This is a genomic window from Alteromonas sp. ABH2_165, from assembly GCF_056159945.1.
On record NZ_JBSWWF010000006.1, the window covers coordinates 1 to 57,671 of the forward strand.

The following is a 57,671-nucleotide window of genomic DNA, read 5'->3' on the forward strand; positions in this document are numbered from 1 at the left end:
CGTTGCCTGTTGTAGGTGAAACAACGTTCCCATACTCAATGAAAAGCAAATAAAATGCATACGCGATGGGAAGCAACGCCAACATTCCGCTCACCGACTGCATAAACATTACGCTCAGTATGAGTAGATCTAGAGCTGACACCCAAAAGCCCCACGTTCGTCTTCGTTCTAGTCCGACCAAAGCAGCTACACTTAAACTGGTATAAAGACACATGGGAAATAAAATCTGCACCATGTTTTCAAGCAGGTTGCCTGTCCACGCAAGGCTAGCAGCTCCAAGAAATACCGTAAGAGACAGCTTTGCCATAGCAAGAATCCCGAAACTAATAATTAAAATTTTCATTCAGTCCTCTTATGCTGCAAAAATGTATAACACCCACATAAGGGGCAGTAACGCGTGGGCTAAAATCCGAGCGAAGCGACAGAGCCCACGTGTTACTGTCCCAGCGAGCCTGCGAGCGGCTTAATGTGATTGTTATGCGCTATTGACTTACAACGCGCAAGTACCATAATTAGGTATATATTGGTACTTGGAGAAACCAGATGGCTAAAAACACCAGCATTACCCTTGGAGACCATTTTGATGGCTTTATTGCTAGCCAAATTCAAACTGGTCGGTATGGTTCAGCAAGCGAGGTGATTCGTTCAGCTCTTCGCTTGTTAGAAACACAGGAAACCAAATTAAACACTCTGCGTCAATTACTTGTAGCAGGTGAAGAAAGCGGCGAAGCTGAATACGACCTTGAGCATCTGATATCAGAACTGGATGGTGAATTAAAAGAGTGAAACCGTTTAAGTTAACCGTACTAGCAAACTCAGATCTAAAAGATATTGCATTGTTTACGCAACGGAAATGGGGCCGAGAACAGCGTAATGTATATCTTAAACAATTCGACGATTCATTTTGGATGTTGTCTGAGAATCCTGATATTGGTAAAAGCTGCGACGAAATAAGAGATGGATACAGAAAATTTCCTCAAGGTAGCCATGTTATTTTCTACAAACAAACGGGCAGTCAGGAAATTCTGATCATAAGAATCCTTCATAAAAGTATGGATGTAAATCCTGTACGCTTTGGCGCATAACACCCCGCTTAGGGGCAATAATACGTGGGCTAAAATTGGAGCGAAGCGACTGAGCCCACGTATTATTGTCCCAGGGAGCTTGCGACCGACTACAGCGGTTTGTTATGTGGCATTTGAAATAACCGCTACAAAACAAACAAATACAGCCGCGAAGACTAAAAAATAGTGACCTGAATGGTACTTATAGCTAGACTTTAGTTCATCTTGATAATGATTAATCATTGATTCCGTTATTCCTTTAAACTGACCAAATCTATTTAGACCATAGGTTTGTGACTCTGGTAACGAAACAAAATATTCATCATGTCCTTGAAGAAATTTAGGTAAGCGATTCGCGTCAATATTCGTCTTTTTTGACAAAGAAAATATCCCCACCCCTTTAGGATGGTGTTGCTCTAATATAATTAATATCGATTTGAATTCATCTAAACTCATTTTTCGTCTTCCTTGATGACACATAACACCCCGCTTAGGGGCACAAACACGTGGGCTAAAATCCGAGCGAAGCGACAGAGCCCACGTGTTACTGTCCCAGCGAAGCGACTTAATGTGATTGTTATGTGACTTACGCCTTCTTGCTTGTTTTTACAAACACATTATGGAAATAAAACAATACTATAGACATTAGTGCAAGGGCAAAGCAGAAAGCTGAGCTAAATATGAATGCTGTTATTATGCCGCCTTCGAGTTCTAAATTGGATAAATACGCGACCGCGAACGAACAAAGTAAATAGACAAATGAAAGCCGCTTTGCAGGAATATGAGAAAAGTTTTTAAGCCAATAGTTTGGAAATGAAAGCACAGCCCAACATGGCAGCATAGAAATGACGAGGCCTATTAAAGCAAATGCAAAAAAATAAAGACTTTCCATGTGATGCCTGTCTCAAGTCACATAACACCCCAAGAAGGGGCAATTACACGTGGGCTGTAATACCGAACGAAGTGACGGGAGCCCACGTGTTATTGTCCCGCTTACTTGGCTTGTTAGCTACTAAATCGTGTTGAGTTCAGCTTTCATTTGCTTGATTAGCGCGCTTCTTATTGCAGTATTTTCATCTCCTAAGACTACTAATGAGTTAGTAAGGGATGCTTGTCCTTCTTTATCCAACATTCCATCAGGGGTAGCAAGATACTTAATGAATTCGTTACTTGAATCTGTGATTGATTTCATATTTTCAACTAGAGCATCTAGTAGCGCATCTGTTTCTGGAGAAGTAACTAGCCTTAAGTGATTAGTTTGGTTTTTGATTTCTACAAAAGATGCTGAGATATCATTGCAAAGCAAAAGCATATCTTCAAAGTATTCTGAAAAAGAAAACTTCACCTCTTCTTCATTTTTAGAATTCTCTATTGCAGCAAAAAACTTCTTTATCATAGGGGCTGATTTTTCTTTTAACACCGTTTGCCCCTGACTTTGGTAAGCGTCTAATTCTGAACAAAACTTGGAGTAGACTTTTCTGCGATCTTCATACTGATACTTTCTTTTTTCGATGTCCAAGTTGTGCGATTTTTTGAGCTCTTCTATTTGTACAGCCCAATAATTTTCTATTTCCCTTTTCTGGTTTTCTAGCTCCTTATTATCTTCCTTAAGAGCTCTGTTAATTCCTTTTTGCTTAAAATAGCTTGCCAAGTAACCACTAAAGCCGCCAGCAATAAAAATTAAAATGTAAACTATAATATCCATGTTTGTGTCCCAGCGAGCGGAGCGAGTGACTTAATTTGATTGTTATGTTGCGCTCTATCCTTGAGTGTACTTTTGTTCGCACGAAACAACAGCTGCACATAATCCGCTAAGAACTAGAAAGCCAATAGTGGCGGACAATGTACCTAAGCTAAAAAATAAATAAGTTGCTCTGATATTGGGGCCGACAACAAAAGCGGCGCCCCATAGGAGAGCAGTAAGAAGAGAAGATATATAAGAAAAAATACCAAGAGCTCTCGCTGCGAATAAAAGAGTTGGTAAATTTACAGTTTGTATCATTTGATAAGGGTAAAGTTTCATTAAAAAATCCTTTTTTATTTAGCTTGGAACATCATAGCTACATAACACCCAAATAACAGGCTAAAAATTTTTTTGGCTAAAATAGCGAGGCACGAGCGGAGCCAAAATTTTTAGTCCTTGTTAATTTGTTTGTTAGGTACCCAAGTAGCCACAAGCCGCCCAATACCAAACAAAAGAATATACATACCAATAAAATATTCCAGCATAACCAAAATCTTAGTATAGATTGATACTGGATATATATCTCCATAACCAATTGTTGAAATAGTTATGGTGCTAAAATAAATAAAGTTAAAAAGTTGCTCCAATAGAAAAAGGAACCCTGTTTTTGTAACATCAAAACTTTCTGAATAATTAAAGTGGGTGTTAGTATCCCCAAGAAAGCCAAATAAAAAGTATGTACAACCAAAAGCCATAATTGTTTCAAAATAAATGACCAATAGCTTTTCAATTTTGTCGATTGATGAAACCGCACGTTCAATTTTAGTTGCGATAGCCATAACAGGTAACATTATTATAATGACGGCAAATATAAAAAATATCGGCCAGATATAGTTATGATTTGCTTTTTCAAGAAGGTTTGGCCAGACACAAAGAAAGACACAAAATAAAACTAAACATATTGTTAGTTTCGCTTCTTTTAGATGCATACAGAGTTTTATCATTGGGTACCTAACACCCCGCTTAGGGGCACAAACACGTGGGCTAAAATCAGAGCGAAGCGACACAGCCCACGTGTTTGTGTCCCAGCGAGCCTGCGAGCGACTACAGCGGTTTGTTATGCCTTTTTACCGAATAGAAGCACCAGACACCGAATGCAAGAACAGCGATAAAAAGTATGACTCCTGATGAAGTTGTTTTACCTATGAACTCGTTTTGGGTGTAGATTTTGTCGCTTCCTAACGATATCTCTACTACTTTGCCAGTTGTTGGTGAATCTTTGAAATAGTCAAAAGAGACCGTCTTGCCGAGCAAAACGCCTTCCTGATTATCGGCACATCCGGTTCGATACGTAAATTCCTTGATAACATGAAATTTTGTCTCACTGCCTTCAACTCTGAAGAATGGATGAGCGTATTTACCACTAGGGCATTCTGCGTATTCTATTGGCGTGGACACCACGGACGTTAACGGCTCGTCTATGGAGTCCGAATACATCATCTTTATAGAAAGAATACCTAAGGAAACCAAAAATAAGATTCTAAAAATAAGATTGAATTTGTTCATTTACCTAAGGCATAACACCCCAAGAAGGGGCAATTTCACGCAGGCTAAAATACGGAACGAAGTGACGGGAGCCTGCGTGTAATTGTCCCGCTTACTTGGTTTGTTATATTGCCGTCACCAGTATTTCTTCGTATCGATATAATGCTTCATATTAGAAATAATATAGGCTAGGAGAAAGAATGCGGGAGTTGCAACAATATCGGGTTTAATGAGCCATGTTAATACCCCAAGTGATATAACCATTAATTCGAGTATTAAGATCTGTTTCCTACCGCGCCACCCCCAAAAAGCAAACTTAAATAGCAAGGGCTCTTTCTTCCATTCAGCTGATGTTTTATCTATCACAATAATTTCCTCTTGTAGTTTAGAAATATCTATTTCAAACACAGAGGCAAGGGCTTTCAGTGATTCGAGACTGGCTTTATTTCCACTCTCAATACGTTGAATGGTTCGAGTACTCAATCCACTCATATTGGCGAGTTGCTCTTGTGACCAATTTCGTTTTTCTCGTAACCGTTTAACTATCATTTACTTCTCCTTGTCTAAGTGCTCCTACAATCTCCCTGATTTGCCTTGTTGTCGGTTACGAAATTCACCCGACAGCAGCACGACACGTGATATCTCTAGCAATATAACACCCAAATAAGGGGCGGAAACACGTGGGCTAAAATCCCGAGCGAAGCGAGTCAGCCCACGTGTTAGCGTCCCAGCGAGCGGAGCGAGTGACTTAATTTGTTTGTTATGTGCGTGCTTAACCAATGTGGATTTTGCCCGAACATTTTGGGTAACGATAACACCCCCAAAAGCTTTGGCCAACAAACCGACCTTTTTTAGCAACCCGTTCAACCATTGGAAACTGGCATTCTGGACAACTTGGTGCGACTCCCTGTTTCCAACTTTTAAGAGTTAAGGCATTTTTTGCTAAAGCTTTAATCGCAGGTAATGAGAATACAAAAGGTAAAGCGATAAAGATTACCGTTGGGAAGTGGGACTGTTGATCAGTATTTGATACCGATTGGAGCATATTGGTGAATAAATATTCGAGTAAGAACGCGAAAAATAGACCAAAAACAGCGCCGACAATTCCAATTAAAAAAGGGCGAAATATAAGCTTATTTTTTACCTGAGATTCCATTCTCTACCTTTTTAGCACATAACACCCGCATAACGGGCAAAAGCGTGGTGCGAGAATAGCGAAGCCGCGCCACGTTTTTGTCCCAGTGACCGCAGGGAACGAGTTAATGCGTTTGTTATGCCCGTTCACTTAACGCCAACTTTACCCCCAGCGCAGCGAAACTGCCCGCAAAGAACTTTTGAATAGCTAAACTTAACTTTTCTGAGCCAACAATAAATTGGCTAAAGCTGTTAGCTAAAACGCCATACACAACGAAAACAGCGAATGTCATAAGCATGAACATGCCACCAAGCAATAACATACTAATAAGTGGCTGTTGAGCAGAAGGCTCAATAAATTGAGGTAAAAATGCCAAAAAGAAAATAGATAACTTGGGATTAAGTATATTGATTAAAAAGCCTTTAATTGCAATAGAAAACGCAGATGCTTCGTCATTGCTTTTGCTGATAGCTAAAGGGGAAGACGACTTCCACATAACCCAAGCCAGATACAACAAATAGATAGCGCCAAGATATTTAACGACTTGAAAGACGAGGACACTAGCATGGAAGATTGCCGCTAGACCAAATGTGCTAGCAAGTAATGAGGGAACAATACCGAACGTACAACCTAATGCGGCAAAGAGACTGGCACGTTTACTCACAAACAATCCTGTCGCAACAGTATAAAGCACACCTGTACCAGGAATAAGTACCACGACAAGTGAAGTGATTAAAAACTCAATTGAAATCATGCGATTTTTCCTTTTCTATAAAGGGCATAACACCCACATAAGGGGCAGTAACGCGTGGGCTAAAATCCGAGCGAAGCGACAGAGCCCACGTGTTACTGTCCCAGCGAAGCGCCTTAATGTGTTTGTTATGCCCGTTCACTTAACGCCAACTTTACCCCCAGCGCAGCGAAACTGCCCGCAAAGAACTTTTGAATAGCTAAACTTAACTTTTCTGAGCCAACAATAAATTGGCTAAAGCTGTTAGCTAAAACGCCATACACAACGAAAACAGCGAATGTCATAAGCATGAACATGCCACCAAGCAATAACATACTAATAAGTGGCTGTTGAGCAGAAGGCTCAATAAATTGAGGCAAAAATGCCAAGAAGAAAATAGATAACTTGGGATTAAGTATATTGATTAAAAAGCCTTTAATTGCAATAGAAAACGCAGATGCTTCGTCATTGCTTTTGCTGATAGCTAAAGGAGAAGACGACTTCCACATAACCCAAGCCAGATACAACAAATAGATAGCGCCAAGATATTTAACGACTTGAAAGACGAGGACACTAGCATGGAAGATTGCCGCTAGACCAAATGTGCTAGCAAGTAATGAGGGAACAATACCGAACGTACAACCTAATGCGGCAAAGAGACTGGCACGTTTACTCACAAACAATCCTGTCGCAACAGTATAAAGCACACCTGTACCAGGAATAAGTACCACGACAAGTGAAGTGATTAAAAACTCAATTGAAATCATGCGATTTTTCCTTTTCTATAAAGAGCATAACACCTAAATAAGGGGCACAAACATGGCGGCTATAATCGGAACGGAGTGACACAGCCGCCATGTTTGTGTCCCAGCGAGCCCGCGAGCGACTTTATTTTTTTGTTAGGTGGCATTGTCTCCTCGAAGATACACGCCAATGTGGTCGCCCGAATATTTATGATTTTTAAAGTTACCACGTTTTACAATTGGGATAGAGCCTAAAGTGCTGGTTATTTGCTGCTGAAGCTCTGGTGTATTGAAACTTGATTTTTTTGGAACAACTATGAGTGGCGTGAATAAGAAATGAGAGAAGTCTTGATTGCCATTTACTACGGTATATCCACTTTTTTCCAATTTGATTCTTAGGTTAGTTAACGTTGCTTCGCTAACTCCATCTGAGTGGAGGTGAATAGTTGGTTTGGCGACTGATGTGCACCCAGCTAACACAATAACAATAAATGACAGTAGTACCGTTTTCATCCCTGACACCTAACACCCAAATAAGGGGCACAAACGTGGCGGCTATAATCGGAACGAAGTGACACTGCCGCCATGTTTGTGTCCCAGCGAGCGGAGCGAGTGACTTAATTTGATTGTTATGTGGCTAAGCCTAAAACAACCTTGATTTAATATAATCGTCGCTCGGATCAAGTTAGTTTTTTAAGTGATAATAACTGAATGCGACGACCCAGCAAACGACGACAATGGCAAGTAATACGATTAAGCCTCCGCGCCTGTTGCCAGAAACATTATTACCACAAACTGGACATTTGAACCTTGAATGATTGCCCGGCACGGGGATTTCTACGGGGCGAATCAAACTGTCGCATTTATTACATTTCAAAGCTAATTCTTATCCCCGACACATAACAATTTACTCAACCCCAAACTGTCAGGATTCAACAAACCAGTGTGGGATATCTTTCTATCTAAACCTTTCTATCTAAACAATAAACACTGAGTGAAAACGCCCTTCGAGTCAAGCGCCTATGCGTTGTCGTTTTTCAGCAGTAGGCACAAATACGACAGAATGTATTGTATTTCAATTTACATTGCGGAATGAGAATCTCAACCTCAGTACAGTTACTCAACGTCCATTACCAAATTAGTCTGGTTTCTTTTTAAGGTAGTGAGGCTATATGCAATCAGCATTTCTCCAAGGTCTTTATGACTTTATGATGCTCAAGCGTTATGCAAAGCGAAGCATCAAAACTTATTTATACTGGATCACCGACTTCTTGCGCTTTCACAAATTTCTTCACCCGAACAGCATGGATGTCACTCATGTTGAAGCTTTTCTTACGCACCTGTCTGTGCGAAGGGGGGCGTCCCAGTCTACGCAAGCTACCGCATTAAATGCGCTGGTGTTCTTGTTTAATAAATATCTTGAGCAACCACTTCCAGAAAAGATGAACTTCGTCGGCAGTGGTAAAGAGCGTAAATTACCGGTTGTGCTGACACAATCAGAGGTTAAAGCACTCTTATCTCGAATAGATGATAGGCATTATCTTTCTGCAGCCATGTTGTACGGAAGCGGACTTCGGTTAATGGAATGCGTTCGGTTGCGGGTTGGTGATATCGACTTTCATTATAAATGTGTACGAATATGGTTTGGAAAAGGTGGAAAACACCGAGTTGCCACACTCTCTGAATCGTTGCTACCGCTTTTACAAAATCAAATTCAGAAAGCTGAAACCATGCTGGCAAGAGACTTACAGGTGCCTGAATTTGACGGTGCATGGATTCCCGAAGGGTTGAGAAAAAAGTATCATGACAGAAACAGAACGCTGGAATGGCAGTATTTGTTCCCTTCTCATAAGTTAAGCATCGATCCAGAAAGCAACGTGCTCAGACGACATCATGTTGATGAAAAGCAGGTACAACGCGCAGTTGCGAAAGGGGCTACTGAAGCCAAAATTTTGAAGCATGTCACACCACACACATTACGCCATTCTTTTGCTACCCATTTGCTGCAGTCAGGCGCAGATATCCGCACTGTGCAAGACCAGTTAGGACACGCCGATGTACGTACCACACAAATTTACACGCATATTCTTCAGCAGGGCGCGAGTGGTGTGATAAGCCCGCTTTCAAATTTAATCTTGTAATACAAACAACAAAAAAGGGCCCGCAGGCCCTTTTGAAAAGTACGTTGATTGCGATTAAACGCGCTCGAACACGGTGGCAATGCCCTGACCTAAGCCAATACACATGGTGGCAAGCCCCAGTGTTTTGTCGTTAGATTCCATTAGGTTTAACAGGGTGGTGCTGATACGAGAACCAGAGCAACCCAGCGGGTGACCGAGTGCAATGGCGCCGCCGTTCAGGTTTACCTTATCGTCGTAGCTTTCCAGCCAGCCTAGCTGCTTAATACAAGACAAGGCTTGTGCGGCAAAGGCTTCGTTGAACTCGGCAATTTCGATGTCATCCATGCTAAGGCCGGCGCGTTGCAGTGCTTTTTTCGTGGCTGGCACGGGGCCATAACCCATGATAGCAGCGTCGCAACCTGCAACGGCCATTGCACGAATTTTTGCTCGTGGTGTGAGACCAAGGGCTTTGGCTTTATCTGCCGACATTAACAGCATGGCGGATGCACCATCTGAAATAGCCGAAGCGGTACCGGCAGTAACAGAACCGTTTACCGGATCGAACACCGGGCGTAGGCCCGATAACGTTTCAACGGTGGTTTCCGGGCGAATTACTTCATCGTAATCAATTAACTTAAGCACGCCGTCGGCATCGTGACCTTCGGTAGCAACAATTTCGTTGGCCCAGCGGCCTTCAACGTGGGCTTTGTGCGCTAACTGATGCGAACGGGCGGCAAAGGCATCCTGCATTTCACGGCTAATGCCATTTTGGCGACCCAGCAATTCGGCTGTCATACCCATATTGCCAGAGGCTTTCGCCGTGTATTTTGCCAACGCAGGGTGGAAGTCCAGGTTGTAAGTCATCGGTACGTGGCCCATGTGTTCCACGCCACCAATCATGTATACATCACCGCGACCACTCATAATACCGCTGGTGGCATCGTGCAAAGCCTGCATCGACGAACCACAAAGACGGTTTACCGTTACCGCCGCGGTAGAGCGGGGTAAATCGGTGAGTAACTGCGCATTCCGGGCAATATTGAAGCCTTGTTCTTTGGTTTGCTGAACACAACCCCAAATGATGTCTTCAACTTCGGCTGGGTCTAAGTTGGGATTACGCTTAACAAGCGCAGTCATAAGGTGTGCAGACAAAGACTCTGCACGTACATTCCTGAATACGCCACCTTTGGAACGACCCATAGGTGTGCGGACTGCATCTACGATTACTACATCTTTCATATTCTTCTCCCTGGGTCGTTACGCGAAATACGATTTGCCGTCAGCGGCCATCTGGCGCACGCCGTCGGTGATCTGGTAAATAGGACCAAGGTGGGCGTACTTGTCGGCAAGCGCCACGAACTTGTCCAGTCCCATGGTTTCGATGTAACGGAAAATACCGCCGCGGAACGGTGGGAAGCCCAAGCCATACAGCAGCGCCATATCGGCTTCTGCCGCACTGGCAACAATGCCTTCTTCCAAGCAGCGAATCGCTTCATTGGCCATTGGGATCATCAAACGAGCGATAATTTCTTCTTTATCGAAAGATTGACCGTCAGCGCTGTGTGGCTTGATGAGTGCGTAGGCCTCGTCAGCCGCTTCTTTGCTTGGACGACCGCGCTTATCGGTGCCGAAGTTGTAAAAGCCTTTCTTGTTTTTCTGGCCTAAACGCGATGCTTCATAAAGCAGTGTAACGGGGTCGTTATCAACTTTTGCCATGCGCTCTGGAATGCCTTCGGCCATTACGCTGGCCGCATGATCGGCGGTATCCATACCTACAACATCAAGCAGGTACGCCGGGCCCATTGGCCAACCAAAGTCTTTCTCCATTACTTTGTCTACGGCAACGAAGTCGGCACCATCGAGAACCAGCTTGCTGAAACCAGCAAAGTAGGGGAACAGTACACGGTTTACCAGGAATCCCGGACAGTCGTTTACGACAATCGGGGTTTTACCCATTTTCAATGTGGTGGCAACCACGGCATTGATGGTGTCTTCGGTGGTATTCTCGCCACGGATAATTTCTACCAGTGGCATGCGGTGTACGGGGTTAAAGAAGTGCATACCGCAGAAACGTTCTGGTTTACTGAGGTTTTTAGCCAATTGATTGATAGAGATTGTTGAGGTGTTCGAACAAATAATGGCATCGTCTGCCACCACTTCTTCTGTTTCCTTCAGCACAATACCTTTCACTTTTGGGTTTTCGACAACGGCTTCAATAATAACGTCGGCATCTTTAATCGCGCTGTACTCAAGTGACGGCGTAATAGCATTCAGCGTGGCAGCCATTTTCTTCGCGTCTACCTTGCCAAGCTCCATGCCTTTGTTGAGAATTTTTGCTGCTTCACTTAAACCTAAGTCCAGTGCTGCGGTATTGATATCTTTCATTACCACAGGTACGCCTTTTGAGGCGCTTTGGTAAGCAATACCGCCACCCATAATACCGGCGCCCAGAACCGCGTTTTGCTTCACTTCTTTGGTGGCGGCTTTGGCCATTTTCTTGCCTTTGCCTTTCACCAGCTGGTCGGCCAAGAAAATGCCGATTTGCGCTTTGGCCGCATCGGTTTTCGCCAGTTTAACAAAGCCTTCGTTCTCTAGTTTCAGTGCACCGTCGCGGTCGAGACCAGCTGCGTTTTTCACGGTTTCTACCATCATGTGTGGTGCTGGGTAGTGTTTACCCGCTTTGGCTGCAACGAAAGCTTGTGCAGTAGAGAAGCTCATCATGGCTTCGTTCTGGTTTAATTGCAGAGGCGCTTTTTTCGAAGCACGACGTGACTGCCAATCGAGTTTGCCAGTAGCGGCGTCAGCCACTATTGATACCGCAGCGTCGAGTAATTTTTCTGGGGCAACTACCGCATCAACCGCGCCTTCGTTTAATGCTTGTGGGCCTTTTCGATCTTTGCCGGTGGTCATCCATTCCAGCGCATTGTCTGAGCCAATCAAGCGGGGCAGTCTAACGGTGCCGCCAAAGCCTGGCATCAGGCCGAGTTTCACTTCTGGTAAACCAATAGATGCGGTGGTATCAACCACACGGAAATCACAGGCTAACGCCATCTCGCAGCCGCCGCCCAGGGCGAAACCATTAACCGCAGCGATGGTTGGGAAGGGGAGATCTTCAAAGCGATCGAATACCTGAGAGGTGTTAGCAACCCAACCGAGTACTTCTTCTTCGGGCTGTTCAAACATGGCGGTGAATTCGGTGATATCGGCACCCACGATGAATGCGGATTTGCCGCTGCGCACTACTGCAGCTTTAATACCGCCGTGTGAGGCCATGGCTACAGTGGCTTCGTCGAGCTCTGCCACGGTTTGGCGATCAAACTTATTTACTGATCCCGGGGCATCAAATACCAGTTCAGCAATTCCGTCATCTGACAGGGAAACCGTCAGACTTTTGCCTTCGTATATCATTCTCGTCTCCTTCGGCTTTAGCGAGGGTGTCAGTGTTTTAACAACCGATTGTGCAACAAATCGTCTCATCGGATGTCTTAGACTAACTGTTAGGGTGGCCTGATTGTGACAATGCCACGAAAAATTTCAACAAAAATTCAAACAAGCGTTTAATTTTTTTGTAATTGGCGATGCGGAGCACAAAAATCAAGCTCGAATTCGCATTGTCAGGTTGTATAATGGTTACAGAATTGGGTGTACGCCAGCGGTTATTTACTTTTTTGGGTTGTTTTTTGTTCATTTTAACCCCTTTCGCTGGCTGTATTTCTGTCATTCACTCGTTTGGCTGGATGGTTTTCAATGCAGGTATTCGCGTTTACGCGCATGAAATGTCTCACGTTTTCTTCCCTTGCCCTGGTTAGCTGGCTGAGTGTATTTGCGTGCAAAGCAAGCGCGCAGGACACAACCGAGTTACAGGCACAGCGAGCCCAATTTATTGCGCTCGAAAAGCAGCTTGGTCGCGCAAGTCGGCAAAAAGTGAAACAGCTTGAAGACGAGGTTGAAGCCTTGTCTTCTTATCCCCTTTATCCGTATTTATTGCGTCAGCAAATTGATCAACGCATGGATATGGCTCACCGCGACGATATCGAAGCGTTCTTACTGAATTATCACAATCAGCCGTTTACCTATGGTCTGCGTGGTCGCTGGTTGCGCTATTTAGCCAAACATAACGAGAAAAAAGCGTTTCTGGCGAATTACCGCGATGGCATGGGCACCACCATTACCTGTCAGTACCTGCAATATCAATTACAAGACGCCGCCCAGCCAGATTACTGGCTTGATAAAGTCGAGCCGCTGTGGCTGGCAGGCGACTCGCAACCAGACGAATGCGACCCAGTATTTCGTCGGTGGCAGAAAGCGGGCAGGCTAACCGATGACCTCATACTTGGCCGTATCGAAAAAGCCGCTTTGGTAGGCAACCCGAAGCTAGTGCCTTATCTGAAAGGCAAATTGCCGTCGTCTAAACATTACTTAGCCGATCTGTGGTTGCAAATTCGTACCTCATCTTCGCTGGTATTAAAGAAATCGCGCTTCCCACTTAAGAACAAACAAATAGAAAGTAAAGTGCTGGCGTACGGCATGGAGAAGCTGGGCTGGAAAGATCCCAAGGCAGCAATTAAAGCCTGGTATTTGTGGCAGCCCTACAATGTGTTTTCAAAGCAGCAGTATATCGATGTTAGCCGGGCTATTGCGCTAAGTTTAGCCATAGGCGACGAACCCGAGGCGGATGAATGGCTGAAGCGGGCAGATATCGACGGTGCTGCAGAAGACGTAAAACGCTGGCATATGTCTTATTTGCTGCGCCATGAGCGCTGGCAGGATGTACTGGATTTAATTGCACAAGCGCCAGCAACGATTCAGCAAGATGAAGCATATCGTTACTGGGAAGCCCGGAGTTTAGAAGCGCTTGGGTTACCCGAACAGGCTGAAGAGCGTTACCGAAAACTGGCTGGCGAAAGGCACTATTACGGCTTTATGGCTAGCGCCCGGGTGAATCAGCAGCCCACTTTACGGCATGCTGAAACCCCTCGCAGCGACGAAACCATTGCGATGATCGCCAACCGACCAGCGGCCAAACGGGCAAAAGAATTCCTGGAACTCGGACGATTAATCGATGCCCGACGTGAGTGGCATTATATGGTTACATCATTGGAAACCTCTCAGGTGAAAGATGCAGCCTTATTGGCCAACGAGTGGGGCTGGTTTGATCAGGCAATAATTAGTTTCACGCAAAGTGGATTTATGGATGACGTTGAGAAACGTTTTCCCATGGCATATGCCGAACGCTTTAACGATGTGGGTCGCACCTTTGATATTCAGCCCGCCTTTGCCATGGCCATCGCACGTCGCGAAAGCTCCTTTATGGTAGACGCCGTTTCGCCAACTGGTGCTCGCGGTTTGATGCAGCTAATGCCGGGGACTGCCCGTTACATTGCTGAGAAAAAAGTGTCATCGGATGAACTTTTCGATGCCGATCAGAATGTACATTTTGGGGTGCAGTACTTGCGCTACCTAATGGATAAAATGGGCGATAATCCGGTGCTGGTTTCGGCATCTTACAATGCAGGATGGCGCCGTGTAATGAAGTGGCTTCCGGAAGGGAAGACCATGGAGACCGATATCTGGATCGACACCATTCCCTATAAAGAAACCCGAAATTACGTTAAAGCGGTAATGGCGTATCGCTATATCTACGAACATCAAATGGGTGAGTCTTCTGGTATTTTTGAGAAGTTGGCGCGTTCAGCCATTCCTTCTGTAGATGGCCTGATGGGGCCGGGCAGCGCGTCTGGTAGCACGTTCGCCCCAAAATAAGATCTCCCCACCCGTTTTTCACGTTAACTTCGGCGTGATAAGCTAATTGTTATAATTATTTCAACGCGATTACCCCGTTAGTGCGAACTGGCGAGGGTACACGCGAGACAGAACCAGAGGTTTTATGACCACATTCGCCGATACTTACAAGGATCACATCGCCACCCTTCAAAGCCGCACGCTAGAAGCGCTTCAGCGGGAAGGACTTGATGGCCTGGTGATCCACGCAGGCCAACCCAAAAGGCTGTTTCTCGATGATAACGATTACCCGTTTAAGGTGAATCCGCATTTCAAAGCCTGGGTACCGGTGGTCGATAATCCGAACTGTTGGCTGGTGGTAAATGGCCGTGATAAACCAAAGCTAATTTTTTATCGTCCTGTGGATTTCTGGCATAAGGTCCCCCCCGAGCCGAATGACTTCTGGACTGAAGAATTTGATATCGTGCTACTTAAGCAGGCAGATGCCGTTGAAAAGCATTTGCCTTACGATAAGAAGAATTACGCCTATGTGGGCGAATACATTGAAGTGGCTCAGGCCCTCGGCTTCAACATTGTGAATCCCGACCGGGCGTTGAACTACCTGCATTTTCAACGGGCTTATAAAACCGATTATGAAATGGCGTGTATGCGTCGTGCCAATGAATTGGCAGTAAAAGGCCACCAAGCCGCCCGGAACGCCTTTATGGCAGGAGAAAGCGAGTTTGCTATTAAACAAGCTTACAATAGTGCTGCTCGCCACGGCGACAACGACTTACCGTACAACAGCATTGTGGCGTTAAACGAGCACGCTTCGGTACTGCACTACATGCATTGCGATTTAGATGCCCCAACAGACTCTCGTTCATTCTTAATTGACGCTGGGGCGTCGTTTCACGGTTATGCTGCCGATATCACTCGCACGTACAGTCGCTCTGATGCCCGTTTTGCTGATTTGATCCGCCGTGTCGATCACATCACTGTAACACTGGCAAATGCATTGAAGCCCGGCGTGGCCTATACCGATATTCATTTGCTTGCCCACGATGGTATTGCTCAGGTACTTCACGACGTAGGCATTATTAACATGCAGCCGCAGGATGCAGTGGATGCGGGTATTACGGCACCGTTTTTCCCACATGGCATTGGTCACTTCCTCGGTTTGCAGGTACATGATGTAGGTGGTTTGGTGGCCGACGATCGCGGCACACCCAAACCGGCCCCAGAAGCGCATCCGTTCTTACGTTGTACCCGTGTGGTAGAAGCTCGTCAGGTGTTCACTATTGAGCCAGGATTGTATTTCATCGACAGTTTGCTTGCTGATTTGAAATCCAGCGAGAATTCGAAATATATAAATTGGGACGTAGTAGATCAGTATCGTCCGTTTGGCGGAATACGTATTGAGGACAATATCATTGTTCATCGTGACAAAAACGAGAATATGACCCGTGATCTCGGATTAAACTTATAACAATGATCGCAACAGATCATTGCGTTATAAACGACACCGGCTATTGCGTGTTTGCCGCACTAGCCGGTTTTTATTGGCGTGAATGAATTTGTGCCGGAGCGTTAAACAGTTTTACAATGAAGAGTACTCAGCCAGCGTTAGCGACTGAGTACCTTGAAAACAGCGACTGGGCGCTATTTGGTGCGTTCTACTGAAATGTGTGCCAGCGCAATGAGAGCCTGTTTGAAATCGGATTCTGGAACAGGGTCGAGGGCTTTTACCGCCTTGTCTGCCTCTTCAGTTGCACACCGTTTGGTATAATCGAGTGCGCCGGTTTCATCCATGATGCGCTGAATGCGTGCAAGATGGGGAAGGCCATTGGCTTTTTCGATCGCTTCTCGGATCAATGCCTGATCGTCGGCATCTTTGGCATGCCACATGGCATACAATAAGGGTAACGTAGGTTTCCCTTCCGCCAAATCATCACCGGCATTCTTGCCCATTTCTTCACTGTCGGCCACGTAATCCATAATATCGTCTGCCAGTTGGAAGGCGGTACCTAAATGCTTTCCGTAATCCTGCATGGCAGATTCAATCGACGCAGGCTGTTGAGTAAGCACGGCAGCAAGCTGCGTTGCTGCTTCGAACAAGCGTGCAGTTTTGCCGTAAATCACATCGAAATAGCGTTCTTCTGTGGTATCAGGATCGTTGCAGTTCATTAACTGCAGTACTTCACCTTCGGCAATACGATTGGTGGCATCGGAAAGGATTTCCATCACTCGCATGCTTTTCAGGCTTACCATCATCTGAAATGAGCGAGAGTAGAGGAAGTCACCCACCAAAACACTGGCCTGATTACCAAACAGTGCGTTTGCTGTTTGTTGACCACGGCGCAATGTAGATTCGTCTACCACGTCGTCGTGAAGCAGCGTGGAGGTGTGAATAAACTCGATGATCGCGGCCAGAGTGTGGTGTTGATCGCTGGTGATCCCCATGGATCGTGCAGCCAAAACACAAAGCAACGGGCGCAGACGTTTGCCGCCACTGTTGACGATGTAAAAGCCTAACTGATTGATGAGGGCAACATCGGAGTCGACTTGCTGCTGTATAAGCGCGTTTACCGCTTTCATATCCGCTGCGGCTAGCTCGCGGATCGCATTGATGTCCATTGGCATGTCGTGAGTAAATTTTGCTGAATTCATTTGAAGCCGTGATTGTACCTGAATCTGTTGGGGTATCCACCCGGATAACTTAAAAAACTGAATTGGTGAGAAAAATTTTAGCTAATAGGCATATTAATTATTTAATTTATGTCATATATCCGTAAAATACCCTCCACACAAAACCCGTGTCGACATCACTTTGTTGCGAATTTCAGTTAACGGCAACAAGAACAAATAGTCTGGTTGCGTTACAAAATTTACCAATAAAATCAATTTCTTGGTATTTTTTGTTTGATGAGATTTTAATGGCAATTGTTGATTTTCGGCATCCCCGGGGGCGTATTGAACCGAAGCGCGAAAAATAATCAAATTTTGTGCTTTTCGGGGTTGAGATCTCAGGATGTTTCACGTACAATTCGCGCCCTGTTTTTTGAATTGAAGCGTCAAAGAGACGCAGAGCGGAGTAGAATATGTACGCGGTTTTCCAAAGTGGCGGTAAACAGCACCGTGTGGCTGAAGGCCAGACCGTTCGTCTAGAGAAGATCGAAGTCGCGCCAGGCGAGACTGTTGAATTCGATAACGTATTAATGGTTAGCAACGGTGACGACATCAAGATCGGCACACCTTTAGTTGCTGGTGGTAAAGTGACTGCTGAAGTTGTACAACACGGTCGTGGCGATAAAGTAACTATCGTTAAGTTCCGTCGTCGTAAACATCACCGTAAACAAGCGGGTCACCGTCAGTGGTTCACAGAAGTGAAAATCACTGGTATCAACGCATAATAGGAGCACGAACACATGGCACACAAAAAAGCTGGTGGTAGTACCAAAAACGGTCGTGATTCAGAAAGTAAACGCCTTGGTGTTAAGCGCTTTGGCGGTGAATCAGTTCTTGCTGGTAACATCATCGTAAGACAACGTGGTACTCGTTTCCACGCTGGCGACAACGTAGGTATCGGTAAAGATCACACGTTGTTTGCTCTGAAAGACGGTAAAGTTCAGTTCGACGTTAAGGGCAAGAACAACCGTAAATTCGTGAGCATCATCGGCGAGTAATCCCGATTGACGTTACGCCGAACAGGCTTAAAAAACCCCGCGTAAGCGGGGTTTTTTGTTTGTAGTAACAAGATTTTTTACCGGGCCCTGTGTCCTTCATCAGATTGGCGATGTAGTGATTGTCACAATGGTGTAAACTTAGCTTTCAAATACGGTAGTCGACAACGACTCGGAGTAACTAATGAAATTTGTTGATGAAGCTGAAATTCGTGTTGAAGCCGGCGATGGCGGTAACGGCACAGTTGGCTTTAGACGTGAAAAATATATCCCGAAAGGTGGTCCTGACGGCGGTGACGGTGGCGATGGCGGTTCTGTTTATTTGCAGGCCGACGAAAACCTGAACACCCTCATTGATTATCGCTTCGAGCGTTTCCACCGTGCAGAGCGTGGCCAAAATGGTCAGGGCGGCAACTGTACTGGCCGTGCAGGTGAAGATCTCACGGTAATGGTGCCAGTAGGTACCCGTGCTACAGATGTGGAAACCGCGGAAGTGCTGGGCGACCTGACTAAGCATGGCCAGCGTCTTAAAGTGGCGCAGGGCGGCTTTCACGGTTTAGGTAACGCGCGCTTTAAGAGCAGTGTTAACCGAGCACCACGTCAGAAAACAAATGGTACGCCGGGTGAAATCCGCAACCTGCGCCTGGAGCTGATGCTGCTGGCTGACGTGGGCTTGCTGGGTATGCCGAATGCCGGTAAATCTACTTTTATTCGCTCTGTATCGGCCGCTAAGCCGAAAGTTGCGGATTATCCTTTCACTACTCTGGTACCAAATTTGGGTGTGGTGAGACAAGATTCCCAGCGCAGCTTTGTTATCGCTGACATTCCGGGTCTTATCGAAGGTGCTGCCGATGGCGCTGGTTTGGGAATTCGTTTCTTAAAGCACCTTGAACGCTGCCGGATCTTACTGCACTTGGTTGATCTGTTGCCTGCGGATCAAAGTGATCCTGCTGAAAACGCCCGTAAGATCATTGAAGAACTTGAAAAATACAGCCCTAAACTGGCAGCAAAGCCACGTTGGTTAGTGTTTAACAAAGTCGATCTGCTGCTTGAAGAAGAAGTAGAAGCGCTGTGCAAAGAGATCACTGAAAAACTCGAATGGGACGGTCCGGTATATCAAATTTCTGCATTTCAGAAGATGAATACCAATGCACTTTGCCACGAAATCATGAACTTCATTGAAACGTTACCGGCTGAGGTAGTTGATGAAAATGAAGGTAAGGAAATCGATTTTCAGTGGGATGCTTATCAGAAAGCCACTGGTGATGATCTGTCTGACGATCTGGATGACGATGATGATTGGGATGAACACCCTAACGTTTTTTACCCCAAACAATAACTATACACATTGAATAATTGAGAATGTTAACTAAAGTAGAATGAATGCATCACTTTAGTTGGCATTCTTATGGCCATCTCTTACGAGATCAAAACAACAGAAATTAAACCCTTCATCTATAAGACCCCACTTGTGCGTGTAAATGACGGTGGGGAGCTTCTTCTCGAAGAATCAGAACATTTTCCGATTCACATTAAAAAGCTAACTCTGCTCAATCTTGTTGGACGAGATCATTCTAGGGATATTGTCTCTTACGAGCCATTGGAACAGGTCAATCAGTTTTTGTTGTCTCATCATATCGATGGGCGAAAGCAGGAGTCTGAACAATACAGTAAAGGGCTCGTTCATTATTTTTCGTTCCTTATCGAGTTGCAAAAACTTTGGGATAAGAGATTTGCTAGAGAGTCATATAGTGAATTTGATAGCTTACCCAGGCCAACATGGGATTCCTTTCCCGTACGTAAAAGCCAAAAAGTAACATACCTGTATCGCGAAGCGCTCAAGAATGCAGTGTTAAATGAATCAGACCCTATTCGTAGACTTGCAAGGACAACGGCAACTGCGTATATGAATTCAGTAGTAAAATTTTATTCATTCCATATTCGTAATGGCTACATATTTAATAATCCTCCGTTTGAACATGAAATAGTAAAGATAAATTTTGGAGCTAGCTATTCCAGCATGAAAGCCTTTATGTCGAAGGATGTTCATACGACAGATCTAAGGTTGAATTTTGGGAAGTCAAAAAGAAATGAAGGGGGCACCCTACCATCATCAAGAAGGGACTTGAGGCCACTTACTAAAACTGAATGGAGTGATGTAGAAAATATTCTTGTAAACACACAAGAAGTGGTCAAGAACGTCGGTGGCGAGCTAAAAACTACAAAACTTCCAATCGAATATTGTTTGTTCTTTTTGATTAGTCGATATACAGGGCTCAGAAAGGAAGAAGTTGCAAGTTTACATGCAGGTCAGGTTGTCAAACCTGACCTGAAGAGGGTAGCAATGCGTTTAGGTGTTGGGTGCCAATACGGATCGTTGACCAAATCAAAAAATGGTGGCAACAAAGACCGCCGAACCATTATACCGACACTTATTATGCAACTACTTTACGAATATACGTTAAGCGATCGCTATAAAAAACGATTAACTGCCTTTCAAACACTCTGTAGAGCTAAACGATTAGCAGGAGAATCTGGCTTTTTCGAAGGGGAAGATGGAGTCGATGCAGATAAAAAATACCTATTTATAAGCCGAACAGGAAGGCCTTTTTTTACAAAACTTAATGAAGCGAATACGCGTTGGAACGAGATAAGAGCCACGGTGCAGTTGACTACTGGGAAAAAAATACATGGCACAATACACAACCTCCGATCGTCGTTCGCAGTGGCATTATTTCGTATTTTGTTGCGTAAAACAAAAACTGATGTCGCTCTGGCTCTAGTGTCAGATTGTTTAGGGCATGAAGAAGAAGCAACTACTCTAATGTATTTAAAAATTGCGCAGGATGACCCTACCGGGGACCAAATCTATGAGGATGTACTAGACTATTTAGGAATATTTGACGATTTGGATGTTGCTGTAAAAAGCAAAGCATAGTTAATGGCTACGAATACACCAATTAAGCGCAAAGCTGTGTACCCAAATGAAGAGCATGCTGGATTTCAGGCTGAGGTATACCAACTGTGCATTGAGGAGATGGTTTTATCCCCTCAAGGAAAAGCAAGTTGTCATTTCAAGCGTCTAAAGTACAAAGGCTGCCCGAAACTAACATCATTAGCTTTCTTTCCTGAAAAGACAAAGCTGATAGATATGAATCGTGATGCTTTCATTCGCGATTGTTACCAAACCATGAAGGTGAATGTGAATGCAACAACAAGCTCCCTTTTCGATAATTTAATAGGCTATCTACGATGGTGTGATGAGTCGGAAAAAAGAGTCCAAAAGGCAGACTACCTTGAATCTTGTTTGATTCGTGATTACATGCAAGAAATCGTTATGCTGGTAGAGAAAGGAATACTGTCAGCAGCACAAGCTACCAATAGGAAAAAGCTGATTTCGTGGTTATTAATCAAAGCCGGCCGAAGTGCAGAAGCCAAAAGTCTCACACCTATAAAACGACCTGAAACTCTCGGTTATCAGAGCTTGGACATAGAAACCGAACTCAGAGAAGTTGCACGTTCTCTATTTAGAGCTTACCGAATAATGTTAAAGCATTTTCTTGATGGTAGTCCTCTAGAGCGACACCCACTATATGATGAGAAGTTGATAGAAAGGGAGGTAAAACGGCAAGGAGGAGATATAAAAGCACTTGCAGCCAGTAAAGCAGCTTTCAAAACTGCACTTATTCGTACGAATCCCAATAATCATATTGTCTCCACAGCAGCGATGATTACTTTTATGTTCACTGGGATGAACACTACACCGTTGTGTAAGATGAGAATTTCTGATTTAACCTTCAGAGAAATCTCTGGAGGAAAATATATTTTCAACACAGAAAAAGGGCGTGCTGGATTTCAACTTCAAGATAACTCAATGGGATTTAGCAAGTATGCTAAGGAGTTTATCGAAAGCTGGAGTAGCGTATCTTTACAGCTCGCAAAGGGAGATGAAAGTTCTTTTTTGTTCCCACGTTTTACTGACAAAGGGGAAGCGATATCGTATGCACATACTACTCGAAAGCCTCAACTATCAATAAATAAACTTTTGAAAAGGATGGGATTACCAAATATTAACCCCTCAATATTTAGGAAGACTAAATCAGATACCGTTTTTCGTGTTACTGAGTCAGTTTATCTAGTATCAATGATGAATAATAATGAAATTGGTACGACTGCAAAAATTTATATTAACGGAACTAAGAAAGAGCATGAGAGAAATTTGGGTGCGGCAATGGCTGCACAACATGCAATTGCTTTAGGTGGCGATGTTAATAAAGCTGTAGCTAGCGCTAAATTTCAATTTTCTGATGTTCTGGACGGTTATGAATATGATCGTTTAAGGAAAAAAGAAGACAGAACGAATGAAGCGCGGACGCCGCTCGGAGTTCGTTGTAATAATAATAAAAAAGGTACATCTCAATCCATTAACAAGATCCTAAAACGAGAGGGTATCGAAGCTTCTGATAGTGAAGTCGTTTGCACAGATTTTCTTGCGTGTTTTGAATGTCAAGAACATGCTTTTGTTTCAGATGTGGAAGATATCTGGTTAATGCTCTCTTTCAGAGATACCTTACTCCAATTGCAGCAACTACCAGCTGTTAATTCTTTGCCTGAAAAAAAATATCTTAAACTATTCGTAAACATTCAAACGGTGCTACAGCGATTTAATAATAAAAGTCCCACAGAATATAAGCTTGCAAGTGAAAAGCTTAAGAATGCACCGCATCCACTTTATGCGAGCATCCACAGTTTGAATGATCTTTTAGATGTCTTTGTAGTGACACAATGATGCAATTAGCCTTAAACGATGTTCCGCAATATGATGAGTCTGAAGTCGTAACAAGAGATCTAGACGGCACTCCGAGGAGTTTCATTTTTGATGACGAGTGGGACTTTACAGGGTATAGACAAGATTCTGTGCTGAAAAAACCGGTGGTATCATTCAAAGAGATAGACAAATCCTACTGTAGGAAAATCCAATCAACATTAGCTTTCATCGTAAGAAAGTATGAAGAAGAAACTAGAAAATCAGCGACCTGGACACAGGTAAACTCTTGGAAACAAGGACTAGTTACGATAAGAAAAGTTTTGGGGAGTTGTAGTTGGGAAGTGCTGTCTAATAAACGAGATTTTAATAAGTTTAAGTGTAATCTGCAACGCTACATAAAATTAAACAAACTGAGTAGAAGAATTGGTGAAGATGTAGCAACTGGATTGAACAAGCTCGATGAGGTTGGCCTTTGTTCTTGTTCTGCAAATAGTCATGAATTTCGAGGGTTCTCAACGAAAAAGCGTTTGCAGGCAATCGCTATTCCTATTGGAATTTATCAGAAGATCATTAGCCGGGCAGTCTCCAATGTAGAAATTTACCACCCCTATCGAAAGGAAATTTGTGATGTACAGCGTAAAGCAGTCAATATTTTCACTGAGGAAATAGAAAAAGCTGGAATTAAAGAGAGTACTCGAAGAAATAGAGCATCTCGCCGCATAAGAAAACTTCATCATGATATCCCCAACTACACCGCAAGTAGAGATGGAATTAGCTTAAGCTGTCAAATAGGGCTCAATGATTTAGTTAAGTCATGCATGATAGTTGTGCTGTCGTTTAGTGGCATACGAATTGGTGAGTTAGCTAGCCTTTCCAAGTTTAGTTACGAAGAGGTCGGAATGAATAAAATTCCCCTCCTCAAAGGAGAAGAGACCAAAAGAGAGGGCAGAGTTATTAAAGAGGTATGGCAAACTCATCCGATAGTAAGGGACGCGCTTGAATTGAGTTACGATGCCCTTCAGCATATGAGGGAGTTATATACAGAAAAGAATGAAAAAGAACTTTTTTATGGGAGTATTAAAGAAGCTCATTATGAACACGCTAAACGACAAATTTCCTCTTCATTTCTAACGTTAAAAGCGACAAACAAGCAATCCTCTTATGTACTCACAAATACGAGTAATTTGTTAAATCGCTTTATTAAAGAGTCAGGGATTGTTGCAACGCAAGCAGATGTTGAAGAGTTCGATAACCTCAATCCCTCTCGTATTGGGCAGTTGAAAGTTGGTGAAACGCTACCTAAGTTATCTCCACATGATTTTCGAAGAAGCTTTGCAGTTTTCTTCAAACGTTATGGATTTGGGTCGTCATCTACAATTAAGTTTCAGTATAAGCACCGAAATATTCAAATGTCAGACTACTATGGAAACAACGCGCAGCTACAAGCAATGGAAGATATTCTTCTTGATAATGATTTACTTAACATAATGAATGAAGAAGGGATTCGTATGGGAGTGGATATCTTCGATGAAATATACAACGAGTCAGAAAATTTAAGTGGATTGGGAGGAGAGCGGATTTTCAAGGATAAATTCAAGAAGCTTAAAGCAGGTGAATATGTCTTCATGAGCCGCCAGGAGATTGAACGCTTAGTAAGAAATGGGAGCTTATCAGTCGTTAAACTCGCAACTGGCGGTTATTGCCTAAACCCCAGATGTAGCCGAGTATGTGGTATAGGGGAGTTCGCGACTGAGGTAAAACCTTGTGAACACCAAGTGATTACCGATAAGCAAGCAAAGGTGGTAATTAGCCAGAACAAACGGTTAACCCATACCTTTAGGAAGCTAAATACGGGTGATCCAATGATGAATAGTATTTTAATAGCTACCAAGCAAAAAATTAAACGGAACGAGTTGTTGGTCAAGAAGCACAACATAGAATTTGAAGTGTTTGATGACAAAATTAAAGGTACCTTAGTATACACGGATAGCTAAAATGTCACGAAGAGAAATTACCTTAGGTCGACTACGCGCAGCGCTCCAACGTCTTTTGGATGGTAAGCCGGAACGAATTGAGAAAGTAGGTAGGCTTTCACTTAATAAGATAAATAATGAAGCTAACCTCGGTCATAGTTACATCCATAAATTTGAGGACTTTGTTCGAAATGAAGCTGCTCCTGCTATAGAAGAATACAATAGGACAGTTAATCCACTAACTGAGAAGTTAAACTCAGAAAAACATATGGGGTTGCGGGAAATTGAGAAAATTAGAGCAAAATTGAAGAAGGAAATTGCACTTAAAGAGCGATATAGAAAAGAACGTGATGATGCTAAAAATATCAATAAAATATTGGAGCAAAAAAACAGCTCATTAATATTTCGGCTTTACGAAATTCAGGATGAACTAAGAGTTGAAAAAATTAAGAAAACCTAAAGTGAACGGCTTCGATTGAAAATGAATCACCAAATTATTAAATAGTAATGGGATCTTAATCATGTAGTTAAATAGACTACTCTTGGGTTGGTCTCAGAGAAGTGACTGATTCAACTAATGCCTCTCTTTCCTGTCTGGGTAAATTGTGAATATAAACCACCAAATTGGCTATATCGTCTTCTTCGCAGAAAAAAAAGCAGAGCGGCAAATTAAGCTCTTCAGCAATACGTTTTATTGTATGTAAATCTGGGGTGTGCCTTCCTTTTTCATAATGATTCATACGGCTGCTTGCAGAGCTAGGCTCCAAACCAATTCTAATACCTAACTCTCTTTGCGATAGGCCTGCTTTGGTCCGTGCGGATTTAAGACGGATTGGAAGTGGACTTTTAAATACCAATGATACATTACGTTTTCACTAAAGTACTTAGATTCTCTAAGCATCCAAACATATTGTATACTTAGTAATCCTAAGTATGAGCCAATCATCCAATGAGGAAACATTAGTATGAGTATGTCGTATAACGAACATTTTCGAAGAGAAGTTGTTCTAAGATATGAGGCACGTGATTCAAAGGTGAATGACCTTGCGACAGAATACGGCATCTCACCTTCAACTATTTATAGGTGGGTTCAGAAAAAGAGCGACGAAAAAACGGACACTAGAGCACGATATGTACAAAATAAACTTGAGGAAAGAATAGAAGAATTGATATCTGAAAGAGAGATTTTTAAGAAAGCAATGATTCTTGTAATTAAAGACATCACAGATTGAGTTATAAAGTAATTAGGATTCTGCTTTTAGGATTGCTTACCTTACCTATGGGTCATTGTTAAGCTGTTGATTTAAATGGGTTATTTTGTTTTTCTGAAAAGCCGGCTGTGGACATGTCATCTTTTCAATAAATCGTAATATTAGTGTATGATGTCGCAGCGATTAGCACTTAGCTGCTTGTGAAGTTTTTGAGAAGAATAATGAATCCGCATCCACTTGATAAAAAAAGACAACTCGGGGCTTTTTATACTCCGCCAGAACTAAGCCGAGTATTGACTGATTGGGCAATTCGTAGAGCTCATGAGTCTATTCTTGAACCAAGTTTTGGGGGCTGTGGATTTTTCGATAGTAGTATTGAGCGTCTTCGGGAATTGGGGTGTGAGTCGCCTGAGAGACAATTATATGGTGTTGACATTGATCAACATGCTTTTGATATCTTGAGCAAAAAGTTTGACAAGATAGTAGAAGTTAAGAAGCGTTTCATCAAAAATGACTTTATAAAAGTTCAACCTCAAGACTTCAGTGTACCAAGCTTCGATGTTGTAATCGGAAACCCTCCCTATGTATCTATGCACAATATGACTTCTGTACAGCGTAGTTCTTGTGAACAAATCTTGAGAGCATCTCCTTTCTCTGCTAGTACGATGGGAAGAAATGCTAGTCTGTGGGCTTTCTTCTTGGTCCATAGCTTATCATTTTTAAACGATGGCGGTAGGGTAGCTTGGGTTTTGCCTAGTAGCTTACTACATTCTGATTATGCCAAAAGGCTTATAGAAATTCATAAAGGATTTTTTAAAAGTATTAAGATTATAAAACTAGCAGAGCGGTTTTTTAGGGGAGAGGGCGCTCAGGAGACCTCTGTAATCCTATTAGCTGAGGGGTTTTCAAAAAATGGAGTTATCGATTGTAGTTTGAATGTTAAATCTGTTGAAGATTTAATTATGCTTAAATCGATTATCTCCTCACCTGATAGCTCGAGTTCTTCAGATATCGAAAATTACAAATATGATATTATTTCTAAAGAGGCACTAGATGTTTATAAGAAGCTTTGCACATCTGATGTGTCAGCACCTCTTGGTTATCACGCTGATATAAAAATAGGAATGGTTACGGGCGCCAATAACCTATTTATTATTAACCGAAAAACTGCAGTCGAAAACTCACTTGAAGAGCATGTTTTAAAACCAGTAATTGGTAAGTTCTCTAGCTTACAAGGGATTTTTCATAATAGGTCAAGACAAAATAAAATACACTCTTCCGGTGAACGAGTACTATTAGTTTGTCCTTCGGAATTAGAAATGCTCAGTGATTCGCATGTATCCAAGTATTTGTCTCAATTAGACATAGAATCGAGGGAGAGCAATAGAACATTTAAAAAACGGCCTCATTGGTATGCTCCTGGGTACGGAATTGACGGTATTATTCCCGACGCGTTTTTGTCTTACATGATCCATCTTTCTCCTCGCATGGTTATTAACCAAGCAAAAGTTAATTGTACCAACTCAGTTCATAAAGTTTTGTTTCGCGACAAAAACTGCTCTGCAAATTTTAAAATGGCCATATCTATATCTTTACTATCTTCCTTCTCGCAGCTGTCTGCAGAACTTGAAGGAAGAGCCTATAGCTCTGGTGTGCTTAAAATTGAACCCTCTTCGGGAAGGAGAATTCAAATACTCATGAATGAAGCTATTATGGATGATCTAGTACTTGCAAAGCGTAACGTTGATAAACTTCTGATTAGAGGGGAACAGAGTAGGGCTACTGATATAGTTGACGCTATCTTAATAAAACAAGATATTTGTACTGCTGAAGAAATTTCAGAACTCAGAAAAGCTGCAAGACAATTGAGAAATGAGCGCTATAAAGGAGTTAAAACGCTAAATGACTGACGAGAAAGGCTTAATTGAAGAACTTTACCTCTTATTGGCCCCAGACAGCGCAGATTCGAAGAACGTAAACAGTAAGGTCGATTATGGTAAGTTACTGGATCTTTCGACAAAAATTTCTGAGTTCGATAAGGAGAACGTTCGCTTTTCAGTTGATGCAAAAATTGTTGAACGGTTAGGTGAACAACTTGTTGCGAAGAAAACAACTGCTTTAAGTGAGCTAATTAAAAATGCTTATGATGCTGATGCCAAAACAGTTACTGTACATTTTACGGGCACGGAGGCTCCTGGGGGAAAAATCACTATAGTTGATGATGGACTGGGGATGACGTTCGAGGGTCTGGTCTCAGGTTTCATGACCATTAGTACATCTGACAAGCTCAGAAACCCCTTGTCTACTCGTTTTAAAAGACCTAGAGCTGGCAAAAAGGGAATTGGCAGGTTTTCTGTCCAGAAGATTGGCCGACGACTCAAACTTGTAACTAAGCAAAGGGCTGCTAGTCACCATCTATGCGTGGATATTGACTGGGATAAATTTCAATCTGGAGCAAAGTTAACCTCGATAGCGAACAAGGTATATACGGATAAAACAAATTATGACTTTGATGAAGGTACGATATTAGAAATCTCTGACGTTAGAGAGGCATGGACCTCAAGCAACATAGAAACCACGTATAAATATCTTGCAAGTATATTATCAATAGATCCGGTCAGTACAAACGATCTAGGGTTCAAAGCAGTCTTCAAATATATTAATGCTGATAGTACACCCTCTAGCCTTACGACTATTGATCAATCAACAGAGTTTCTCGACAAAGCAGATTTGAAAGCCTGCGCAACTATGGAAAGCGATGGCCGTTTAAAAGTTGAGATTGTAGGGATAGCGGATAAACGAAATACAGATACAATTTATTTTGAAGAAGGCTATGACGAGAATTTACGAAATACTGACTACAAAGTTGAATTTCATTACTTTTCTAGAGAGCGGGGATCAAATAATTCGAGGGCACTGACAAACTATTTAGCTTCAAATGGAGGATTGAAACTAAAAAGGAATGGCTTTAGTGTAGCTCCATATGGAAGCAGAGGTAACGATTGGCTGGGTTTAGATGATTCCTATCAGAAACGAAAATACTTAATGCCTCACTCAAATACGAATTTTATCGGAGTTGTTTCTGTTGTAGACAACTCTGGCAATATTTTTGAGGAAACTTCAGCCCGGGAAGGTCTTATTGAAAATGACGCATTTGATAGATTAACTACAGCTACTTACTATGTTGCTATAAAGGTTGCGGCTCACAATGCAGAAATTAGAAAAAGAAAAATAAAAGCAAACCAAGATTTCGTAAGTAAGAAAAAATCTAAAGAACTAGAGCTGCAAGAACAATTAGAAGAAATGAGAATAAAATTAGCAGCTCATAGTGAGTCCAACGGTTTTAAAAAAGAAAATCAATCTGTAGGTGGGGATGACTATAAAAATGCTGAATTCGAGGGCGATGAAGGTGGTGAAGATCTCAATAGTCAATTAATCGAAAGTTTAGAAACTGTTACAGAGACACTTAAAGAGTACATCGATGAACAGTTGATGTATCGCGTTTTATCTTCAACTGGATTAGCAATCTCTGAGTTCACACATGAAATTCAGACCTGCCTCACAAATCTAAGTTTAAATAGTCAGACTCTAGAAAGGTTATCTAATTTAGATCCGCAGCTTCAATCTCTCTCTTCGCAATTAGAAGAGAACCTTAGTCTCCTAATAGCTTACACTGATTTCTTTGATGGTACGATGCGTAGCAACTCAAACAGAGAGAAGAATAACTATGATATGCAAAAGTTAGTGAAGAAATTTGTACAGGCTATGAAACCGACCGTTGAAAGACGAGGCTACAAATTATCAACTTATTTTGATGATTGGGGTATTTGGACAAAGCCTGTTCATATTTCCGAAATTATGTCTATCTTTATGAATTTATTTACCAATTCATGTAAGGCTATCGAGCGTGCAGGCAACAAAGCTGGCGAGATTAGGATTGAGGTGTTTACCGGAAGCTCCTTTATGACAATAAAGTTTCAGGACAATGGTGACGGTATACCGAAAGACAAATGGGCAAGAGTTTTTTCCCCGCTATACACAACCTCTATGCCTGCGAAGCCCTTCTCTAAAGAAAATGAATATAACAGAGGTATGGGGCTAGGATTATCTATAACAGAAAATATTATAGATGAAATGAACGGTGAGATAGCGATTGATGAGCCATCAGATGGGTTCAACACATGTGTAAAAATCACACTTCCTTTAGCAAGTGAATCAGAGTTACCTGAAGATGCCTATTAAGTTTTTATATATTGATGATGAGAAAAAAGAGACTATTCATGAGTTGGTTGAACTAATTGAATCGTCAAGTGAGGGAGAGTTAAGCATTCATCACGAACAAGTAATGGATTCCATTCACGCAGTCGGACTATTCGCGAGAGACCAACAATTCGACGGTATTTTGATTGACCAGGATTTAAAAGCAATAAGCGATGATGGAAACAAGGCTGACTACTTTGGTACTACGTTAGCACAGCAACTAAGAACAGAGATGGCTGTGCAAAATATACCACCGTTGCCATTGGTACTGATCTCCTACGAGGAAATTATCCTCAATCAGCTAGAGCCTGATGATTCTGCGAAGAATCTATTTGACGCAGTAATAAGAAAAAGAGATTTGAAAGAACCAATTGGTAGAAATTCAGCAGCAAAGCACCTGCTGTCTCTGGTTAGAGCATATCAAACAGCGTCGAATTTTCGAAAAGATGTAGGCCAGGACTTAGAGTTAGAGGAAGTGAGAGAGATACTCCACTGTGACCAAAAGACTTTTGAACAGATTGATACTAGATTTATAGATTTTTTAAGCTCAAAAGCTAGTGATCCTCATGCACTCGTTGGTGCGATATTTTCCACATTGGTTCAATCCGCGGGTATGTTGGTAACTGAAAAAATGTTACAAACAAAGTTAGGCGTGAGTTCTGATTCAGAAGATTGGGAAACTTGTAAGGCACTTCTGAATGAGTATAAATACAAGGGGCCTTTTTCTCAGATTAAAGATCGGTGGTGGTTTAGTAGAGTAGAGGATTGGTGGTTCGAACTTTGCCCCGAGTCAGTTTTGCAATCACTTACGTGCTCAGAGCGGGTTGATGTCTTAAAATCTAAATTGGGCTTAGACAAATTATCACCCATTCCTATCCGCTACCCAAATGGAGAGCAAAGCCAGAACCTGTGGGTGAACTGTGTTCTATCTGGTACTCCGCTTGATCCATTTGACGCACTAAGGGTCCGTGACCCAGAAGCTAAATCGTGGGAGCAGCCTAAGTATATGGATGTAAAAGCACATATAGAGGACTCGACTGAACCAAAGAAATTTGTTGTACACACTGATGACCAAAAAAAAATAAGAAAGCTTTTAGTGAGGTTGAAGCCAGATGTTAACGGCTGAGGAAATATCTCAAGGATTAGATGAGCTAGGGGAACTCCTTTTCGAAAAAAAATTTATTAGAGACGTCTCTCCCCTCAAGAATGCTAGGCACCAATTTAGAAATGATCCAACGAAATACGTAGTTTCAGGCTTGGAATTCAAGACCGCACAAGGCGAATTTATTCGGGGCGATGTTTGGCATCAAGATGTAGATATTAAAATGTCAGCAGAGGTCTCAGTAGATGAAGCTTTTGAATTCACTTCAGCTCGTAGAATGATCATAGATTTAGAGTATTCATGTTATGACAAAGCTTTAACTAAAGAATGTAGAGGTTGCTGGCATATGGATTATCACGTTCAACCTGGTAACCCTCCTAAGTACATGCACCCTGATTTTCATATTCATCACGGTGGTAGGAACCTGAATGACCTAGACGACTATGGAAGGATTGCATTATTAGACAATCCACGAGTCATGCATAATCCCCTCGATGTATTCTTGGGCATTGACTTCATTATTTCGAATTTTTACCCGGAAAATGAATGGAAGAAGCTGAGAGCTGATCAGCGTTATAAGAGATTGATTAAGGCTGCTCAGGAAAACTGGTGGAAGCCTTACTATTTGAGCTTAGCTGATTACTGGCAACATAAAGATAATAAAAAAAGTATAGAGTCACAAGAGGCTGTTAGTCGAGCTAAAAGATTAAATCCTCATTTTGTGTAATAGCTGAGGAGTTGAGAATATCGTGCTATTTAGTTCGAGAGTTCTCAAGTTTTTTCGGTTGCCTTTCGAAAACAATGTAAGTTTATTTAAAGTAATAGCCACAAAGGATTTCTCAATGTTCTCAATTTATACAAGTGTAACGGTGTCACGCGACGACTACGACGTAGAAGTCGAATACCGCCGTTAATCGTATTTCAGGGAGTTGTGATGAAGTTAGCAATGATTGTAGCCATGGCTCACGATCGTGTGATTGGTGCCGATAATGATATGCCATGGCACTTACCCGCCGATCTGAAGCATTTTAAAGCCGTTACGCTAGGCAAGCCGGTGGTAATGGGGCGTCGAACCTACGAATCTATTGGCCGGCCGTTACCTGGTCGCCCGAATATCGTGGTGACATCGTCAACTACCACAAATTTCCCAGAGTCGGTTATAGTAGTCAGCTCACCAGAGCAGGCACTAGAAGTCGCTCAAACCCTCGTGGGCGATGAACAGGAAATTATGATTATTGGTGGTGGTAAGATATATGAAACGTTTCTACCCATGGCAGAAACCCTTTATCTTACCCACATTGATTTGCAAGTAGCGGGTGATACCCGTTTCCCAGATTATCTGGCACAAGCGGAATGGGATGAAGCGGAAAGCCAACAGCATGTTGCTGATGAGGCGAATCCGCATAACTATCGTTTTGTGACACTTCAGCGCAAACGCTGAAGCCTATGGCCAGGCAGATACTGTGATGTAAGCACCATGTGCCTATATCACAGTATTCCCTAAGCCTATTCCACTTATCTGAGGGCTATTCGCCCATCTGATCAAACAGACTTTCTAACGATAATCCTTGATGGCTAAGCATATCCCGCAGTCTGCGCAATGCTTCAACCTGGATTTGACGTACACGCTCCCGCGTAAGACCGATTTCAGCGCCCACATCTTCTAGTGTGGATGGCTCATAGCCTAACAGGCCAAAACGACGAGCCAGTACCTCACGCTGCTTTGCGTTGAGTTCTTCCAGCCACTTCACGATATTGGCTTTCATATCGTTGTCCTGTAGATCTTCTTCCGGACCAAATTCATTCTGGTCTGCAAGTATATCTAACAGGGCTTTATCGTTCTCACCGCCAATGGGGGTGTCTACAGAGGTGATACGCTCGTTCAAACGCAGCATGCGTGAAACTTCGTCGACAGGCTTATCGAGCTCGGTCGCTATTTCTTCTGCAGTGGGTTCGTGATCGAGCTTTTGCGACAACTCACGGGCACAACGCAGATAAACATTAAGTTCTTTGACAACATGAATAGGCAGACGAATGGTTCGCGTTTGATTCATGATGGCACGTTCGATGGTTTGTCTAATCCACCAGGTTGCGTAGGTTGAGAAACGGAAGCCTCGCTCCGGATCGAATTTCTCAACAGCGCGGATAAGACCCAAGTTGCCCTCTTCAATCAAGTCAAGCAGTGCAAGACCGCGATTGTTGTAGCGGCGCGCTATTTTAACGACAAGGCGAAGGTTGGATACAATCATGCGCTTTCTGGAAGCTTCACAGCCTTTCAGAGCGCGTCTGGCAAAATAAACTTCTTCTTCGGCAGTTAACAGAGGTGAGAAGCCGATCTCTCCCAAATAAAGCTGGGTTGCATCCAGATTCTTTGGTAAGTCGTCCTGAACGAACACTGAGTCATCAGTATCGTCGTCCATGTCGGCAGTGTTAGTATTACCAGCTTTCATATTCACTGGCATGTCCATCTCGTCTAACTCATCACGAGACTTTGATTCGATTACAGCGGCTTTTGTCTGACCCACGACAGCATCTCCTGCATTGTTGGTTACCCTGCGATGTTCTCCTCAAATTTTATTATTATTTATTGTTATTCTTATCGTTTCGGCAAATAGCGCAGTGGATCTAACGATTTCCCACGATATCTAACCTCGAAATGTAGCTTCACTGAATCTGTTCCGCTATCGCCCATGGTTGCAATTTGTTGCCCTGCGGCTACCCATTGCTGTTCATCGACTAACAGCTTAGCGTTGTGTGCATAAGCACTCAATAATGCATTCGTATGTTTTATGATGATTAAATTACCATAACCACGTAATGCGTTACCGGCGTATACCACTTTGCCATCGGCGGCGGCTAAAACTGGTGAACCTCTTTGGGCGCTCAAGTCTAAACCTTTATTACCGGATTCAGTGTTGCTAAATGTTAACGTAATGTTGCCATTGCTTGGCCAAACCCATTTTGACACCTTATCCGGAAAGTCTCTTCTGGACGGGTTATTGACGTTTTTAGTCAAAGGTTTGACGGCGGTAACTTCTTGTCCGTTAACATTAATTTCACGTTCACTGTACGCCTGTGCCGGTTTAGGGTCAACACCCCTTTTGTTGTATATTCTGCTGGTCGTACCAGTTTTTTCTTGCACTTTTCTGGGGCGGGTGTTGCGTGTCAGCGATGTCGTAGAGGGGGGGATTAAGCGCAGTTTTTGACCAGGGTAGATATTGTAAGGTGCTGATAGTGAGTTGTATTTTGCAATGTCTCGGTAGTCATTTCCGGTGTACCAGGCGACCGCAAATAGCGTGTCACCCTTTTTTACTACATAGCTTTGAATCTCTGACCCCGATTGTTTTTTTTCTACCTGACTATTGAGTAAAGTCACTGGCGCGGGGCCTGTTGAGCTAGAGCAGGCCGTCAAAAAAATGACGGAAAAACAACCAAGAAGAACGTAAATGGTTCGCATTAACGGTGTCAGTGAAGGATGAGATAGGCAAGAATGGCGAGTCCAATGGTGGCCCAACCAAGAATTTCGACGTATTCTCGTAGCTTTTCTTCCATTGCAGCACCACCCAATTTCATTAGACCAGCGACTAAAAAGAAGCGGGCTCCTCGTCCCACTGCCGAAGCAATAAGGAAGGGAATGAATGCCATATTTAATACACCCGCACTGATGGTAAACACTTTATAGGGGATGGGGGAGAATCCGGCGAGGAAAACTACCCAAACGCCATAGGTTTCAAACCAATTCATCGCAGTCTGAAGCTTTCCTTCATAACCAGCGGAAATGACGAGAGGCTCGATCCAGGCTTCAAAAGTAAAATATCCCAGCGCATATCCTGCAATACCACCTAGTACAGAAGCTACCGTGGTGATAAGTGCAAACATCCAGGCTCGCTGAGGCCGGGACATCGACATAGGGGCTAGCATGACATCAGGCGGAATAGGAAAGAACATGGATTCTGCGAAGCTGAGCAACGCGAGGTATCTGCTGGCGAACTGATGTCGCGACCAGCGTAACGCCAAATCATAGCATGGCTGAAAAATTTTCACTGAAGCTCTCCTGCAACCAGTGGTACAAATCGAACAGCCTCGATGGTTTCAGTTTTCAGTTCACCGTCGATTCTGTCAACACAAAGTAGATTTTGTTGCTCACTGCCTACAGGGATAATTAAGCGGCCACCTTCTTCAAGTTGCTCACACAAATCCTGGGGTAGGCTGCTCGCGGCTGCAGTAACCAAAATGGCATCGTAAGGCCCTTTGCTTGGCCAGCCTTTCCAGCCATCACCGTGCTTCATAGACACATTGTGCAAATCTAGCTGGTTCATTCGGCGCTTTGCCTGGAACTGCAACGACTTAATACGTTCCACAGTGTAAACGTGACCAAAAAGCTGAGCTAAAATTGTTGTTTGATAGCCAGAGCCGGTGCCAATCTCGAGGATCTTACGCGGATTATTTTGCGCCTTGAGTAGCAGCTCGGTCATTTTTGCCACTATATAAGGCTGCGATATAGTCTGGCCCTGACCAATGGGTAGGGCAGTATTCTGGTATGCCTTGTGTTTGAGGGCATCGGGTAAAAACAGTTCTCTGGGCGTGGCCGCGATAGCCGTTAGCACTTTCTGATCACGCACGCCTTCACTGAACAGAAGTTCAGCCAGCATTTCACCTTTTTTCAATGTTCTCATTGCAACAAATGTGTTCCTGTTAGAATTGTTATTAGATTTTTTTATTCAGCCATTCTTCCATGGTACCCAGGCTGCTGTGGGCTGTCATATCCACGCTGAGTGGTGTGACGGAGCAATAACCATTGGCTATTGCATGAAAATCGGTACCGTCGCCGGCGTCTTGTTCCGCACCCGCAGGACCGTACCAGTAGATCTCGCGGCCAAAAGCATCCTTCGCTTTTACCATTGCTTCTGCGCGATGTCGGCGGCCCTGGCGAGTCACTTTAATCCCTTTTAATTCATCGTAAGGAACATCCGGTACGTTCACATTTAAAATCTGATTAGCCGGCAGGGGATGGCTTTCTAACTTAGTGATGATATCCAGGACTACCCGAGCAGCGGTGTCGAAATGCTTGCCTTCATGACTGGTGAGGGAAACGGCAATAGCAGGAAGACCCATATAGCGGCCTTCGGTTGCGGCTGCAACGGTGCCAGAGTAAATAACATCATCACCGAGATTCGCACCGTGGTTAATCCCTGAAACGACCAACTCTGGATCCTCTTCCAAAAAGCAATTTACACCCAGGTGCACACAGTCGGAAGGCGTGCCGTTTACCGAATAAAAGCCGTTATCTAATTGTTGAATACGCAGTGGGCTGTGCAGAGACAGCGCATTACTGGCACCGCTACAGTTACGGTCTGGGGCAATAACGGTAACGTCGTGTCGGCTAGTCAGCGTTTCAAATAAGATCGCAATGCCTTTGGCAAATACACTGTCGTCGTTACTTAATAAAATGCGCATGCATGCTCCGGAAATAGTAGAAAACTTAGTCTGCGCTTTGAACGGTGCTTAAATCTACACAATCTCTGAGCACCGTAGTGGCGTAGCAGCCCGCAGGCAGACTGAAAGAAACAACAACTGTATCACCGTTATGTTGCCATTCAAGTTGCGACGGCCAGATTTTTACCGGGCGACGTTCCTGTTTTAACCCTTCGGCGGCAAGAAATGCGGTGATTGGCTCAAATTGCTCTGTCACTGATAATTCCAGCGCGGCGGCAATGGTTTTCGACGGCAAGTCGCCCTTACCCCATAATGGCGCTGTTGGTGATAAATCCTGTTGTTCGTAACGCTGTTGAACGGTGGAATCTTCACCATCGTTAATAAAGAAGGAGTGTGAGCCTGACAGCATTAGCGCGTCGCCGGGAAGTACTGTATTTAATGCACCGTTTCCAATACGCGTACTGATCACTTCGTTAAACAACCAACTGCGTAATGCGGAAATCGCCATATTGCGCTTGTTACGGTTTCGGATGGCTTCACCGCCCACCATCTTTGCCGCCAGCTGAAGATTTCCACCTTCCAAACGTTCGCCAGTTTCTCCAATGCGAACATTGCCAAAACGTTGATCGCCAAAGTAGTTGGGGACACCTTGCAAAGCAGCGCGTTGTAATTCGGCGATAAGTTTGTCTGCATCGCTCACATTGCGTAAGGTAATAGCAAAGTGATTCCCTTTAAGTTGGCCGGTGCGTAGCTTTTTATTGTGGCGATGTTGGGCCAATACTTTTACGCCTGGTATCGCCAGTTTCGAAAAGTCAAAATCGGCTTTTCCTGGCGCGTGTAAGCCAATCCACTGACGGGTAACCGCGTATTTGTCTTTGCGTCCCGCATACGACACATTGCGCAGCGGCAAACCCGTAAACTTGGCCAATTGCTCTGCTACCCACGCCGTGTTCGCCAGGGTTTTCTCTACCCAAATAAACTGATGCTCGCCATCGTTACTGAAGTCGTAACCCAGCTCTTCGGTTACCACAAAGTCTTCAGGCTTGGCTTTTAAGGTAGCAGTGCAAGCCGGTGCTTCCTTACTGTAGTGCCAGTGTGTTGTAGACAGATTCATGGCAGCGCCTTCAGCAGAACGACGGCATGCGCGGAAATACCTTCTTTGCGGCCGGTAAAACCTAACTTTTCGGTGGTTGTCGCTTTTACATTGATGTCGTCTATGCTGCACTGACAGTCGGTGGCAAGCAGCGCGCGCATGTCTTGTATGTGCGGTGCCATTTTAGGGGCCTGAGCAATAATGGTCATATCGGCGTTGCTCAGTCCGTAACCTTTCTCTTTTACCAGGCTTATGACATGACGCAGCAGATAGCGGCTATCTACGCCAGACCATTCGTCGTCGGTGTCAGGGAAGTGTTTGCCAATATCGCCCATGGCAGCGGCACCGAGAATGGCATCGCAAAGCGCATGAATAAGCACGTCACCATCAGAGTGGGCAAGTAAACCCTGTTCATAGTCGATACTGACGCCACCAATAACAATGGGACCTTCGCCACCAAATTTGTGAACATCGTAACCGTGACCAATTCGCATAGTTGCCTCTTAACCTTTCTGTTGTGACTGTTGTAAGTAGAATGCTGCCAGCGCCATATCCGCTGGGCGTGTTATCTTAATATTCGCCGGGTTACTGTCGATAAGCGCTACCTGATAACCCGCGGCTTCCATGGCTGAAGCTTCATCGGTAACCACCACCTTTTTTTGTTCAGCCTGCTTTAACGCGGCTGTGAGCAAACCCGCGGGAAAAAGTTGTGGTGTAAGCGCATGCCATAATCTATCCCTACTTTCCGTATGAGAAATGGCGCCTGGTGTACTTGTGCTTTCCCGCTTCATGGTGTCTCGCACCGGTGTAGCCAGAATACCGCCCACCACATCGCTTCGGTTTCTCACATCAAGCAAAGTGTCTATATCGTCGTGGGACACGCAAGGACGCGCGGCATCGTGCACTAATGCCCACTCATCGTGATTCAGCAACTGTAAACCGGCTAACACTGAGTCGGCGCGTTCTTTACCGCCATCAACCACGGTAAGCCAGGTGGCATCCGCAATGGGTAGGTTAGGAAAGTAAGGATCGTCGCAGCTTAACGCTACCACAACGCGACTAACGGCGGGGTGTGCATTAAGTGTAAGAAGTGTGTGCTCGAGAATGGTTTTGTTACCGAGCTGAAGATACTGTTTGGGGCGGTCAGCCTGCATTCGGCTGCCAACACCTGCGGCCGGTACCACGGCAACGACTGAGGAATGTGTCATGAATTCTTAGTTTTCCGCCGGCAGGATCCGGTAAAAAGTTTCGCCCTGCTTTATCAGGCCCAGTTCGTTTCTGGCACGCTCTTCAATAGATTCCAGGCCAATTTTCAAATCACTAATATCGGCTTTAAGAAGGTTGTTACGCTGGGCAAGGTTATCGTTTTGCTGGGATTGTTGCTGTACTTCTTGCTTCAGTACCAAATAGTCAGGCACAGAGTTTTTTCCGAACCACAAGCGATACTGGAGCAAGCCCAGCAACACCAAAAGTACGAAAGTAACCCAATTATCCCGCCACACGGAAACACCTGTTATCTGATTAAAAGTTCATTATGCCTTCTACGGCCAGTCCGGTCTACTGACCGAGCTTGCTTTTCAGTTTATCAAACAGTTTGTTTTTCTGCTGGTCGATCACACTATTCAGCTGGGTTTTTAGCAAACTTTCTAACTGACTGCTGTCGCCTTGTGCCGCGCTTAACATACTTTCCACGTTAACCAGTTGTCCCTGAGTCTCGTTTTGTACGCCTCCAACCATGCCATTGAGTCGCAGCATTACTTCATCCAGTTTATCTTGTTGACTGGCTGTTAGATCTGAAATAGCGGCTTGCGCTAATTGGTTATCGAGGTCTGAAGATATCGCAAAATCCGGGTTGCTCAGGGAACCGGAAAGGTTAAGTTTCATATCCAGGTTTTTTAACTGGTTCAGCGCATTGGCAATGGCGGAGGTCAATTTATTGGTGCCTGCCGCTTCAATAATCAAGCTGGCTAAATCAATGTCACCGCTACCGTTAAGCAAATTGTCATTAATCGAGAATTGTCCCGATGTGGTGACCAAGGCTTTTTCCAGTGCGGCAGAAAGCTTCTCACTATTCACCATGGGAACATTCGCCAGGTTAACACCGGCCAGCGACCATTGTTGTGAAGCATCGACGCCTTTTTCATCTATCCAGAATTGTCCGGAAGACTCGAATTGTTTTAGCAGTTCACCGGCAGCAGAAATGGTAAAGGTAGTGGGTTCGCCGAATACCGGGTGCGTATTAGTGATGTTTTTCCAAACACTGCCAATGGTCTCATCTTTATATTTCACTGCCACTTCGGCTTCTTTTACTAAAATAGCGGGGAGCTCGGTGGCTGGCGTATCGTCGGTTTGTGGTTCCCCTTGGATTAACGGTAATACAATTTGCACAGCAGACATCAAATATTGCGTGTATTCCGCCGCTTTGTCTCCGAACACCAACTGAGTGACTTGCTGCATGGCGGCATCGTCACCAGCAATAATGCCTTTCATCAGCTGATAATCTTGTTTTGGTGCCGCTTTCAATTGTTGCAGAGAGTCGGAAAGAGCAGTGCGGGCATTCTTCGCATTATCAGTAAAGTCTGTGATCAGCGCCCGGTCAGCTGATATTTGCTCTTTTAACGTTTTTAGCTTTGATTGCGCTTCAACCAGTGCCTGAGGATTTTTAAAATCCATCTCTTTTAAGGCTTCTACCTGGGTTTTGTATTCCTCGATGCGAGATTTGTCAGGTAGCGCTTGATAAGACGTTTTAAGCTCTTTGGAATACGTTTCGTAGGTTTGTTTTGCTTGTGCTACTGCCGTCGTGGTCTTGAGCGGGTTGCGCTCAATCAGTTCATCCACAGTGGGAATGGCTTCTTTCGCTTTCTGTTTTATTTCATCGAAGGTCAAGCTTTGAGTGGGTTGACGAAGCACCTTACCTTCGCTACTTCTTGGCTGGTCGAATTCCACATCCAGCACCTGAAGTTTGTTTACGATAACTTCTTTTGAAAGAAGAGGCATTAACGCCACATCGCCAAAGGCTTTGCCAACAACCACCTGATTTCGCATTGGCGCGGTGGGGTTGGTCAGTTGAATATCTTCAATCGTCACGGTAGTGGGAAACAATGAATGATGAAAGCTACCAATATTCACTTCAGCCCCATACGACTGAGAAAGCTGGTCTTCCAAGATGGATTTGATAATCGTATTTGCAAACAGCCAGTAACCAATGGCTACCAGAAGAATAACGACGAGGGGGATGTAGCGTTTTTTCATTTTTACACCAGGCCTAGACTTTTTTTGAAAGCTGATTTTCACCGCTTTGGTGTCAGCATAGCATTATCCTTAATACTCGCGAGCGTGAAGATTGGATGATAGTGGGGTGAGCGCAACTAAGTCGCACTCACCTAACAGGCCATTTAGAACTGAAATTTACTCATCGCTTGACGGGCTTTTTCTACATAATCCGCCAAAGCCTGACTGGTTTTGGTTATCTGCTCCACATTATCAACGGTATGTTTTGCAGATTCAGAAAGCTCATTGATTCTCATGTTTACTTCCTGCGCCGCTTCGTTCTGCTGGTCCGTAGCTTCAGCGATATGACGATTCTTACCGGCAATATCAGACACAATGGAGAGCAGAGTGTGCAGTGTGTCGTTGGCCTCATTCACATTGCTCACCGCACTGTCTACCGTCGACTGGCTGGTTTTCACTGCACTCACCGCAGCGGCCGAACCTGTTTGGAGTTCCTGAATCATCTGCTGAATTTCATCCGTGCTTTGTCCGGTTCTGCTTGCCAGCGTGCGAACTTCATCGGCGACCACGGCAAAGCCCCGGCCCTGTTCACCTGCGCGGGCGGCTTCAATGGCCGCATTTAACGCCAGCAAGTTGGTTTGTTCGGAGATCCCGCGAATTACATCAAGCACGCTGCCAATTTTGTCACTTTGTTGCGCTAGCTGATTTACCGTATTGACCAGTGAATCGATACTTTGATTGAGCGACTGAATTTCCTGAACGGATTTTGCTACTGCAGTAATGCCTTGATGTGCGTTCGACTCTGCTTGTTCCGTTGACTGGTTGGCTGCTGCAGCATGCTGGCTTACATCACCAATTTGAACGGTAATTTGTTCCATCGCCGCGGCTACCTGAATGGCATTATGGCTCTGTGTCTCCGCCTGACTTCCGCTTGAACATCGAATCGTTTCAAGTTGCTTTCCTTGCGACGACACTTGTTCAATCGCACTATTCAAGGCTTGCAGTGAATCTCGCACTTTGGCAACAAACGCGTTGTAATGGCGAGCGAGTCGGGCAATTTCATCATTGCCATTAGTGGGTAATTCTCGTGTAAGGTCGCCTTCACCCTGCGCAATATCTTTCATGCTGTCTGCAGCCGCATGCAATGGGGTAGTGATACTTTTGCCGATTAACCAGGTGAATAAGGCAATCAGTACTAAACAAATAACACCCAGCCCAATAAAGATATTACGGATGGTGGAGAATGCCGCATCCAGACGTGTCAGGTATATCCCCGTGCCGATTGTCCATTGCCAGTCGGCAAAGCGTTTTACGAAGGAAATTTTATCGACAGCTTCTTCTGAATTTGGCAGCGGCCACACGTAAGGCACAAATCCGGCATTTTCCGATTTCACCAGTTTCGCCATGGTGACAAAAAAGGTATCGCCATTGGCATCTTTAAAAGTAGTGAGATCCTGACCATTCAATGCGGGTTTGATCGGGTGCATCACCATGGCGGGCGAATCGTCTTGAATCCACAAATAGTTACCGTTGTCATAACGCATTGAGGAGATAGACGCTTTCGCTAAAGACTGGGCATCGGCTTGCGATAAAGTGCCTTTATTCGCCAGGTCAGCATAATGTTGAACCGTGGAATAGGCAATTTCAACGATGTGTTTAGTTGATTCGTAAGCGTCTTCTTTTTGTGCTTTGTAGTGCTGCTGTAAAACCACCGTAGTCATTACCACTACCAGGATAGCAACCAATAGCACTAGAAAGGCGAGTCGTTGTACCACGCTGAAGTTTCTTAGCTTCATAAAATTTCTCGCAAAATTTAATTTTTAATGAGTGTAGAAAGGTATCGGCTTCTGCGCCATTTTATTCAGCTTTATTTCGTTAAATCTATGCTCGGCAGGATTTATTTACAGCTATCGTTAGACAGCCTCGAAGGTACGACAAATGCCTCGTTTACGCAGCCTGGGTTTGTGATAGCATCGCGCCCGCGACAGCCACACATGATCTTAACCATGTCGTTGGCATACAAAGATCATAGATCGACTTAACTTGCTATTTGGGTGTGCCTCGGGCAACGTGAGTGCAAGAATTAATCAGTAGGACTGATAATCACATTACATTTACAGAAGGGTTTCAATGCTCACTAACGACAATCTCAACACGTTGACTTCGATTCGTCAGCGTATTCGCGACCATTACCGGATTGATGAATCCACTGCTATAGATCAAATTCTGCCGGTTGCAGAAGTAAACCCGCGTGCCAGAAGCCGTGCCTGGGAAAGGGCGCGAAAGATGGTACTGCGAATTCGTCGTGACCAGGAAGGGCATGGGGGCGTAGATGCGCTGCTGAATGAATACTCCCTGTCTACCGCTGAAGGGATTGTTTTAATGTGTCTGGCAGAAGCCTTGCTTCGTGTGCCAGATAAAGAAACCCAAGATGAACTCATCCGCGATAAATTATCGAAAGGGCAGTGGACTCCCCATCTTGGTAACTCCGACTCTATGTTCGTAAACGCGTCAGCCTGGGGCTTGCTGCTCACCGGTAACATGGTGAACTATGCTGACAAACGTCGTAACGAGCAGTTTGGCTTGCTGAAGAAAACACTGGGGCGTTTAGGTGAACCGGTTATCCGCCGTGCGATGAACATTGCCATGCGAGTAATGGGGCGTCAGTTCGTGATGGGTGAAACCATTAAAGATGCCGTTGAGCGCGCCAAAGACAAAGAAACCAAAGGGTATGTGTATTCTTACGACATGCTGGGCGAGGGCGCCCGCACCATGGAGGACGCCGACCGCTACTATAACTCTTACGTTAATGCGATTAAGGTGATTGGTAAAGCGGCGGCGGGTCGCGGTCCAAAACGTTCACCGGGTATTTCGGTAAAGCTATCGGCTATTCACCCCCGCTATGAATTCCTTCACGCTGAGCGCGTAATGGCAGAAATTCCGCCTAAGCTGAAAGCGTTGTGTTTAATGGCCAAGGAATTCGATATTGGCCTGACGGTAGATGCTGAAGAAGCCGACCGTTTAGACATCTCATTAGATATCATTGAAGCCGTATTCCGCGATCCGGAACTAGACGGCTGGGAAGGATTTGGCCTGGCGGTTCAAGCTTATCAAAAGCGTTCTATCCATGTTATTGAGTGGCTACGTAAGCTCACGCTGGAAGTCGGTCGTAGCATGATGGTGCGTCTGGTGAAAGGTGCCTACTGGGATACCGAAATCAAAATGACTCAGCAAGCTGGCGTTGACGGCTTCCCGGTATTTACCCGTAAGTCGTCTACCGACGTTTCCTATCACGCCTGTGCTAACAAATTGTTGGACTACCGTGACTCTATTTATCCGCAGTTCGCTACGCACAATGCGTACACTGCATCGGTGATCATTGAACTGGCCGGTGACGACAAAGAAGGCTTCGAATTCCAGTGTCTGCACGGCATGGGGGATACCCTTTACGATCAGGTGGTTACCGAAGAGAAAATTCAGTGTCGGGTTTATGCACCGGTAGGCGAACACGAAGACTTGCTGGCCTATCTGGTTCGCCGTCTTTTGGAAAACGGCGCGAACTCCTCGTTTGTTAACGCCATTGTTGATGATGAAAAGCCAGTGGAATCGCTGCTTGAAGATCCGGTTGAGAAAACCCAGCGTCTTAAAATCCGTCACAATAAACAAATTAGTGCGCCCCGTGATTTATATGCGCCGGAGCGCGAGAACTCCCGCGGTCTGGATCTCACCGACGTGAACGCTATGCACGCGTTGCAACATGAATTAGCGCGCTGGGAACAGCACTATGCTGTACACGGCGAGTTGCCTGAAGGCGCGACAGCGGTGCTAAACCCTGCAGCACAAAACGATGTGGTGGGCTTCCACAATTATGCTGACATCGAACACATGAAAACTGCGCTGGATAATGCCCATAATGGTTTTGCGGCCTGGTCTAAGCGTTCGGTAGAAGAGCGTGCTGATATTCTTGAGCGCACAGCCTTTGCCTTAGAGCGTCATATGGGCGAGCTGATTGCTATCTGTATACGTGAAGCCGGTAAGGTAACCCAGGACAGCATCGATGAAGTGCGTGAAGCCGTAGACTTCCTGCGTTACTACGCTGTGCGTGCTCGTGAACTCGACGCCGACCAGCGCTTCGTGGCCCGCGGTGTTGTACTTTGTATCAGCCCATGGAACTTCCCGCTGGCCATCTTCTTAGGTCAGGTGGCGGCAGCGCTGGCAACGGGTAACACCGTGGTAGCTAAACCTGCTGAACAAACCAGTATGGTAGCAAAACGCGCATTAGAAATTATGCACACCGTTGGTTTGCCTGAAGATGCCATGCAGCTGATCATTGCACCAGGTAAAGATGTGGGTAGCACGCTGCTCCCCGACGAGCGCATTAAAGCCGTAATGTTCACCGGCTCAACCCAAACCGGCACGCTGATTTCCCAGCTATTGGCAGAGCGTGGTGGCGAACAGGTACCACTGATTGCCGAAACTGGTGGTCAGAACTGCATGATTGTCGACTCCACCGCATTGCCTGAACAGGTTATTGATGACGTGGTACATTCTGGCTTCCAGAGCGCCGGTCAGCGCTGTTCTGCGCTGCGCGTACTTTACGTGCAGGAAGACATCGCCGACGATATCGCTGACATGCTGATTGGAGCCATGAAAGAATTGAGCATTGGCAATCCAGCATTGTTAAGCACAGATGTGGGGCCGGTGATAGACGAGAAAGCGTTTAAAAACCTGAAAGATCACGAAAGCTACATGGAAGGTAAAGGAAAGCTGTTGTATCAGTGCGCATTACCTGAAGATTGCGGCGACGGTTTCTTCTATCCACCTACGCTGTATCAGATTGACAGTATTGACGTGCTGGAGAAAGAAGTTTTCGGCCCGGTTATCCATCTGGTGCGCTTTAAAGGTAAGGAAATCGGTAGCGTTGTCGACAAGATCAACAGCACCGGTTACGGCCTGACCATGGGCATTCACTCTCGCATTGAAGAACGCGCGAACGAACTGGCTGCTCGTAGCCGTGCCGGTAACGTGTACGTTAATCGAAACATGATCGGTGCCATTGTGGGCGTGCAGCCATTTGGTGGTCGCGGTCTTTCTGGTACCGGCCCGAAAGCGGGTGGCCCGAACTACTTACGCCGTCTGATGCAAGAGCGTGCTACACCTAAGCCTTCTCAGGTTGAAGACATTGAAAACCTCGATGCTGCATTAAGCGGCGAGAAGAAAGATGCAGAAGCCGCCGTGCGCCTGATGACGCAAGGGGTGAATGTTGAAACTCAATGGCGTCATACTGCACTGAACGACCGTATTTCCATGGTTCGTCAGTTGCTGGCTAAGCTAGCAAAAGTGGATATTGTTGATGAATTAGCCGACGACCTTAACCGCACACTCGCCACGTCTCGTCAGCAGTTAACCACTATCGAGCGCATCATGGCGAAGGCCAAGCAATTACCTGGACCAACCGGTGAGTCGAATAAGCTCTATCTCGAACCACGTGGTGTTCTGGTCTGTTTCGCGGATAAAGGCGTAAGTTTCGAGTACTGGACATTGTCGATTGTAACGGCGCTGGCCACCGGTAACGTGGTTGTGTCTGTTGTCTCTGACTTGTTCTACGACGAAGCGCTGGAATTCCAAAAGCACTTCCTGAAAACCGGCGCGCCAGAAGGTGTGTTCCAGGTAGCCCGTTTGAGTCACCTAAACGACTTGCTGATGAACGAGCACTTAGCGGGTGTGGTTGTCGATTCACATACCGAGCGTACTGCGCAAATTGCTGCCATGTTGTCGTCTCGTGAAGGGGCTATTCTACCGGTAATTACCGCAGAATATAACGACAACCTCATTCAGCGTTTGCTAACAGAGAAAACCATCAGTATTGATACCACCGCTTCGGGTGGTAACACATCACTGATGACGCTGGTGGAAGACGACGAATAATCGGTCTTCCAGTCCAACGAAACTAAAAAAGGCGTGCTTCATTTGAAGCACGCCTTTTTCGTTAATGTGCAAATAGATTTACGGGATGCGTGTTACATCCACTCGTCGTTACGACGACGCTTCTTCGGCAGGAAAGTAAGAATCACGCCAAGTAGCACACCACCGCCAGCGACAATGCCGCCCCAGGTAAACCACTTGATCATTTCGTCTTTACTCTGTGCTTCAAGCTGGTTGGTCAAGCGAGTGATTTCCGTGGTTTGATCGCCAGTTTCAGACTTCAGGGCGGAAAGTTCCTGACGTACCGCACTGAGTTGCTGCTTCAGACGATCGTTTTCAGTACGTAAACCTTGCAGGCTGCCTTCGCTGTCAGCGAGGCGTTGAGTAAGCAGGGGAATCTTTTCTGCCTGCGACATTTCATTACTGACAAAGCGGGTTTCAACCCAACCTGTGCGATCTTCGTTGTCTTTAATCTGAGTAAACTCGGCTTCACTGTCGCGATCGAGCACGGTGATTGGCGTACCTGCGCCTACCGAACCAAGAATACGGTAGTTGCGACCTGGACCCGCATGCAGGAAGACAAACAGGTCATCGCGGATGTAATTTGAGGAAGATGCTTCTTCCTGCAGAGATTCTTCAATAGGATCCTGCTGCTGTGCAAAAACCTGAAAGGATAGACCAATAAGAGCAATGGTCAGCCATTTTCGTAACATAGTGCGTCCGTAGTGGTTGTTAGAAACGTTGTGATGGTATTGGCTGTTCTTATGAAAGGCAAGCCTGACCGCCTGTTTGGACAGGCAACTCGTCATACAGTTCACTTTTCGTGACATCAATGAGTGTGCAATGAACGACTTAGGTCTAACATACATTGCGAAAAAACCTATACGAAGGTATTGTGTCTTACTAATCATCGACCGACCTGCCTTTATCTCTTATGTCGGAAATAGAAATAAAATTTGTGACGCGCGAAAGCGCGTTACCTGCATTTATCGACAACGTTTTGCCCGTATTTGAACGCGCTGGTTATTCCGTTAACCGCGAAGCGGAAATGCGCTTACAGAACGATTACTACGATACTGCGGAACATATTTTCCAAACTGCAAAAATGGGTTTTCGTGTTCGTGGCTTCGACGATAAGTTCGAACAAACCATGAAAACTCAGGGCAAAATCAGCGGCGGGCTGCACCAACGTGCCGAGTACAACGTTGATTTAGAAACCGCTGAACCCGATTTGCGCCTCTTCCCCAAAGACGTATGGCCTGATGACTGGCAGGTAGAAACTGTTAATCAAGACTTACAGCGTCAATTCAGTACGAACTTCGTTAGAACCACGTTCAATGTGGCGTGGCAGGATGCTCTGGTTGAAATTGTTGTCGACGAAGGGGAAGCCACTACCGGTAAAAACAGTTCGCCCATTCGAGAAATTGAGCTGGAACTTAAGAAGGGCCAGGTTGCAGACTTGTTCACACTGAGTCAGCTTATCATTGAGAACATGCCGGTACGTTTGAGTGATGTGTCGAAAGCTGCGCAGGGGTATCAACTCCTTAATGGCTTGTCGCCGGTGATATCTCCTATGCAAGGCTACCTTGCACTCAATCACGGCACCTCTACCGAAGACGCGTTTTGTAAGGCTATTCAACTGGCGCTGTCGCATTGGCAGAAGCACGAGCACTTGTTCTATGAAACGGGCTCGGTAAAAATGCTGGGCGAAATTGTAAAGAGTATTCGTCTGCTGCTACAAACCGTTACCCTTTATCTTCCTGTGCTGCAATGCCCGCAGCTGATGTCGGTTCACCAATTACTCACTCGATACGTTCAAGGCTGGTTGTGGCAAGACGATCTGCAAAGCCTGCGTTATTTGTTGTCGAAGAAAAGTTTGTTTAATAAATGCCTAAGCCGTTATCCGGCATTGCTTAGCTACTTACAAGGTAGAAAAGCAGGGTTGATTCATGCACATCATCCTGAAGAATTGTTACTGAACAAACAGACTAACCGACTTAAATTACTGCTTTCGCAAATTTTGCACGAAAAGCCCTGGCGCGACCATTCCAGAGCCTACGATGTACCGGTAATGGAACATGCCCAGGGGTGGCTGGCACAGGGTTGGCAAACGGTGCAGCAAACCATGCCTGCTGCCCGTACCATGACTCCCGAAAATTATCTGGCAATTGGTGTGCTGCTTAGACAAACTTTGTGGAACGGGTTTCTGTTGGCTGATTTGTTCGATGACGACAGGCATCATTTCCGTGCGCCGTGGCTCGATATCTTAACCGGTATTGATGAACTCAAAGCGCTAATGATGCTAAAAGCCATGTCTCAGGAATCTGAACTTGACGATGTGACCGACGTATTCACCTGGATTGATGAGAAGATTATCAGCCTGATGAATGTAATGGAAAGAACCCGACAAGCGGGTATGCAAGGCGATATTTACTGGTAATCCAGTTGCTGAAGAGGACGTGAGGGAAAACACCTATGTTGCATCGCTACACCCTTTTGGTTTTGTTTCTGCTTTATGCGGTACTGCTGTTCCAGTTTTTCCGTGAAAAACATCGTGTGGCTGGCGCAAACTGGGTGGCGGCAGCAATGGCAGTGTGGCCCCTCATTCTGGTTGATGAAATTATTCGTGCCTTCGACTTGCCACTGGCGGCCGCGTCCTCGTTATTGGTTTTTGTGCCTTTGCTCTGTCTAACTTTGCTTTATCGCAGTGTAAAATTGCTGGTTATTGATAATCCTCGTCCATCCAAGCCATTGTTATGGGTGCCTGTAGGGATTACGGTACTTGCTCAGATACCACTTTGGTTTGTGAGTGCCAGTGACAAAGCCATGTGGCTGCAGGCTTCTCCCGTGGGGCATCCTCTCGAAAACTGGGCGCTGTATCTCGCCTACATGGCAACCGGGTTCGGTATGTTGGTGATGGGCATCGTGATTACAGAAATGATTCAGAATTACCATCGTTACTTATCCTGCCAAGTGGTTGATGTACGAGAATACAAAGTGCGTTGGCTTGGTGGTGCTATGGGAATTAGCGTCGGGCTAGGCTTTTGTTGTGTGTTGCTGGTAACCGCCGGTGCGTTCGGCTTCTTTAATATTACGTTCTGGCAGTCCTTGTTCAATCTGCTGTTTGCGATTGCCATGCTGCAGACATTTATTGCTGTTATCCGCCCGCAACATACTTCTCCCTCTCCACTGGATTATCATCGTCTGGCAGAACTCAAGGCGCAACAATGCGTGATGCGTGAAGCCTTGGTCAAAGCTGAACAAGCCATGTCGTCGGTAGAAGCTTATAAAAAGCCCGGCTTACAACTTAAAGCATTTGCACAACAGTGCGACGCAGACCCAACCACCATGGTTATTGCATTACGCTTGTTGGAAAAACGGGACTTCAGAAGTTTCGTGTATCAATACCGCCTAGCTTATGCGAAAAGTGAGTTGCTCAGTCAAGACAGCCAATTGGCGGCTACAGCGAAACGACTCGGTATTCACTCCGAGCAATTTCTCAGTGGTGCAATGATGAATCACATCCGCAAACAGGGTTAACCGAACAGGTTGAGTTGCTCTTTCGTATTTACCCACCGATAGGTGGGCACTAGCCAAAATGACGGTGTAGTACTGCGCCGGTAAACGACGTGCGTAAATAGTAGCCCCGGGGGCGTGTGCGAATACGTTCTCCATCTGCGTTCATGGCGTCGGTGAGCACATTGCCACTAGCCGCTTTAGGGCGAATATGCAGCGCTTGCCCCAGTCGCGCAGTGATTTTTTCAACGTCACCCAGCACAATCATTTCAGTCAACTCTTCCCAATCACGTTGCAAAGTAGCATCTTCCTGTTCGTTAGGTTGCCAGAAAAAAGCCGTGGCGACGCGACGGTCAGCCAGCGGGATACTGCGATCGCCTTCTAAGGGCACCCACAACACTTGCTGCAATTTATTGCGTACATTCGATGTTTGCCAGGTAATGCCCGGCTTACTTAATAGAGGCGCATAGCAAACGTACGTTGTTTCCAGCGGATTAAACTGCTGATCAATGGGAATAGTTTTTAATTCAACGCCCAGTTCAGGAAAGTCCTGCTGCGGTTTTGAGCCCGCTGTTGCGCCAAGCCATTTTTCAATAAGCATACCCGGCCAGCCCTTGTGGCGCTGGAGGTTTGCCGGTATGGATACCTGCGCCATGGCGGCCAACTCGCCCAGCGTCACCCCGGCAATTTGATAACTGCGGTCCAGTAATTCCTGTGGGCTGGATGGTGCGGTTTCAGGCGGTTGCAAGGCGCTCTCCTCGGAATATTCGATGAATATGGATTAATGCTTTGAAAGGGCTATAGTTTATGGAAGAATGCGTAAATAGAAAAGTTTATCGTGCCCGGGAGTCTATGTGATAGATGCCGACGGATTCCGTGCGAATGTGGGCATAGTGATTTGCAACAAAATGGGTCAGGTGTTTTGGGCAAGGCGTTATGGTCAGCATTCATGGCAGTTTCCACAAGGCGGAATTGATGAAGGGGAAACTGCAGAGCAAGCTATGTATAGGGAGTTGCACGAAGAAGTAGGGTTAACAAAAAAAGATGTCACTATCTTAGGAGTTACCCGCAACTGGTTGCGCTACAAACTGCCGAAGCGTTTAATTCGCCAAGGGAGCTCGCCTGTATGTATCGGACAAAAACAGAAGTGGTTTTTACTGCAACTGGATTGTCACGAAAAAGATGTCAATGTACTTAAAACCGGTCATCCCGAGTTTGACGACTGGCGTTGGGTTAGTTACTGGTATCCCATTCGCAATGTGGTGTCTTTCAAGCGTGATGTTTACCGGAAAGTGATGAAAGAATTTGCTGGTGTTGCGATGCCTGCTGTACAGCGTTCAGCGCAAAATCCCTCAAATAAGCGGCATCGTAAGCGTAGGCGAAACGGCTAAACAGGAGAACCTCTTCGTGGCTGGAACCGGGAACATACTCACCACGTTAAAGCGCATTGTTCAGGAAATGAACCAGATCCCAGACCTGGATCAGGCTTTGTTTCGCCTTGCGTCCCGGGTTAAGCAAACCATGGCGGTGGATTCCTGTTCCATTTATCTGGCAGATTACGACCAACAAGATTTTATTCTCAAGGCCACAGATGGTCTGCACCCTGATGCCGTTGAACTGGTGCGGATTGGTTTCTCTGAAGGCCTTATCGGCTTAGTGGGTCAGCGGGAAGAGCCGCTGAACATCGAAAATGCCCACAAACACCCCCGTTTCAAACACTACCCGGAAGTAAAAGAAGAAAACTATAACGCTTTTCTTGGTACGCCTATTATCCATCAGCGCAAAGTGCTGGGTGTTATTACCATGCAGCAGAAAGCGATGCGTCGATTCAGTGAAGACGAAGAAGCGTTTCTGGTTACCTTGGCTACGCAACTTGCATTGGAAATCACCAACGCTGATATACGCGGTGCACTTAGCCATTCCTCGAATCAGGAATCGATGCCGCGCCAGAAAAACGTAAGGGGTATTGCAGGTTCCACCGGTTTGGCCATCGGTACAGGGTATTCTACCGACAGCAGTATTTCACTGCGAAACTGGGTGGTAAAACGCTGTAACGATCAAGAACTTGAGATCCGTTTGTATCGCCGGGGTGTTGAATTAACCCGTAAACATGTTGATGACTTATCGGGTCGGCTGGATGAAGGCATACCTGATGACGTGAAATCGATTTTTCAGCTGTATCACCATTTGCTCGACGCCAACAGCTTAGGCCGAGAAGTGGAAGCGAAAATTCGAGAAGGGTGGGACGCGGCTTCATCATTAAAAATGGTTGTTGAAGATTACGCTGCGCGCTTTCAAAGTATGGAAGACCCGTACATGCAAGAACGGGCCATCGATATCATCGATTTGTCTAACCGCATCTTGCTCAATATTCTCTACGATAACAAAGGCAAGGGGCCGTCTGCCGACGACATCAAAGCCGACAGTATTCTGGTAGCAGAAGAAGTTAGCGCAACCATGCTGGCGGAGTTCCCACGGGCTTACCTAAAAGGCATTATCTCTATTCGGGGGTCGAACAACTCTCACGCTGCTATTCTTGCCCGCGCCATGGGCGTACCTGCCGTTATGGGTTGTCAGAACGTGTCACCGGCGCTGCTGAATGGCAAAGAAATTCTTCTCGATGGGTATTCTGGTGAAGTGATCATTTCGCCCGAAAAGACTATCCGCAACGAGTTTGTTCAACTTATTGAAGAAGAGAAAACGCTCTCGCAGCGTATCGATGCCGAAGCCGATCAAGAGTGCTTAACTCAAGATAAATGTCGTATGGCACTTTACGTTAATGCGGGGCTATCGGCAGAAATAGAAGCGACCCAGTTTGTAAATGCAGATGGCATCGGACTTTATCGCACAGAGATCCCTTTCATGTTGCGTGAGCGTTTTCCGTCAGAGCAAGAACAGGTGGAACTGTATCGTCAAATTCTGCTCGCGTCGCCTGAACAATCCATCACCATGCGCACGCTCGATGTTGGCGGCGATAAACCGCTACCGTACTTTCCTATTAGCGAGGAAAATCCCTTCTTAGGTTGGCGTGGTATTCGTCTTACCCTGGACCATCCGGAAATTTTTCTAGTACAGGTACGAGCGATGTTGCGGGCAAGTATTGGTCTGACTAATTTACAAATTATGCTACCCATGATTTCGTCGGTGACAGAGGTAAAAGAAGCCAAGCGCCTTATCGAGCAGGCTTTCTTTGAAATAAAAGACGAAGTGAAAGACATGGACGTGCTGTTGGAAAAGCCTAAGTTGGGGATCATGCTTGAAGTACCTTCGGTACTTTATCAGCTGCCGCAGCTTGCTAAGCAGGTCGATTTTTTCTCGGTAGGCAGTAATGACTTAACCCAATATCTTCTCGCGGTAGACAGAAACAACACCCGTGTTGCTTCACTGTATAACAGCTATCACCCCGCGGTGTTAAGTGCATTGTTTGATATCGTTAAGCAAGCGGATGCGAACCATGTTCCGGTAACGGTGTGCGGCGAAATCGCCGGCGAGCCCGGTGGCGCAATTTTGCTCATGGGAATGGGTTACCGCAAGCTCAGTATGAACGCCCACAATCTGCGCAAAATTAACTGGGTGATTCGTAATGTATCGCTGGAAGAGTCGCGACAACTGCTAATGAAAGCGCTCACCGCCCACACCCATGAAGAAGTCTTCAGTCATATCAATCATTATCTGGAACATCGAGGACTTGGCGGCCTGGTGCGCGCCGGATCATAATGCTGTTTGTCGTTTTCACTTCATACCTGTAACCCCTTTCCGGTGTATTCTATGATACGCTACGCGCCTCACGTAAATGGACGTATTCATGGACCCCTTTTTAATTATTTTTATGTGTTGCCTTGCGCTAGGGCTACTTGTTGGTTTGCTAGCAGGAATGCTCGGTATAGGCGGCGGCCTGATCATTGTGCCTTGTTTGTCGTATTTGATGGTGCATTTTCTTGGAATAAGCACTGACATAGTGATGCCAATGGCAGTAGCAACCTCATTGTCGACTATTATTTTCACCGGTTTGTCGTCGGTTATGGCGCACAAAAAGCTAGGGAATTTAGATCGCCATATTGTGGTCTACAGTGGAATTGGTATTGCTTTTGGCGCGGTAGCTGGCGCTTTCGTTGCCAGTGCCATTTCAGGCCATTTACTGAAAAACATTTTTGCTGTGCTGGTGATGCTGGTGGCTGCGCAGATGATTTTCGGTAAACGGGAAGCCTCCCGCCATGAAGCGTCTAAACCCACGCTAATTGCTGTTGGGTCAGGTGTGGGCGGCATCAGTGCGCTAATGGGCATTGGTGGCGGCGCGCTGTTAGTGCCCGCATTGGTTTGGTTTCGTGTGGGCGTGCGACAAGCCATTGGTTGTGCTGCATTCAGTGGATTAGTGGTGGCGTTATTTGGCACCTCAAGTTTTATATTTACGGGGGCAGACGTTCCTGGCTTACCAGAAAAAGCCATTGGTTACGTGTACTGGCCGGCAACCTTAGGCATTGTGTGTACATCGGTATTCACCGCGAACCTTGGCGCCCGCCTGGGACAGCGGATGAACACTCAGTTATTGAAAAAGATCCTCGCAGGACTGCTTGTACTGGTGAGTATCAGAATGATTGTAGGAATTGAATAAGCATGGCAGAAAGCAGTTATTTTGTCTTTCCAAATATAGATCCGATTATTTTTAGTATCGGGCCGCTCAGTGTGCGCTGGTACGGCATGATGTACCTTGTCGGCTTTATCGCCGCTTATATGTTAGCGCAGAAACGCTTGTCACAAACTACCTGGACCCGTGAACAGCTCAGTGATTTGTTATTTTGGGGCTTCGTGGGTGTGATCCTTGGCGGCCGAATAGGTTACGTGCTGTTCTACCAGTTTAATATGTTCATTGAAGATCCTACCTATTTGTTCCGGATATGGACCGGTGGGATGTCATTCCACGGCGGTTTGTTAGGTGTGCTGGTGGCCTTGGCGTGGCAGGCCAAACGTATGAACGCCACCTTCCTGCAAATTGGTGATTTTGTCGCGCCGCTTGTTCCTATTGGCTTAGGTGCGGGGCGTATTGGTAACTTTCTGAATGCCGAATTGTGGGGCCGAACCACAGATGTACCATGGGCCATTATTTTCCCTGGTGCCGGTGAGCATCCTCGCCATCCTTCTCAGCTTTACGAGTTTGCGCTGGAAGGTGTATTGTTGTTTATTATCTTGTGGTTATATTCAGCCAGACCAAGACCTACCGGCGCCGTCGGCGGGTTGTTTTTGCTCGGGTACGGATGCTTCCGTTTCATTGTTGAATATTTCCGCGAACCCGATCAGCATATCGGGCTTTATTCCGTTGGCCTGAGCCAGGGGCAATTACTCTGTATACCCATGATCATGCTAGGCGCTGGCCTCATGGCGTGGGCATATTTACGTAAATCACCCGAACCAACAATAAAAAACAGTGACAAGAAATCGGCATGAAAGAATATTTAAAACTCATGCGCCACGTAAGAGACGAAGGCGTTAAAAAAGAAGACCGCACAGGTACGGGCACCCTGAGTGTATTTGGCTATCAAATGCGATTCGACCTGGCGAAAGGCTTTCCATTAGTCACAACCAAAAAATGTCATCTGAAATCCATCATTCATGAGTTGTTGTGGTTTTTGAAAGGCGAAACGAACATTCGCTACCTGAAAGAAAACGGTGTATCGATTTGGGACGAGTGGGCTACCGATGAAGGCGAGCTTGGCCCGGTTTATGGCCATCAATGGCGAAGCTGGGATGCCGGTGACGGTACCACCATCGATCAAATCAAAGACGTGGTTGAGCAAATTAAAACTAACCCTGATTCACGCCGTCTTATCGTTAGTGCCTGGAATCCAGCGGTCTTGCCAGACACTTCCGTGTCGCCAAAAGAAAATGCTGCGAATGGCCGTCAGGCGCTGCCGCCTTGTCACACCATGTTTCAGTTTTATGTACTAAACGGAAAACTTTCCTGTCAGCTCTATCAGCGCAGTGGCGATGTGTTTTTAGGCGTGCCGTTTAATATTGCCAGCTATGCGTTACTTACTTTGATGGTCGCGCAGGTTTGTGACCTTGAGCCTGGTGAATTTATTCATACCCTAGGCGATGCCCATTTGTATTCTAATCACCTGGAGCAAACCGAAACACAGCTTGCTCGCGAGCCTTTCCCTAGCCCAACAATGCATATTAATCCTGAAGTGAAAGACTTGTTTGCTTTCACTTTTGAAGATTTCGAGCTGCAAAATTACCAGTCTCACCCGCATATTAAAGCGCCGGTTGCGATATAGCAGGAGCTGCACATGACCACGCCAGTACTGATCTGTGACGATTCATCTTTTGCCCGCAAGCAGATGGCTCGCTCTATTCCCGATGGATGGGATGTGGAGCTGTCATTTGCCGCTAACGGCAAGGAGGCTATTGAAGCAATTCGTGCTGGCAAAGCCGATGTCATGTTTCTTGACCTCAATATGCCGATAATGGATGGCTACGAAACCATGGAAATGATTCGTGAGCAGGATCTGCCTTGTCTGGTTATTGTGGTATCGGGTGATGTGCAAGAAGAAGCCCGGGAACGGATGATGGCGCTAGGGGCGATTGAGTTTATTCGTAAGCCCATGGATAACGCTAAGCTAATGGCACTGTTAACCCAGTATGGCTTGTATTCTGGCGAAGCGTCGGCTGCTGGGCGTATTGCCGCGGTAGAGAAGACAACGCGCAACACGGCTGACGAACAGCTCGATGCATAC

55 protein-coding genes (1 of these 55 running past the window's edge) are annotated in these 57,671 nt (G+C 45.2%); 27 read left to right on the top strand and 28 right to left on the bottom strand.

Going from position 1 to position 57,671, the window contains the following annotated elements; genetic code table 11:
* Positions 1-343, bottom strand: a 343-nt coding sequence (locus ACXAFQ_RS12395; RefSeq protein WP_474822503.1) for a hypothetical protein, incomplete at its 3' end; no start/stop codon positions are given.
* Positions 344-543: 200 nt separating this feature from the next.
* On the opposite strand from ACXAFQ_RS12395, the gene ACXAFQ_RS12400 reads away from it, so the two are divergent.
* Both ACXAFQ_RS12400 and ACXAFQ_RS12405 read left to right on the top strand, forming a co-directional pair.
* Positions 544-786 (top strand): type II toxin-antitoxin system ParD family antitoxin, encoded by a 243-nt coding sequence (locus tag ACXAFQ_RS12400; RefSeq protein ID WP_014978218.1) that lies wholly within the window; start codon positions 544-546, stop codon positions 784-786.
* Positions 783-1,085 (top strand): type II toxin-antitoxin system RelE/ParE family toxin, encoded by a 303-nt coding sequence (locus ACXAFQ_RS12405; protein ID WP_014978219.1) that lies wholly within the window; start codon positions 783-785, stop codon positions 1,083-1,085. The genes ACXAFQ_RS12400 and ACXAFQ_RS12405 overlap by 4 nt, the downstream gene beginning before the upstream one ends.
* Before the next feature lie 102 nt (positions 1,086-1,187).
* Here the strand turns inward: ACXAFQ_RS12405 and ACXAFQ_RS12410 are convergent, their stop codons facing one another.
* From ACXAFQ_RS12410 to ACXAFQ_RS12455, 10 genes are all read right to left on the bottom strand, one after another.
* Entirely contained in the window at positions 1,188-1,520 is a 333-nt protein-coding gene (locus ACXAFQ_RS12410) for a hypothetical protein (RefSeq protein WP_474822506.1), read from the bottom strand.
* Positions 1,521-2,076: 556 nt separating this feature from the next.
* Complete coding sequence (locus ACXAFQ_RS12415; RefSeq protein ID WP_474822510.1) at positions 2,077-2,769, bottom strand: Z-ring associated ZapG family protein; 693 nt, start codon at positions 2,767-2,769, stop codon at positions 2,077-2,079.
* A gap of 54 nt (positions 2,770-2,823) precedes the next feature.
* Entirely contained in the window at positions 2,824-3,087 is a 264-nt protein-coding gene (locus ACXAFQ_RS12420) for a hypothetical protein (protein WP_474822514.1), read from the bottom strand.
* Positions 3,088-3,197: 110 nt separating this feature from the next.
* Positions 3,198-3,815, bottom strand: a complete 618-nt coding sequence (locus ACXAFQ_RS12425; RefSeq protein WP_474822516.1) for a potassium channel family protein — start codon at positions 3,813-3,815, stop codon at positions 3,198-3,200.
* A gap of 37 nt (positions 3,816-3,852) precedes the next feature.
* Positions 3,853-4,314 carry a hypothetical protein gene (locus ACXAFQ_RS12430; RefSeq protein WP_474822520.1) on the bottom strand — a complete coding sequence of 154 codons (462 nt, stop codon included), beginning with the start codon at positions 4,312-4,314 and terminating at the stop codon, positions 3,853-3,855.
* 114 nt (positions 4,315-4,428) lie between these two features.
* Complete coding sequence (locus ACXAFQ_RS12435) at positions 4,429-4,842, bottom strand: helix-turn-helix domain-containing protein (RefSeq protein WP_474822524.1); 414 nt, start codon at positions 4,840-4,842, stop codon at positions 4,429-4,431.
* A gap of 223 nt (positions 4,843-5,065) precedes the next feature.
* Entirely contained in the window at positions 5,066-5,449 is a 384-nt protein-coding gene (locus tag ACXAFQ_RS12440; protein WP_474822528.1) for a hypothetical protein, read from the bottom strand.
* Between the two features lie 115 nt (positions 5,450-5,564).
* A complete protein-coding gene (locus ACXAFQ_RS12445) occupies positions 5,565-6,182 on the bottom strand; it encodes a LysE family translocator (RefSeq protein WP_474822531.1) in 618 nt (205 codons plus the stop codon).
* Between the two features lie 125 nt (positions 6,183-6,307).
* Positions 6,308-6,925: a LysE family translocator gene (locus ACXAFQ_RS12450; RefSeq protein WP_474822531.1), complete on the bottom strand. Its 618-nt coding sequence runs from the start codon at positions 6,923-6,925 to the stop codon at positions 6,308-6,310.
* A gap of 132 nt (positions 6,926-7,057) precedes the next feature.
* Positions 7,058-7,414: a hypothetical protein gene (locus tag ACXAFQ_RS12455; protein WP_474822535.1), complete on the bottom strand. Its 357-nt coding sequence runs from the start codon at positions 7,412-7,414 to the stop codon at positions 7,058-7,060.
* Positions 7,415-8,073: 659 nt separating this feature from the next.
* On the opposite strand from ACXAFQ_RS12455, the gene ACXAFQ_RS12460 reads away from it, so the two are divergent.
* Positions 8,074-9,042: an integron integrase gene (locus ACXAFQ_RS12460; protein WP_474822538.1), complete on the top strand. Its 969-nt coding sequence runs from the start codon at positions 8,074-8,076 to the stop codon at positions 9,040-9,042.
* Between the two features lie 54 nt (positions 9,043-9,096).
* Here ACXAFQ_RS12460 and fadA read toward each other — a convergent pair whose 3' ends face one another.
* Positions 9,097-10,260 carry an acetyl-CoA C-acyltransferase FadA gene (fadA, locus tag ACXAFQ_RS12465; protein WP_474822540.1) on the bottom strand — a complete coding sequence of 388 codons (1,164 nt, stop codon included), beginning with the start codon at positions 10,258-10,260 and terminating at the stop codon, positions 9,097-9,099.
* A gap of 18 nt (positions 10,261-10,278) precedes the next feature.
* A complete protein-coding gene (fadB, locus tag ACXAFQ_RS12470; protein ID WP_474822545.1) occupies positions 10,279-12,429 on the bottom strand; it encodes a fatty acid oxidation complex subunit alpha FadB in 2,151 nt (716 codons plus the stop codon).
* Positions 12,430-12,768: 339 nt separating this feature from the next.
* On the opposite strand from fadB, the gene ACXAFQ_RS12475 reads away from it, so the two are divergent.
* Complete coding sequence (locus ACXAFQ_RS12475; protein ID WP_474822549.1) at positions 12,769-14,784, top strand: transglycosylase SLT domain-containing protein; 2,016 nt, start codon at positions 12,769-12,771, stop codon at positions 14,782-14,784.
* A gap of 124 nt (positions 14,785-14,908) precedes the next feature.
* A complete protein-coding gene (pepQ, locus tag ACXAFQ_RS12480; RefSeq protein WP_474822553.1) occupies positions 14,909-16,231 on the top strand; it encodes a Xaa-Pro dipeptidase in 1,323 nt (440 codons plus the stop codon).
* 173 nt (positions 16,232-16,404) lie between these two features.
* Here pepQ and ispB read toward each other — a convergent pair whose 3' ends face one another.
* Positions 16,405-17,379 carry an octaprenyl diphosphate synthase gene (gene ispB, locus ACXAFQ_RS12485; protein WP_474823627.1) on the bottom strand — a complete coding sequence of 325 codons (975 nt, stop codon included), beginning with the start codon at positions 17,377-17,379 and terminating at the stop codon, positions 16,405-16,407.
* Between the two features lie 464 nt (positions 17,380-17,843).
* Between ispB and rplU the strand changes: the two genes are divergently transcribed.
* The 7 genes from rplU (at position 17,844) to ACXAFQ_RS12520 (ending at position 25,626) form a co-directional block, all read left to right on the top strand.
* Positions 17,844-18,155: a 50S ribosomal protein L21 gene (gene rplU / locus ACXAFQ_RS12490; RefSeq protein WP_070125554.1), complete on the top strand. Its 312-nt coding sequence runs from the start codon at positions 17,844-17,846 to the stop codon at positions 18,153-18,155.
* Between the two features lie 15 nt (positions 18,156-18,170).
* Entirely contained in the window at positions 18,171-18,428 is a 258-nt protein-coding gene (gene rpmA, locus ACXAFQ_RS12495; protein ID WP_070125553.1) for a 50S ribosomal protein L27, read from the top strand.
* A 181-nt stretch (positions 18,429-18,609) separates the two neighbouring features.
* On the top strand, positions 18,610-19,764 hold the full coding sequence (cgtA, locus tag ACXAFQ_RS12500; protein WP_474822559.1) for an Obg family GTPase CgtA: 1,155 nt from the start codon (positions 18,610-18,612) through the stop codon (positions 19,762-19,764).
* A gap of 69 nt (positions 19,765-19,833) precedes the next feature.
* Positions 19,834-21,363, top strand: a complete 1,530-nt coding sequence (locus ACXAFQ_RS12505) for a tyrosine-type recombinase/integrase (protein WP_474822561.1) — start codon at positions 19,834-19,836, stop codon at positions 21,361-21,363.
* Between the two features lie 3 nt (positions 21,364-21,366).
* Positions 21,367-23,214, top strand: a complete 1,848-nt coding sequence (locus tag ACXAFQ_RS12510) for a site-specific integrase (RefSeq protein ID WP_474822563.1) — start codon at positions 21,367-21,369, stop codon at positions 23,212-23,214.
* Positions 23,211-25,187 (top strand): hypothetical protein, encoded by a 1,977-nt coding sequence (locus tag ACXAFQ_RS12515; RefSeq protein ID WP_474822565.1) that lies wholly within the window; start codon positions 23,211-23,213, stop codon positions 25,185-25,187. Before ACXAFQ_RS12510 ends, ACXAFQ_RS12515 begins: the two co-directional genes overlap by 4 nt.
* A gap of 1 nt (position 25,188) precedes the next feature.
* Positions 25,189-25,626 carry a hypothetical protein gene (locus ACXAFQ_RS12520; protein WP_474822570.1) on the top strand — a complete coding sequence of 146 codons (438 nt, stop codon included), beginning with the start codon at positions 25,189-25,191 and terminating at the stop codon, positions 25,624-25,626.
* Between the two features lie 76 nt (positions 25,627-25,702).
* On the opposite strand, the gene ACXAFQ_RS12525 is transcribed toward ACXAFQ_RS12520, so the two are convergent.
* Positions 25,703-26,023: a helix-turn-helix domain-containing protein gene (locus ACXAFQ_RS12525; protein ID WP_474822574.1), complete on the bottom strand. Its 321-nt coding sequence runs from the start codon at positions 26,021-26,023 to the stop codon at positions 25,703-25,705.
* 114 nt (positions 26,024-26,137) lie between these two features.
* Here ACXAFQ_RS12525 and ACXAFQ_RS12530 point away from each other — a divergent pair, with 114 nt between their 5' ends.
* The 6 genes from ACXAFQ_RS12530 to folA all read left to right on the top strand — a co-directional run bounded on the left by ACXAFQ_RS12530 (position 26,138) and on the right by folA (position 33,180).
* A complete protein-coding gene (locus ACXAFQ_RS12530; protein WP_474822577.1) occupies positions 26,138-26,398 on the top strand; it encodes a transposase in 261 nt (86 codons plus the stop codon).
* Positions 26,399-26,598: 200 nt separating this feature from the next.
* Entirely contained in the window at positions 26,599-28,287 is a 1,689-nt protein-coding gene (locus ACXAFQ_RS12535; RefSeq protein WP_474822579.1) for an N-6 DNA methylase, read from the top strand.
* Entirely contained in the window at positions 28,280-30,619 is a 2,340-nt protein-coding gene (locus ACXAFQ_RS12540) for a sensor histidine kinase (RefSeq protein ID WP_474822583.1), read from the top strand. The genes ACXAFQ_RS12535 and ACXAFQ_RS12540 overlap by 8 nt, the downstream gene beginning before the upstream one ends.
* A complete protein-coding gene (locus ACXAFQ_RS12545; protein WP_474822587.1) occupies positions 30,609-31,763 on the top strand; it encodes a protein-PII uridylyltransferase in 1,155 nt (384 codons plus the stop codon). Before ACXAFQ_RS12540 ends, ACXAFQ_RS12545 begins: the two co-directional genes overlap by 11 nt.
* The gene (locus ACXAFQ_RS12550) at positions 31,750-32,466 is read left to right on the top strand and encodes a hypothetical protein (protein ID WP_474822591.1); all 717 of its coding nucleotides are present in this window, start codon (positions 31,750-31,752) and stop codon (positions 32,464-32,466) included. The genes ACXAFQ_RS12545 and ACXAFQ_RS12550 overlap by 14 nt, the downstream gene beginning before the upstream one ends.
* A 207-nt stretch (positions 32,467-32,673) precedes the next feature.
* Positions 32,674-33,180, top strand: a complete 507-nt coding sequence (gene folA, locus ACXAFQ_RS12555) for a type 3 dihydrofolate reductase (protein WP_474822595.1) — start codon at positions 32,674-32,676, stop codon at positions 33,178-33,180.
* Positions 33,181-33,265: 85 nt separating this feature from the next.
* Here the strand turns inward: folA and rpoS are convergent, their stop codons facing one another.
* The 11 genes from rpoS to ACXAFQ_RS12610 form a co-directional block, all read right to left on the bottom strand.
* Positions 33,266-34,264 carry an RNA polymerase sigma factor RpoS gene (rpoS, locus tag ACXAFQ_RS12560; protein WP_474822599.1) on the bottom strand — a complete coding sequence of 333 codons (999 nt, stop codon included), beginning with the start codon at positions 34,262-34,264 and terminating at the stop codon, positions 33,266-33,268.
* A gap of 71 nt (positions 34,265-34,335) precedes the next feature.
* Positions 34,336-35,196 carry a peptidoglycan DD-metalloendopeptidase family protein gene (locus ACXAFQ_RS12565; protein WP_474822602.1) on the bottom strand — a complete coding sequence of 287 codons (861 nt, stop codon included), beginning with the start codon at positions 35,194-35,196 and terminating at the stop codon, positions 34,336-34,338.
* An 8-nt stretch (positions 35,197-35,204) separates the two neighbouring features.
* Positions 35,205-35,783 (bottom strand): YqaA family protein, encoded by a 579-nt coding sequence (locus ACXAFQ_RS12570; RefSeq protein WP_474822606.1) that lies wholly within the window; start codon positions 35,781-35,783, stop codon positions 35,205-35,207.
* Positions 35,780-36,415 carry a protein-L-isoaspartate(D-aspartate) O-methyltransferase gene (locus tag ACXAFQ_RS12575; RefSeq protein ID WP_070125548.1) on the bottom strand — a complete coding sequence of 212 codons (636 nt, stop codon included), beginning with the start codon at positions 36,413-36,415 and terminating at the stop codon, positions 35,780-35,782. The genes ACXAFQ_RS12570 and ACXAFQ_RS12575 overlap by 4 nt, the downstream gene beginning before the upstream one ends.
* A gap of 31 nt (positions 36,416-36,446) precedes the next feature.
* The gene (surE, locus tag ACXAFQ_RS12580) at positions 36,447-37,196 is read right to left on the bottom strand and encodes a 5'/3'-nucleotidase SurE (RefSeq protein ID WP_070125547.1); all 750 of its coding nucleotides are present in this window, start codon (positions 37,194-37,196) and stop codon (positions 36,447-36,449) included.
* A 25-nt stretch (positions 37,197-37,221) separates the two neighbouring features.
* Positions 37,222-38,289 carry a tRNA pseudouridine(13) synthase TruD gene (gene truD / locus ACXAFQ_RS12585; RefSeq protein ID WP_474822612.1) on the bottom strand — a complete coding sequence of 356 codons (1,068 nt, stop codon included), beginning with the start codon at positions 38,287-38,289 and terminating at the stop codon, positions 37,222-37,224.
* Positions 38,286-38,762 carry a 2-C-methyl-D-erythritol 2,4-cyclodiphosphate synthase gene (gene ispF, locus ACXAFQ_RS12590; RefSeq protein WP_474822614.1) on the bottom strand — a complete coding sequence of 159 codons (477 nt, stop codon included), beginning with the start codon at positions 38,760-38,762 and terminating at the stop codon, positions 38,286-38,288. Before ispF ends, truD begins: the two co-directional genes overlap by 4 nt.
* 9 nt (positions 38,763-38,771) lie before the next feature.
* The gene (ispD, locus tag ACXAFQ_RS12595) at positions 38,772-39,476 is read right to left on the bottom strand and encodes a 2-C-methyl-D-erythritol 4-phosphate cytidylyltransferase (RefSeq protein WP_474822616.1); all 705 of its coding nucleotides are present in this window, start codon (positions 39,474-39,476) and stop codon (positions 38,772-38,774) included.
* A 6-nt stretch (positions 39,477-39,482) separates the two neighbouring features.
* A complete protein-coding gene (ftsB, locus tag ACXAFQ_RS12600) occupies positions 39,483-39,770 on the bottom strand; it encodes a cell division protein FtsB (RefSeq protein WP_474822619.1) in 288 nt (95 codons plus the stop codon).
* A 55-nt stretch (positions 39,771-39,825) separates the two neighbouring features.
* Positions 39,826-41,520, bottom strand: coding sequence for a TIGR03545 family protein (locus ACXAFQ_RS12605; RefSeq protein ID WP_474822624.1), 1,695 nt, complete (start codon positions 41,518-41,520; stop codon positions 39,826-39,828).
* A 143-nt stretch (positions 41,521-41,663) separates the two neighbouring features.
* The gene (locus tag ACXAFQ_RS12610; RefSeq protein WP_474822628.1) at positions 41,664-43,295 is read right to left on the bottom strand and encodes a methyl-accepting chemotaxis protein; all 1,632 of its coding nucleotides are present in this window, start codon (positions 43,293-43,295) and stop codon (positions 41,664-41,666) included.
* 334 nt (positions 43,296-43,629) lie between these two features.
* Between ACXAFQ_RS12610 and putA the strand changes: the two genes are divergently transcribed.
* Complete coding sequence (gene putA, locus ACXAFQ_RS12615; protein WP_474822630.1) at positions 43,630-47,427, top strand: bifunctional proline dehydrogenase/L-glutamate gamma-semialdehyde dehydrogenase PutA; 3,798 nt, start codon at positions 43,630-43,632, stop codon at positions 47,425-47,427.
* A 92-nt stretch (positions 47,428-47,519) separates the two neighbouring features.
* Here putA and ACXAFQ_RS12620 read toward each other — a convergent pair whose 3' ends face one another.
* Complete coding sequence (locus tag ACXAFQ_RS12620) at positions 47,520-48,137, bottom strand: TIGR04211 family SH3 domain-containing protein (protein ID WP_474822634.1); 618 nt, start codon at positions 48,135-48,137, stop codon at positions 47,520-47,522.
* Between the two features lie 221 nt (positions 48,138-48,358).
* On the opposite strand from ACXAFQ_RS12620, the gene ACXAFQ_RS12625 reads away from it, so the two are divergent.
* The gene (locus ACXAFQ_RS12625; protein WP_474822638.1) at positions 48,359-49,864 is read left to right on the top strand and encodes a CYTH domain-containing protein; all 1,506 of its coding nucleotides are present in this window, start codon (positions 48,359-48,361) and stop codon (positions 49,862-49,864) included.
* A 35-nt stretch (positions 49,865-49,899) separates the two neighbouring features.
* A complete protein-coding gene (locus tag ACXAFQ_RS12630; protein WP_474822642.1) occupies positions 49,900-50,964 on the top strand; it encodes a helix-turn-helix domain-containing protein in 1,065 nt (354 codons plus the stop codon).
* Positions 50,965-51,013: 49 nt separating this feature from the next.
* On the opposite strand, the gene mutH is transcribed toward ACXAFQ_RS12630, so the two are convergent.
* Positions 51,014-51,688, bottom strand: a complete 675-nt coding sequence (mutH, locus tag ACXAFQ_RS12635) for a DNA mismatch repair endonuclease MutH (RefSeq protein ID WP_474822646.1) — start codon at positions 51,686-51,688, stop codon at positions 51,014-51,016.
* A 106-nt stretch (positions 51,689-51,794) separates the two neighbouring features.
* Here mutH and rppH point away from each other — a divergent pair, with 106 nt between their 5' ends.
* The 6 genes from rppH to ACXAFQ_RS12665 form a co-directional block, all read left to right on the top strand.
* A complete protein-coding gene (gene rppH / locus ACXAFQ_RS12640; protein WP_474822650.1) occupies positions 51,795-52,331 on the top strand; it encodes an RNA pyrophosphohydrolase in 537 nt (178 codons plus the stop codon).
* A gap of 34 nt (positions 52,332-52,365) precedes the next feature.
* Positions 52,366-54,657, top strand: a complete 2,292-nt coding sequence (gene ptsP, locus ACXAFQ_RS12645) for a phosphoenolpyruvate--protein phosphotransferase (protein ID WP_474823631.1) — start codon at positions 52,366-52,368, stop codon at positions 54,655-54,657.
* A gap of 88 nt (positions 54,658-54,745) precedes the next feature.
* Positions 54,746-55,552 (top strand): sulfite exporter TauE/SafE family protein, encoded by an 807-nt coding sequence (locus ACXAFQ_RS12650; protein ID WP_474822653.1) that lies wholly within the window; start codon positions 54,746-54,748, stop codon positions 55,550-55,552.
* A gap of 2 nt (positions 55,553-55,554) precedes the next feature.
* Entirely contained in the window at positions 55,555-56,382 is an 828-nt protein-coding gene (gene lgt / locus ACXAFQ_RS12655) for a prolipoprotein diacylglyceryl transferase (RefSeq protein WP_474822658.1), read from the top strand.
* Positions 56,379-57,212: a thymidylate synthase gene (locus ACXAFQ_RS12660; protein ID WP_474822661.1), complete on the top strand. Its 834-nt coding sequence runs from the start codon at positions 56,379-56,381 to the stop codon at positions 57,210-57,212. Before lgt ends, ACXAFQ_RS12660 begins: the two co-directional genes overlap by 4 nt.
* Before the next feature lie 12 nt (positions 57,213-57,224).
* Positions 57,225-57,671, top strand: partial view of a response regulator gene (locus ACXAFQ_RS12665; protein WP_474822664.1) — the start only. It continues 576 nt past the right edge of the window; 447 of the gene's 1,023 nt are visible here — the first part of the coding sequence; the start codon lies at positions 57,225-57,227; the stop codon falls past the right edge of the window.

Bases quoted from the DNA above. Each gene is read 5' to 3' on its own strand.
- ACXAFQ_RS12400 (WP_014978218.1), top strand. From the start codon at position 544: ATGGCTAAAAACACCAGCATTACCCTTGGAGACCATTTTGATGGCTTT.
- ACXAFQ_RS12410 (WP_474822506.1), bottom strand. From the start codon at position 1,520: ATGAGTTTAGATGAATTCAAATCGATATTAATTATATTAGAGCAACAC.
- ACXAFQ_RS12415 (WP_474822510.1), bottom strand. From the start codon at position 2,769: ATGGATATTATAGTTTACATTTTAATTTTTATTGCTGGCGGCTTTAGT.
- ACXAFQ_RS12420 (WP_474822514.1), bottom strand. From the start codon at position 3,087: ATGAAACTTTACCCTTATCAAATGATACAAACTGTAAATTTACCAACT.
- ACXAFQ_RS12430 (WP_474822520.1), bottom strand. From the start codon at position 4,314: ATGAACAAATTCAATCTTATTTTTAGAATCTTATTTTTGGTTTCCTTA.
- ACXAFQ_RS12435 (WP_474822524.1), bottom strand. From the start codon at position 4,842: ATGATAGTTAAACGGTTACGAGAAAAACGAAATTGGTCACAAGAGCAA.
- ACXAFQ_RS12440 (WP_474822528.1), bottom strand. From the start codon at position 5,449: ATGGAATCTCAGGTAAAAAATAAGCTTATATTTCGCCCTTTTTTAATT.
- ACXAFQ_RS12445 (WP_474822531.1), bottom strand. From the start codon at position 6,182: ATGATTTCAATTGAGTTTTTAATCACTTCACTTGTCGTGGTACTTATT.
- ACXAFQ_RS12450 (WP_474822531.1), bottom strand. From the start codon at position 6,925: ATGATTTCAATTGAGTTTTTAATCACTTCACTTGTCGTGGTACTTATT.
- ACXAFQ_RS12455 (WP_474822535.1), bottom strand. From the start codon at position 7,414: ATGAAAACGGTACTACTGTCATTTATTGTTATTGTGTTAGCTGGGTGC.
- ACXAFQ_RS12460 (WP_474822538.1), top strand. From the start codon at position 8,074: ATGCAATCAGCATTTCTCCAAGGTCTTTATGACTTTATGATGCTCAAG.
- fadA (WP_474822540.1), bottom strand. From the start codon at position 10,260: ATGAAAGATGTAGTAATCGTAGATGCAGTCCGCACACCTATGGGTCGT.
- fadB (WP_474822545.1), bottom strand. From the start codon at position 12,429: ATGATATACGAAGGCAAAAGTCTGACGGTTTCCCTGTCAGATGACGGA.
- ACXAFQ_RS12475 (WP_474822549.1), top strand. From the start codon at position 12,769: ATGCAGGTATTCGCGTTTACGCGCATGAAATGTCTCACGTTTTCTTCC.
- pepQ (WP_474822553.1), top strand. From the start codon at position 14,909: ATGACCACATTCGCCGATACTTACAAGGATCACATCGCCACCCTTCAA.
- ispB (WP_474823627.1), bottom strand. From the start codon at position 17,379: ATGGACATCAATGCGATCCGCGAGCTAGCCGCAGCGGATATGAAAGCG.
- rplU (WP_070125554.1), top strand. From the start codon at position 17,844: ATGTACGCGGTTTTCCAAAGTGGCGGTAAACAGCACCGTGTGGCTGAA.
- rpmA (WP_070125553.1), top strand. From the start codon at position 18,171: ATGGCACACAAAAAAGCTGGTGGTAGTACCAAAAACGGTCGTGATTCA.
- cgtA (WP_474822559.1), top strand. From the start codon at position 18,610: ATGAAATTTGTTGATGAAGCTGAAATTCGTGTTGAAGCCGGCGATGGC.
- ACXAFQ_RS12505 (WP_474822561.1), top strand. From the start codon at position 19,834: ATGGCCATCTCTTACGAGATCAAAACAACAGAAATTAAACCCTTCATC.
- ACXAFQ_RS12510 (WP_474822563.1), top strand. From the start codon at position 21,367: ATGGCTACGAATACACCAATTAAGCGCAAAGCTGTGTACCCAAATGAA.
- ACXAFQ_RS12515 (WP_474822565.1), top strand. From the start codon at position 23,211: ATGATGCAATTAGCCTTAAACGATGTTCCGCAATATGATGAGTCTGAA.
- ACXAFQ_RS12520 (WP_474822570.1), top strand. From the start codon at position 25,189: ATGTCACGAAGAGAAATTACCTTAGGTCGACTACGCGCAGCGCTCCAA.
- ACXAFQ_RS12530 (WP_474822577.1), top strand. From the start codon at position 26,138: ATGTCGTATAACGAACATTTTCGAAGAGAAGTTGTTCTAAGATATGAG.
- ACXAFQ_RS12535 (WP_474822579.1), top strand. From the start codon at position 26,599: ATGAATCCGCATCCACTTGATAAAAAAAGACAACTCGGGGCTTTTTAT.
- ACXAFQ_RS12540 (WP_474822583.1), top strand. From the start codon at position 28,280: ATGACTGACGAGAAAGGCTTAATTGAAGAACTTTACCTCTTATTGGCC.
- ACXAFQ_RS12545 (WP_474822587.1), top strand. From the start codon at position 30,609: ATGCCTATTAAGTTTTTATATATTGATGATGAGAAAAAAGAGACTATT.
- ACXAFQ_RS12550 (WP_474822591.1), top strand. From the start codon at position 31,750: ATGTTAACGGCTGAGGAAATATCTCAAGGATTAGATGAGCTAGGGGAA.
- folA (WP_474822595.1), top strand. From the start codon at position 32,674: ATGAAGTTAGCAATGATTGTAGCCATGGCTCACGATCGTGTGATTGGT.
- ACXAFQ_RS12565 (WP_474822602.1), bottom strand. From the start codon at position 35,196: ATGCGAACCATTTACGTTCTTCTTGGTTGTTTTTCCGTCATTTTTTTG.
- ACXAFQ_RS12575 (WP_070125548.1), bottom strand. From the start codon at position 36,415: ATGAGAACATTGAAAAAAGGTGAAATGCTGGCTGAACTTCTGTTCAGT.
- surE (WP_070125547.1), bottom strand. From the start codon at position 37,196: ATGCGCATTTTATTAAGTAACGACGACAGTGTATTTGCCAAAGGCATT.
- truD (WP_474822612.1), bottom strand. From the start codon at position 38,289: ATGAATCTGTCTACAACACACTGGCACTACAGTAAGGAAGCACCGGCT.
- ispF (WP_474822614.1), bottom strand. From the start codon at position 38,762: ATGCGAATTGGTCACGGTTACGATGTTCACAAATTTGGTGGCGAAGGT.
- ispD (WP_474822616.1), bottom strand. From the start codon at position 39,476: ATGACACATTCCTCAGTCGTTGCCGTGGTACCGGCCGCAGGTGTTGGC.
- ACXAFQ_RS12605 (WP_474822624.1), bottom strand. From the start codon at position 41,520: ATGAAAAAACGCTACATCCCCCTCGTCGTTATTCTTCTGGTAGCCATT.
- ACXAFQ_RS12610 (WP_474822628.1), bottom strand. From the start codon at position 43,295: ATGAAGCTAAGAAACTTCAGCGTGGTACAACGACTCGCCTTTCTAGTG.
- putA (WP_474822630.1), top strand. From the start codon at position 43,630: ATGCTCACTAACGACAATCTCAACACGTTGACTTCGATTCGTCAGCGT.
- ACXAFQ_RS12620 (WP_474822634.1), bottom strand. From the start codon at position 48,137: ATGTTACGAAAATGGCTGACCATTGCTCTTATTGGTCTATCCTTTCAG.
- ACXAFQ_RS12625 (WP_474822638.1), top strand. From the start codon at position 48,359: ATGTCGGAAATAGAAATAAAATTTGTGACGCGCGAAAGCGCGTTACCT.
- ACXAFQ_RS12630 (WP_474822642.1), top strand. From the start codon at position 49,900: ATGTTGCATCGCTACACCCTTTTGGTTTTGTTTCTGCTTTATGCGGTA.
- ACXAFQ_RS12650 (WP_474822653.1), top strand. From the start codon at position 54,746: ATGGACCCCTTTTTAATTATTTTTATGTGTTGCCTTGCGCTAGGGCTA.
- lgt (WP_474822658.1), top strand. From the start codon at position 55,555: ATGGCAGAAAGCAGTTATTTTGTCTTTCCAAATATAGATCCGATTATT.
- ACXAFQ_RS12660 (WP_474822661.1), top strand. From the start codon at position 56,379: ATGAAAGAATATTTAAAACTCATGCGCCACGTAAGAGACGAAGGCGTT.